We start from the raw sequence: 45354 nt of genomic DNA, 5'->3' as shown, positions 1-45354 counted from the left end.
GTTCAAAGCCGCCGCCTCGCCGCCGGACGTCCACCAGTGCAGCATCTGCACTTCCTTCACGTCCGCAGCCTGTGCCACACCCAAACCAGCCAGCATCACGACAGCAACGGCCGCCGAGCTCAAAAACCTATTCATCGAAGAACCTCCCAGTTCCAGTTTGGAAGATGCAGGAACCATTCCTGCATCCGATCACCCGCCCTCCTCAGGCGTAGTTTTGTCGTCGGCTAAGCCGGCCTTTCCGTTTGCGGCATCCACCAATTGGTGCGCTTGCCGATATGCATGTTCAGCGTCTTGGTCTCCGTATAGTCTTCGACCGAATGGCGGCCGAGTTCACGGCCGAGGCCGCTCTGCTTGTAACCGCCAAAGGGAAGTTCCGAGGCGCCGTCCATGAAGGTGTTCATCCAGACCGTGCCCGCCCGTACCGAGCGGCCGATCGTCAGGCAGGTATCGAAATCGCGGCTCCAGACGCCGGCCGACAGGCCGTAGTCGATGGAATTCGCAATCTTGATGGCTTCGGCTGATGTCTCGAACGTCAGGACCGACAGAACCGGTCCAAAGACTTCCTCGCGTGCCACCGCCATGTCAGGGGTGACTGCTTCGAGGATCGTCGGCGACATGAACTGCCCCATGCCGAGGTCGAGCCTCTCGCCGCCATGGGCGACCTTCGCACCGCTGCTCCTGGCACCAGTGACATATCCGGATATCTTCTCCAGATGCTGCGGCGTGATGATGGCGCCGACTTGCGTCGAAGGATCGAGCGGGTCGCCGACCTTCACCGCCTTTGACAGTTCGGCGATCCGCCCGACGACATCGGCAGCGATTGACTTGTGAAGGATCAGCCGAGACCCGGCATTGCAGCACTCGCCGGCATTGAAATATGCGCCGAAGACCGCAGCATCGATGAAGGCATCGAGATCGGCATCCGGGAATACGATCTGCGGGTTCTTTCCGCCCAGTTCGAGCGAGACCCTCTTCAGCGTCTGCGCGGCATTGGACATGGTCAGCTTTCCCACACCGGTCGAGCCGGTGAAGGACACCATGTCGACGTCGGGATGAGACGTCATGACAGCACCGACCTCAGGTCCCGTACCGGTGACAATGTTGACGACGCCATCCGGAATGCCTGCCTGCTGCAGGATCTCTCCCAGCACGAGCGTCGATCCCGATGTCAGCTCTGAGGGCTTGACGACAGTGGTGCAGCCTGCGGCCAGGGCGAAGGGCAGCTTCTGACCGACGATGAGAAACGGGAAGTTCCAGGGCGTGATGATCGACACCACGCCGATCGCTTCGCGCAGGACGACGCCGAGCGTACCGTCGCCAAGCGTGTTGTAGCTTTCACCGTGGAGGTCGCGGGCAAGGGCAGCCGCATAGCGCCATATGTCGACAGAGCCTGCAATTTCGCCCCGCACCTGCGTGATCGGCTTTCCTGCCTCGATCGCATCGAGAAATGCCAGCTCTTCCGCACGTGCCGCGATCAGATCGGCAGCCTTCAGGAGGATGGCGGAACGTTCGGAAGCGGTCATTCGCGGCCATGGCCCGAGGTCGAAGGCCTTGCGTGCAGCGGCGATGGCGCGCTCGGTGTCATTTCTGCTGCCGGTCGGGAACCGGCTGACCACGACGCCATGGCTCGGCGCGACACGCGCGATCGGATCGGAGGCGCCAGCCTCCCATTTGCCATCGATGAGCATCCTGAAATCGCGCGCCTTGTGGTCGCTCAGCGCGGTGGGGTTGACGAGGACCGTCATTACCATTCTCCCTTGAACGTTGCCGGGCGCTTCTCGCTGAATGACGCGACGCCCTCCTTCAGATCGCCGGTCTTGGCGGCGAGGATCGAGCCCAGGGCTTCGACCGCGGTTCCGTTGTCTTCGCCGTTCGCCGATGCGATCATCAACTTGACGATCTCGACGGCCGCCGGTCCCCGTGCGGCGATCCGCTCGGCATATTCCCTGGCCGCGGCCAGCGAGTTTCCTGTTGGAACGACCGCATCGACGATACCGAGCAGGCGCGCCTCCTCGGCGGTGAATATCTCGCCGCCCAAGGCCATGCGTCGGACGACTTGCGCGCCGAAGCGGCGTACGAGACGCTGGGTCCCGGACCAGCCCGGCACCATGCCGAGGCCGGTTTCCGGCAGGCCGATTTTGATCTGCTTCTCCGCAAGGCGAATGTCTGCAACGCCCGCAAGTTCAAGCCCTCCTCCGAGGGCATGGCCGCTTAGCGCCGCGATGAGCGGCACTCGGAGCGTTGCCAGCCTTTCGAATATCCGGTGGCCGTGCCGCACCCAGGCGTGACCGAATTCCTGGGGCAGCATTCCGCCCCAGGCCTTGATATCGCCTCCGGCGGAAAAGCCCCTTCCCTCGCCGGTGAGAACGGCGGCGCGTACATTCGGGTTCGCCTCGACCTCATCGGCAGCGTCTGCGAGGGCTTTCAGCATGTCGAGATCGAGTGCGTTCAGCTTCTCCGGGCGAGAAATCGTCAGCGTCGCGACGTGGCCTTCGATATCGACCCTGACCGTTCCACTAGCCATTGAAGGTGCCCTCCAGCGTCCGCGCGCTTTTTGCCGGAAGCAACAGTCCGATCGCTGCCTCTGCGAAGAGCGCGGCGTCCATGACCTTCAGGTCGGGTGCGATGATCAGCGGGAACTCGGACTGATCGAGGATGTGAGATCGGAGATCGACGCCGGGCGCAATCTCGGTGAGGACGATACCCTCCGGCGTCAGCTTCATCACGCACCGCTCGGTGACATAGGTGATGTCCTGCCCCTGCTCGATGGCACGCTTGCCGCTGAAGGTGACGTGTTCGACCTCGTTCACCAGCTTCTTCAGCTTGCCTTCCTTCTCGATCAGGAGGGCGCCATCGGCGATCGAAAGCTTCGCTCCGGCATTGAACATGCCGGAGAAGACGATCTTCTTCGCCCGCGCCGTGATGTCGACAAAGCCGCCGGCGCCTGCCGTCACATGCGGCCGGAACGAGAGCTTGGAGACGTTGACCGACCCGTCCTTGCCGATTTCGAGGAAGGAGAGCAGCGATGCATCGAAACCGGCACCCTGGAAATAGGTGAATTGATAGGGAGACGGCATGTAGGCGTCGGCGTTGGACGCGCAGCCGAAGGCAAAGTCGAGCAGCGGCACGCCGCCGACCGCGCCCTGTTCGATGACCCAGGTGACTGCGCCGTGAAGCCCCTCCTCCAGCAGAATTCGCGGCACGTTGGCCGAGATACCGAAACCGAGATTGACGCAACTTCCCGATTGAAGTTCCTGCGCGACACGCCGTGCGATGACTTTTTGAACGTTGAACTCGGGAACCCGGAAACTATCGAGCGGGCGGAAGATCTCTCCTGAAATCGCCGGATCGTACGCCGTCTGCGTCGTCTGCTTCTGATCCGGATCGACGATCACGTAGTCGACCAGCATCCCCGGCACCCGGACGTCATGCGGCTTCAGCGAGCCCTCCTTGGTGATCCGCTTGACCTGAGCGATGACGATGCCACCGTTGTTGCGTGCGGCAAGCGCCTGATCGAGGCCGCCGAGATAGGCGCCCTCATGTTCGTATGTAAGGTTGCCGCGCTCGTCGGCAGTCGTGGCGCGGATGATGGCGACCTGAGGGACGATCGCGGGAAAGAACAGCCAGTCGTCACCCTCGAAGGTGACGCGTTTGACCACCGGATGCTCCGAAGCCAGTTCGTTCATCGCGCAGCCCTGTCGCCAGGGATCGACGAAGGTATCGATGCCGACCTTGGTCAGCACGCCCGGCCGCTTCGCAGCAGCCTCGCGATGGATGTCGAACAGGATGCCGGAGGGAATGTTATAGGCCGGGATCTCGTTTCCGGTGATCATCTGCCAAATGAGCGGCGGCTCTGATGAGGACGGGCCTGAGGGATAGGAACCGCCGATGATGCGCTTGAGCAGACCCTTTCTGGCGATGTAATCGACGCCCTTGATGCCGCTCATGTCGCCGGCGGCAATCGGGTGGAGAGTCGTGATGTCACGGGGATGGCCTGTCGCATCGAAACGTTCGCCGATCGCCTTCAGCATGAGATCGGGACAACCGAGACCGCTCGAGGACGATACCGTTACAACGGCGCCATCCGGGATCAGCGCGGCCGCTTCGGCTGGGGTAAGATGCTTCTTCATTTGCATCACGCAGAGTCCTGTTTGATTTTGATGCTCATGCTGGCTCCGCAGCTCTCACGGACAACCAGCCGAACGGCTGTCGTCACCGTCTCCGCCTCGGCCTTGCCCGCATTGATCTGCTTGAGAAGCATCTGCGCGCCGCGCCGACCAATGCCTTGCGGATCGACGGAGACTGTTGTCAGCGCCGGCACCGCCGCCTGGGCCTCGATGACGTCGTCGAAACCCACGACCGCGAAGTCGGAGCCCGGCTCCAGCCGGCGCGCACGCAACCCGTCGCAAACACCGAAGGCCACGGCATCATTGAAGCACACGGCCGCCGTCGGCCGATGGCCAAGAGCAATCGCCTTGCCGGTCGCCTCCACCCCGCCCGCTCGCGACGGCGCGGACGCGATGACAAGTTCTTCGTGATAGTCGAGCCCGGCTGCCTCGACGCCGCTTCGGTAACCGGCAAGGCGATCGTCGAAGACAGCGGTATCGGGAAAGCCACCGAGAAAAGCGATGCGTTTATGGCCGAGTCCCGCCAGGTGCTGAACGGCGGACATCATGCCGGCCTGGTTGTCGGAGACGATGGATGAGACTTTGGCGCCGGGCAGGTTTCGGACGACAACCACGACAGGAATCCCCGCCGCAACGAGCGGCTTGAAGTCCGCAGCATCGGTGGCGCGCGCCGGCGACACAATGAGGCCGGAAATCCCATGTTCGCGCATCGATGCGACAACCTCGCGCTGCCGGTCGATGCTCTCGCCGGTGTTCGACAGGAACTGCACAAAGCCGGCCGACTGAACGACCATGTCGACGCCGACCGCGAGTTCGGCAAAGAAGCTGTTCGTCAGGTCGTTTACGACGACCCCGACGATCCTCGACTTGGCACCGGCCTGCCGAAGATTGGCTGCGCCGCGATTGTAGACATAGCCGAGATCGCGCATCACCGCATTGACCTTGGACCGCGTCCCTTCATTGACCAGGGAGGAGCCCTGAAGCACCAGCGAAACCGTCGACTTCGAGACGCCGGCGGCCTTCGCAATGTCAATGACGGTTACCCGCGCCTTTGTCACTTCTTCCTCCCGCCATCACGTCTGATGGCTATTCAATATTTGGAACGTTCCAATCATGTCAAGATGAATCTAAGTGATCCACTATTTTGTTAGACATTTTTGACGCCTCTAGCCTTCTTTGTCGCGGAAACCTTCGTTGTAAATTTGGAACGTTCTAAAAACGAGTGAGATTTGGCGGTATCGTTCGATATCTTCGACCGAAAGAAAAGCGAGGAAAGCGCCGCAATCGGCAGACCTTCCGGGCCCATGCCGAGTGGCGTCAACGAGGTAGGAGAGGACAGCCTCGACCTTCTGGAGAAGCAACTGGCCAAACTCGGCTAAAGTTGTCCTCGGTGCCAGGATTGCTGTCCCGCATATCTACCCTATCATTCTCGCAGTAGAGGAGGACCATGCCATGGCTTTCATTCACACCCCCAATGCATCCGCCAGCGAGAAGACGACATCGATGTATGCGTCGGCGGAGGCAAGCTACGGTTATCTGCCGAACATGTATCGCGCTTTCGGCCACCGGCCTGAAGTGATGGAGAACTGGGGAGCGCTGCTTTCGAGCATTCGCAGCCATATGAGCCTCAGGCGCTACGAGCTGGTGACGCTGGCGGCAGCCAAGGAGCTGAAATCCTCCTATTGCATGCTGGCGCACGGCTCCGTGCTGCTGCGCGAAGGTTTCACCAGCGACGGGCTGACGGCTGTTGTCAACGAGTCGGAAAAGGCGCCGATCGATGCCGGCGAACGCGCGATCATGGCCTTTGCCGCCAAGGTGGCGCGCGATGCGACGTCGATCACGCAGCAGGATATAGACGGGCTGAAGAAACATGGGCTGAACGATGCCGAGATCTTCGACATCACGGCTGCGGCAGCCGCCCGGTGTTTCTTCTCCAAAATGCTGGATGCGCTGGGTGCTGCACCCGACCATGCCTATGCCGAGCGGCTGGAGCCGAATGTGCGAAAGGCGCTCAGCGTCGGCCGGGAGGTCGAGCGTCCTCTGGCGCCTGCTTCGTCCCACCGCACATCGCAATGATGCCACGATTGATGAGGCGTAGCCCCTATTCCTTCGGCCTATCGGCAAAATGCCGGATCGCGAACTCGGCGATATTCTGGCTCGCCCGATCGGCATCATCGAGCATCGAGGGGAACAGCTGCCATTGATGCGGCATGCCCGGCCAGACCTCGGTGGTGACATCCACACCGGCCTGGCGCGCCTTGTCGGCGAGCCGCAGCGTGTCATCCAGCAGGGCTTCGCCTGAGCCGACCTGCAGCAGCAGCGGCGGAAAGCCCTTCATGTCGGCATAAAGCGGCGACGCCTGAGGATCGGTCGGCGGCCGGCGGCCGAGATAGGGCTTGCGGAGGGTTTCGATCCAGGCCTTATCGACTAATTGATCGCTTTCGGCATTCGACGTCATCGATCCGCCGGTCGCGGCCAGATCGGTGATGGGACTGAGCGCCACCACAGCCGCCGGCAACGGCTTTGCCGCCTGTATCTGCCGCAACACCGTCTCGATTGCGATGTTGCCGCCGGCCCCGTCTCCCGCGACGACGACGTTCCCGTTGTCATAGCCGTTGTCGAGAAGCCAGCGATAGGCCGTCAGCGCGTCGTTGATCTGCGCGGGATAGCCATATTCCGGCATCAATCGATAATCGATGAGAAGCACGTCGCTCGACGCGGCCTTGGCGAGCGATCCGGCAAGCAGGCTGTGGGTGCGGATGGACCCGCCCGAGAAACCGCCGCCATGAATGTAAAGGATCACCCTTTCGCCGATCGGGTGATGAAGACGGGCGGGCCATATCAGCTCGGCATTGACCCCGTCGGCATCGACCTGCCGAAGCTGTATGCGCGTCGGGCCCGGCGTTGTCTCCATCAGCGCCTTGAAGGCCATCCGCCGCTGCTGCAGGTTATCGGCACCGGCAAAGTGGTCCTTCCAGAGGCCGACGAGTTTTTCGACTTGCTCCCGCGAGGCCTGGCTTTGCGGCCCGATATCCTGCCCGACTGCCGCCGTTGTCAGCAACAGTGTTGCGGCCATGGCGGCGACGGAACATGCAAGCCGCTTGGCGGCTCGAACAACAGCTGGTGAATTCCGACCGTTCATCAACCTCTCCCGACGACGCTGGCCACGGCGGCATCTTTGGCCGGTTCGTCTGCCGGAGTCAAAAGGGTGGCAGACGCAAACCTCAAGCTTTTTTATTCCGCGGGCATCACCTGTGGCGGCGCCCTGGAATGAAAATCGGGCGTTACCTGTCCACCGCGGGCTCTTCAGGCTGCTTCGCAAAAAATGGATAACTCCTGCCGGTACGGCTTGCCATCCACGGTGTTTCCGTCGGAAATGGATTCCGTGCCTGGCCGCTCCACTCCGGCACTTCGTCTCGCATGTGAGTGAAGGATACCAATGACCACCATCTACCTTGCCGGCCCGGAAGTCTTTCTTCCGGACGCCATGCCCATCATCGCCGAAAAACGCCGTTTGGCACGCCAGTTCGGCTTCGAGCCGACCGGCCCGGGCAGCGATGAAAACCAGACCCCGGTGAAGCTGACGGCCGCCGAGATCTACGCACGCAACGACACAGCCATGCGGCGTGCCGAGATCTGCCTTGCCAACATCACTCCCTTTCGAGGCGTCAGCGCCGATCCGGGTACGGTCTATGAGATCGGCTTCATGATTGCGTTGGGAAAATCGGTCTTCGCTTATAGCAATCACCCAGACGACTATGGCGCGCGTGTTCGTTCCGTCTGGTATGCGGGGCTCGAGATCGATGAGACGAGCGGGCGCCCACGCGGACCGGACGGCATCGCGATCGAAAATCACGGCATGGCCGATAACCTGATGATCGACGGAGGGGTCGAGGCGACAGGAGGCAAGGTGTTCCGTGCGGTCGCTCTCCCCACAGATCCCGCCCGCGACCTGGCAGTTTATTTTGAAGCGCTTCAGGCGATCGCCGGCATGCGTGCTGATGACGGCCAGCTCCGCACCGGTAGCGGCCGCGCCGACATTACTCCGCCCGTATCGCCTCGATGACCGCCCTGAAGCCTGCCGACATGTGGCGGCGGCTCGGATAGTAGAGATAGAGCGGTTCCTCCAGCTGACACCACTCATCCAGCACCTGGATCAGCTCGCCGCTGGCGATCGCCTTTTCCGCCCGCGGCTCCCAGACATAGGCAAGGCCGACGCCGCTAAGCGCTGCCTGCAGCATCAGCTCGTGATCGTCGAGCGACAGTGGCCCAGTCGGCTGAAAGCTCACCGTCTGGCCGTCCTTCTCGAATTCCCAGGCATAACGTGCGCCTGATGGATACATGTTCTGGATGCAGAGATGCCGCTTGAGTTCGTGGGGCGTTTCAGGCTTGGGCCGGGTCTCGAAATAGGCGGACGAACCGACGACGACCAGGCGGATGCGCGGTTTGATGCGTAGTGCGATCATCCCCTCGGTAATGCGCTCGCCGAAGCGGATGCCGGCATCGAAGCCCTCCTCGACGATATCGACCAGCCTGTCCGTCGCGTTGATTTCCAGCTGCAAATTGGGATTTCGCTTGAGGAGCGGGCCGATGATGCGGCCGACGACGAAGGGGCCGATCGAATTCGGCACATTGATCCTTACCTTGCCGAAGGGCGTGTCGCGGTAGCGGTTGAGCGCATCGAGCGCGGCTGTCATCTCGCCGAAGGCCGGGTCGAGATGCGAGATCAGGAGTTCACCAGCCTCGGTCAGCGAAACGCTGCGCGTCGTACGGTTGAGCAGCCGAATGCCGATCCGTTCTTCGAGATTGAGCACCGCATGGCTGATCGCGGAGGCGGTGACACCCCGCTCCTCACCCGCCTTGCGGAAGCTTTTATGTCGGGCGACGGCCGCGAAGGCAGCCAGTTCGGAAAGCTCGGTGGCGCGCATTGATGAATATCGCTCATTATTGTTTCAATAATAACGAATCTTATACAATAGCGGATTTTGGGTCAAATTCACCCCGTCAGCACAGAGATGCGACGCCAAACCGAAAAGCTCGAAAGGAATTCGTCATGAAAGTCTGGTTCATCACCGGTGCATCCCGCGGCTTCGGTGCGCTGATGACGAGGGAAGCCCTTGCATCAGGGGACGCCGTGATCGCCACTGCCCGCAACCCGAAGACCGTTACCGAGCAGTTCGGCGATCATCCGAACCTGCTGGCAGTTGCCCTCGACGTCACCAATGAAGTACAGGCGAAAGAGGCTGCGGCTGCCGGTATCGCCCGCTTCGGACGCATCGACGTTCTCGCCAACAATGCCGGTTACGGCCTGCTCGGCGCCGTCGAGGAAGCCACGGCCGAAGAGATCGAAAAGCTTTACGGTACGAATGTCTTCGGCCTGCTGAAGGTGACACGCGCCGTACTGCCCTACATGCGCCGCCAGCGTTCCGGCCATGTGCTGAACTTCTCCTCCATCGGCGGTTACTTCGGCTATCCAGGCTGGGGCGTCTATGGCTCGACGAAATTCGCCGTCGAAGGTCTCTCCGAATCGATGGCCGCCGAACTCGAACCTTTCGGCATCAAGGTGACGATCGTCGAGCCAGGCTTCTTCCGCACGGACTTCCTCGCCGACACTTCGCTGGCGATCAGCCCGGCTTCGATTGCGGACTACGAAGGCACGCCGGCCGGCAACATGCGCAGTTTCGCCGCCGACGCCAACCATGCCCAGCCCGGCAATCCCGCCGCGCTCGCCGCTGGCATCATGACGATGGTCAATTCAGCCAATCCGCCGCTGCGGATGCCATTCGGCAGCGATACGGTGGCTATGATCGAGGCTCAGCATGCCAGCGTCGAAAAGGAACTTGCCGCCTGGCGCCAGCTCGCCCTGTCCACGGATTTTCCAAGCGAGGCAACGGCGTCGGCCTGAAGACCAAGGTGGGTGCGGCCGCTGCTTCCCCGATCGCCGGGATACAGCGGCAGCGCGCTGCGGGTGGGAGAAAGTGCAGCATGCGGCAAATTGGCGTTCGCCTTGAGCGTCCGATGGCCTAGATCTAGGTTCGATCACGATCATGAAGAGGCGAGCATGTCCATCAAGACCATCTGCATCTATGGCGCCGGCGCACTCGGCGGCGCTATCGCCGCCAAACTCGCGAGCCAGCCCGGAAACGACATCACCATCTCCGTCGTCGCGCGTGGCGCCCATCTTGACGCCATCCGCGACAACGGTCTCAGCCTGCGCGAAGCCGATGCTGAAAGGACGCTCAATGTCCGCCTCAACGCGACCGATGATCCCAAGACGTTGCCGCCGCAGGATCTCGTCATTACCGGCCTCAAGGGGCATCAGCTGGCGCCCGCCGCCGAGGGAATAGCAGGGCTGCTCAAGGACCGTACCCGGGTCGTCATGATCCTGAACGGCATTCCGTGGTGGTATTTCCATCGCGATACCAGGAGCGGGCATCCGGAACTGCAATTCGATGAACTCGATCCCGAGGGCAGGCTTTGGCGGCTGATCGCACCGCAACGTGTCATCGGCTGCGTCGCCTATCAAGGCGCGGAGGTGATCAATCCCGGCGAGATCCGGCTTTCCAATAAGGGACGTTTCGTGCTCGGCGAGCCCTCCGGCGAAATGTCGTCCGATCTCGAGGCGATCGCGGCCTTGCTAATCGGGGCCGGCCTTAGCATAACGACGACGCCCGATATCCGTGACGAGATCTGGAGCAAGCTGATGGGCAATGCCGCCTTCAACCCGATCAGTGCGTTGACGCGGGCTGTCATGACCGATATCATGGCGGATCCGGCGCTTTCGGCCATGGTCGGCAAAGTGATGAACGAGGTGCGCGCCGTCGGCGAGGCGCTGGGTGCGCGTTTCAACATTACGGTCGAACAGCGGCTGGAACAATCGCGCCATGTCGGCGCCGCCGTCCGGACATCGATGCTGCAGGATCTGATCGGCGGCAAGGCGCTCGAAATCACGCCGCTGGTCGGGATGCTGGCGGCTCTTGGGCGCCTGACTGCCGTACCGACTCCAGTCTCGGAAACGATCCTGGCGCTGGTGACGCAATTGGATCGGGAAAATCGGCGCGGCAGCTGATGGCAAGGTTGCCGGGAGAAGCCTGGCCGCCTTCGCTTATTTTCCGACCTGCTCGGCCCAGTTCGGGGCCTTGTCGCCGCCATCGAGGAAGGTCATCGCCATATTCGCCATCAGTGGCGAGGCGAAGGTCTCGTAGTGGGTGAGATCGGGCAGGATCGCCAGCCGGTTCTTCGACATGTTTTCCCGCATCCAGCCTGCATCGCGCAGACCGCCGCCGAGCTTGTGATAGAAATCGATCATATGCTCGGGGCGGATCATGTCGGCATCGCCGTACATCAGCATGACCGGCATGGTCAGTTTCGCGACGGCATCGCTATAGTCGATCGGTTCGCGCATCAGCGCCCCCATCGCATCCAGAAGTTTCGGAAATTCCGAAACGTCAGGAGCTACCGCCTTATAGGAAAGGAACATCGGCGTGTCCTTCATCATCTCGGCCATAGCGGCGCCCACTGCCGCCTGCTGCGGCAGCATCTCCGGGAAGAAGCCGTTCTGCGCATAGGGGGCCGAGAGTATCACCAGCCGGCGCACCCTGTCCGGCGCGTTCGCCGCCATGTTCAGCGCCACGCCGCCGCCAAAGGAATAGCCGAAGACATCGAGCTTGTCGTAGCCGAGCTGCTTCACGAGGATCGCGAGATCGGCGCCGATTGCCGGCAGCTCGATCGGCCGATTGCCGAGAGGCGTGCGGCCATGGCCCTGCAGGTCGACGGCGATCACCTGCCGGTGGTCCGTGAAAATAGGCATGACGGGTGCGAACATCTCGATCTGCCCGAGGCCGCCATGAAGAAGAAGCAGCGGTTCGCCCTCGCCACGGATCTCGTAATAATAATCGATGCCGTTGACCGGCACGCTTCCCTTCCGGACAATCGGCGCTATCGCCTTATTGTCTTCGATTACAGGCGCGCCGCCGGCGGCTGATATATCCGGCGTGGCCAGGAATGCAGCAGCTGTTGCGATCATCGAAATCAACGTCGTCTTCGACATGTCCTTGCTCCATATTTGCATCGATGCTGCAAGGACGGCGGTGGTGATCCCTTCCCGACACCGCGCGTCGAAATTTCTGCCATCGGCCTTTATGCCATTCCTATATTTTCGCCCCCCGCCCCGAATGGATTTCCTATCGCAGCCGGCAGTAGGCTCTTGTCATCATTGCAAAGGTCAAATGCCATGCGAAATGTGATGTCTGCCTTCCACCCGCTTCGCCCGCACAGCAGCAGCCGGCAGATGCGCGAGAAACGCACCGCGCGGGCGCTGTTCGTCTTCGGCGTCGTGCTTGCCTGCATCGAGCTCTACATCGTCTATTCCGCGCTCTGATGTCCATCGGGGCAAACGGCAAAGTCGAGTTCACGCCGGTTGCCCGCGGTGAAGCGCGTTTCCGTTAAATCTTGCCGTTCTCCCGCCGTTTCCACGCCGCGGGAGAACGCTGATGGGCGGACGGCCGATTTCCAACTTTTCATTAACCGACATGCTGGTAAAATCTTGTCATAAAGATTTCAGACTCCACGGGACCGATGTCGAAACCGAATTTCCGCTTCACCCATTATGATCTTAGGGAACAACGCGCCGGGACGATCATCGAGGTGTCGTTGAATGCGGTGAACAATGTTCGTCTGATGACGGCGCCGAATTTCCAGCGCTTCACCGAAGTTCTCGATTTCAAATATATCGGCGGCGTGGCGCGCAAATCGCCGGTCAAGCTCGCCGTTCCTGAAAGCGGCCACTGGCACGTGGTCGTCGACATGGAGGGCCATCACGGGCTTGCGGAATCCGCCGTCAAGGTGATCGCCGCTCCTGCAAATCAGAAGATGTCGCCGCCCTCCTGAACGTTGCAGCACCGCGCATCTTTCGGTCGCGCAAGGGCAAGCGCAGAACATGCTCTGCCAAAAAACGTTGATCACGAAACGCCCGATTGTTCCGATCTTGATCGCAATCAATGAATCAAGCCGCGAGGTCGGTCACAATTCTCCACTCGCGCGGCTCACCCTGCGCCAGCTGCAAGTCGGCGCCCCATTCATGCTCTGATCGCGGAGCGACGAACAGCAGACTACTATCTTCATCACCTGGGGACAGTCCATGACTTCGAACCCGATCGGTCATATCACCAATATCATCGATCCCGGCGATGCGCTCGGCGAAGTCCTTTTCGGATTGATCATGGCGCTGACATGGACGGTGGGCTCGAGGCTTGTTTTTGAAAATGAAGGGTTGGATGTCCATGAGTTGATCGTCGCAACAATCGGATGCAACGTCGCTTGGGGGATCATTGATGCCGTGTTGTTCATTCTGGGGACGACGTTTTACAAGAGCAGACGGCTGCGCCTTTTTCGGCAAATCAAAGCCGCCAAAAGCGAATCTGTGGCGCTCATGGTGCTCGCGAAAGAATTCCCGATCGAGGAAGCACCATTTTCTGGAAAGGCGGCCGATGCCGACGCCCTCTATCGATCACTCCTGACGCTCGCATCTCGGGCCGATCCTGTGAAAGTGTCCCTATCGAAAGGTGATCTGTTTGCCGCAATCGCGATCTTCTTTTTGGTTTCTGCCACCTCCATTCCGGCAGTGACCCCTTTCATTTTCATCGACAATGCGCACTTTGCTCTGAGAATCAGCAACCTGTTTCTCATCATGCTACTATTTGTGACGGGCTATGCGTGGGCCACGTTTTCAGGAGGCAGGCCGTTTTATGCAGGGATGACGATGACTTGTCTCGGATTGCTTCTGGTTGCAATAGCGATCGCTCTTGGCGGCTGAGCCCCTTCACCAACCGAACAGGCACAGCGCCTCAACGCGGATTGCGCTCCTTGCGAAGCTTCGCCCACCATTCCAGCCGCTTGCGGATATCGCGCTCGAAACCGCGCTCCGGCGGATCGTAAAAGATCTGGCGGCCCATCTTCTCCGGGAAATAATCCTGGCCGGAAAAAGCGTCCGGCTCGTCGTGGTCGTAGCGATAGCCTTCGCCGTATCCCTCGCCCTTCATCAGTTTCGTCGGCGCATTGAGGATGTGTTTGGGCGGCAACAGCGAACCGTTCTGCTTTGCGGCTTGGCTGGCGGCCTTGAAAGCGGTGTAAACGGCATTCGATTTCGGCGCGGTGGCGAGATAGACGCAGGCTTGCGCCAGCGCCAGTTCGCCCTCTGGCGAGCCGAGGTACTCGTAGGCATCCTTGGCGGCGTTGCAGATGACCAGTGCCTGAGGATCGGCAAGGCCGATATCCTCCACCGCCATGCGCACGAGCCGCCTACCGAGATAAAGCGGATCCTCGCCGGCATCGAACATGCGGGCGAGGTAATAGAGCGCGGCATCCGGGTCCGAGCCGCGCACGGATTTATGCAGCGCCGAGATCAGATTGTAGTGACCGTCCTGCGCCTTGTCATAGACCGGGGCGCGGCGCTGGACGATGCGCGTCAGGCCTTCCGTGTCGAAGCTTTCGCCGTCGCGCGCTGCGCGCCAGATCTCTTCGGCGAGCGTCAGCACGGCGCGGCCGTCGCCATCTGCCATGCGGATCAGGCTGGCGCGCGCCTCTTCCGTCAGCGGCAGCGGCTTCTGCTCGATCGTCTCGGCGCGCTTCAAGAGCTCCTCGAGGCTCTCCTCGTCATGCGACTTGAAAGTGAGGACACGGGCGCGCGACAGGAGAGCGGCGTTGAGTTCGAAGGACGGGTTCTCGGTGGTGGCGCCGACGAGGATGACGGTGCCATCCTCCATGACGGGCAGGAAACTGTCCTGCTGGGCGCGGTTGAAACGGTGGATTTCATCGACGAAAAGCAACGTCTGGCGGCCGTCCATACGCCGTAGGCGGGCCGTCTCGAACACCTTCTTCAGATCGGCAACGCCAGAAAAGATCGCCGATATCTGCTCGAAAGCCAAGCCTGCCTCGCCCGATAGCAGCCGCGCCACCGTCGTCTTGCCGGTCCCTGGCGGGCCCCAGAAGATCATCGAGCCGAGCGAACCGCTTTCGATCATCCTTCTCAACACGCCGTCCTCGCCGGTCAGGTGTTCCTGACCGGTGACTTCGGCAAGGGTCTTCGGCCGCAGCCGGTCGGCAAGCGGCCGCCTGGCGGCGACCTCCTCCGGAACACGCGGCGCGAAGAGATCATTGCTCATCGGAAGAACTGCCGGATGCGCTGACCGTCGCGCTCGATCTCCACCCGCCAGAGGCCGGGGTCGCCATCGGCGATTTCGGACAGTTCGCTGGTCGACTTCACGTTGGTGCCGTTGATCGAGACGATGATATCCTTCGGCTCAAAACCGAGACGGGCGGCAGGCGAATCCTGCTTCACCTCGGATACGACGACGCCTGCCGATTCCGACGGCATGCGCAGTTCGTCGGCGACCCGTGGCGACAGGTTCTCGACGACGGCGCCGGTAAAGGGCGTATGGCCGCCGATCGTGCGCTGGTCGCGCGGCGAGGTTTCCGGGGCGCGGTCGAGCGTCAGCGGCAATTGCTGCTCGCGGCCGTTTTCAACGACGGTGAGCTTGACCGATTTGCCGAGACCCGCCGTCGTCAGTCTGTAAAGCAGTGCGTCGGGATGTTCGACGGAAATACCATCGACAGCGGTGACGATTTGGCCGGCCTTCAGCCCGGCCTTCGCGGCCGGTCCGCCTTCCGAAACCTTGACGACGAGCGCGCCGCGGGCCTTGTTCAACCCAAGCGCCTCGGCCACTTCCGAGGTCACGGCATCGAAACTCGCGCCAACATAGGGCCGCTCAAATGATTTGACGCCGGCATCGGCCGAGGCGAGGAAGACCTTGACCAGATTGGCAGGGATGGCAAAGCCGATACCGTTCGAGCCGCCGCCGCGCGAGAAGATCGCCGTGTTGATGCCGATCAATTCGCCTTTCATGTTCATCAGCGCGCCGCCGGAATTGCCGGGATTGATCGAAGCATCGGTCTGGATGAAGAAACCGAACTCGTTCCTCACCACCTGGTTGCGGGCAAGCGCGGAGACGATGCCGCTCGTCACCGTCTGGCCGACGCCGAAGGGATTGCCGATCGCCAGCACAAGATCGCCGACCTCCACGGCATCGGAATTGCCGATCGGCAGCGTCGGGAAGCTCTCCTTGGTATCGATCTTCAGCACGGCAAGATCGACGCGGTCATCACGCAGCACCACCTTGCAGGGGAATTCGCGGCCATCCGACAGCGCCACCTTGATGTCGTCTGCGCCTTCAACGACGTGATTGTTGGTCACGACAGTGCCGTTCGCCTCGACGATCACACCCGAACCGAGCGAGGATTGTTTCTCCGAACGGTTCGGCATCTGCTGGCCGAAAAACTGTTCGAAGAAGGGATCGCCGGCAAAGGGCGACTGCCGCTGGACGATCTTTTCCGCATAGACATTGACGACGGCGCCCGACGTCTGTTTGACGAGCGGCGCGAAAGAGAGCTGCATCTGCATCTGGCTCTCGGGCACGGTCTTTGCCGTCTGCGCATCGGCCGCAGCCGGCAGAACGAGCATGAGAGCGAACAGCGAGGCGGAAGCGCGCGTGATCAGGCCTTGCATAGGTATCCTTTTTGAATCCTCTTGAGCAACGTTGTAGCGCCCGACGCTAGAAAGGAAAGAGGGCGGAAGCATGGAAGAATAAGGCAAAGGGACGTCTTGGAAACCGGTTGAAGTCATTGTGAATTTGATTCAGGAAGATTGGCCATGCAACTGATATCCAAAGCCAAAATCTGGGCGAAGTCACTGAAGCGTGACATCGTTGCGCTGTGGCTTGCCGCCCGAGATCCCCGCGTGCCGTGGCACGCCAAAGCGGTGGCCGGCGCCGTTGCCGCCTATGCGCTATCGCCGATCGATCTCATCCCCGATTTTATTCCCGTGCTCGGCTATCTCGACGATCTCCTGATCGTGCCGCTCGGCATCATGCTGGCAGTGCGGCTCGTTCCTTTTGATGTGATGAGCGAGCTTCGCGTAGAAGCGGAACGGCGCATCGAACGTCCTTCCAGCCGGGCCGGTCTGATCTTCATCCTTGCCGTTTGGCTCGCCTGCATCATCTTTCTGGCTCTGGCACTCAGCAAGCTAGTTTGACCGGCGGCAACAAGGGAAAATAATGATGACGCGGACAATGTCGACCGTCCTGGGTTTAGCGATCCTGATTTCTGTATCGGATTTTGCGTGGTCGGCCAGCTTCGATTGCGATGCGAAGGATTTGAAGCCCGACGAAAAGGCAATCTGCGACAACCGTGCACTCAACGACGCTGACGTGAAGATGGCGACAACCTTTGAGCTGCTTTCCGGTCTGCTGGCCATGGGCTCGCGCGGAACCTTGCAGGATGAGCAGACCGCCTGGCTGAAGAAGCGGCAGGAATGCGCGGCCGATGCCGCCTGCCTGAAGGCCGCCTATGACGAACGGCTGAAGCAGCTCGGCGAGACCTATAAAAACATCAACCGGCCGCTTTGAAAGCGACCGGTTGGATAAGCAACTGACATTCAACCAATAGGTTCGCTGGTGACTCAGCGAGCGTTCAGATCCCGTACGGCGCCGCGATCGGCGCTCGTCGCAAAGGCAGCATAGGCCTTCAGCGCGGTGGTGACGTTGCGCTTGCGCACTTCTGTGGGATGCCAGCCCTTGCCGTCCTGTTCGGCGCGCCGGGCGGCGAGCTCGGCCTCGCTGACACGCAGGCTGATCGTACGGTTCGGGATGTCGATGTCGATCATGTCGCCTTCGCGCACCAGACCGATGATGCCGCCATTCGCCGCTTCCGGAGAGATATGGCCGATCGAGAGGCCGGAGGTGCCACCGGAGAAGCGGCCGTCGGTGATGAGCGCGCAGGCCTTGCCGAGGCCCTTGGATTTCAGGTAGCTCGTGGGATAGAGCATTTCCTGCATGCCGGGGCCGCCCTTCGGGCCTTCGTAGCGGATGACGACCACGTCGCCAGCCTTGACCTCATTGGCAAGGATCGCCTTGACGGAGGCATCCTGGCTTTCAAAGACGCGGGCGGGACCGGAAAATTTCAGGATCGATTCATCGACGCCTGCTGTCTTGACGATGCAGCCGTCGATCGCAAGATTGCCCTTGAGCACGGCCAGACCGCCGTCCTTGGAGAAGGGATGCTCGACCGAGCGGATGACGCCGTTCTGGCGATCGGTGTCGAGATCGTCCCAGCGGGCCTCCTGGCTGAAGGCAACCTGGGTCGGAATGCCACCGGGAGCGGCGCGATAGAACTTGCGGACGGTCTCGCTGTTGGTGCGAGTGATATCCCAGCGGTCGATCGCATCGCCCAGCGTCTCGGCATGAACGGTCGGGCAATCGCGGTTCAGCAGGCCACCCTTGTCGAGTTCGCCGAGGATCGACATGATGCCGCCGGCGCGGTGGACGTCTTCCATATGAACATCGCTCTTGGCGGGCGCAACCTTCGACAGGCACGGCACACGGCGCGACAGCGCGTCGATATCGGCCATGGTAAAATCGACCTCGCCCTCATGGGCGGCGGCAAGAATATGCAGGACCGTGTTGGTCGAGCCGCCCATGGCGATATCGAGCGCCATGGCATTCTCGAAGGCCTGTTTGGAGGCGATGGTGCGCGGCAGTGCCTTGACGTCGTCCTGCTCGTAATAGCGGCGGGCGAGATCGACGATCAGATGGCCGGCCTCGACGAAGAGGCGCTTGCGGTCGGCATGGGTTGCGAGCGTCGAGCCGTTGCCGGGCAGCGACAGGCCGAGTGCTTCAGTCAGGCAGTTCATGGAATTTGCGGTAAACATGCCGGAGCATGATCCGCAGGTCGGACAGGCCGAGCGCTCGATGACCTTGACGTCTTCATCGGAGATCTTGTCGTCGGCAGCAGCGACCATGGCGTCGACGAGGTCGAGAGCGTGCGTCTTGCCGTGCAGCACGACCTTACCAGCTTCCATCGGGCCGCCGGAAACGAAGACGGTTGGGATATTGAGGCGCAGCGACGCCATCAGCATGCCGGGGGTGATCTTGTCGCAGTTGGAGATGCAGACCATGGCATCAGCGCAATGGGCATTGACCATATATTCGACGCTGTCGGCGATGAGTTCGCGCGAGGGCAGCGAATAGAGCATGCCGTCATGGCCCATCGCGATGCCGTCATCGACGGCGATCGTGTTGAACTCCTTGGCGACACCGCCTGCCGCCTCGATTTCGCGGGCAACGAGCTGGCCGAGATCCTTCAGATGCACGTGGCCGGGCACGAACTGGGTGAAGGAATTAACCACGGCGATGATCGGCTTGCCGAAATCCGAATCCTTCATGCCCGTGGCGCGCCAAAGGCCGCGCGCGCCCGCCATGTTGCGGCCGTGGGTCGTGGTTCTGGAACGGTAAGCTGGCATCGGTGTCTTCCTCGATATCTAGGAATCATCAGGCGAAGCGGGCGGCTGTGGATTTGCGGGCTAGGCAACGCTGCTTTTTGGAATTGTCCTAATCCAATCGGCGGAGACTGTCACTACCGGGAAGGGCAAATCCGGTACGCTGCGGGGCGGACGACACGGTGCGCATCGATCATATACGGTTCGATGAAGCCTTTCGTTACAGCCTATTCCATCATAGCCGAACACAAAAAATTGGCTTCCCGTCGACGATATTCAAGGCATAGACATTGATCCGAAGATGCGGGCGGTTCGTTTAGGAACTATAATCGGCAAATCCGCCCCGGAGGTTTTGACATGCCAGCCCATCGCCCACCAAAGATCGCCTCGTCTGAGATTACGCCGCGACAGATCTATGTGCGCCGCCGCGAATTCCTGGGCGCTGCAGCACTTGGCGCCATGGCGCTCTACGGAGCCGGCAAGGCGAGCGCGGCCGAGCTTTCCGCCGTCGAGAGCAAGTACAAGGTCGATGAGAAGACGACGCCGCTCAAGGACATCACGACCTACAATAATTTCTATGAGTTCGGCCTCGACAAGGGCGATCCCGCCGCTCATTCCGGCAATTTCAAGCCGCTGCCCTGGACGATCAAAGTCGACGGCATGGTCAACAAGCCCGGCACCTTCGACGTCGAAGCGCTGATGAAGGAATTCCCGATCGAGGAGCGCACTTACCGGATGCGCTGCGTCGAGGCCTGGTCGATGGTCATCCCCTGGAACGGCTTCCCGCTGGCTTCGCTGCTCGATAAGGTGGAGCCGCTCGGCAGCGCCAAATACGTCGCCTTCGAAACCGTCGTGCGGCCGGAGGAAATGCCGGGGCAGAAAGGTTTCTTCCAATCGCTCGACTGGCCTTATATCGAGGGGCTGCGCCTGGACGAGGCACGCCATCCGCTGACCCTGCTTGCCGTTGGGCTCTATGGCGAAACGCTGCCGAACCAGAATGGCGCGCCGATCCGCCTTGTGGTGCCGTGGAAATACGGTTTCAAGGGTATCAAGTCGATCGTCAGGATCACGCTCACCGACCAGCAGCCGAAGAACACCTGGCAGGTGACCAATGCCCAGGAATACGGCTTCTATGCCAACGTCAATCCAGCCGTCGACCATCCACGCTGGAGCCAGGCCACCGAACGGCGGATCGGCGAAAGCGGCTTCTTCGGCGCGAGCCGCCACCCCACCCTGCCCTTCAACGGCTATGCGGACGAAGTGGCGGGCCTCTATACCGGCATGGATCTGAAGGCGAATTACTGATGGCGGAACTGTCGCTCGCCATCCCCAAGCGTTGGCAGCCCGCCTCCGTCTGGCTGCTTTATGTCGTCGGGCTCGTGCCTGCGGCCTGGACCTTCTATCTCGGCGCGACCGATCAGCTGGGTGCGGATCCTGTCAAGACCTTCGAGCTCTTGCTCGGCCTCTGGACCATCCGTTTCCTGATCGCAACACTTGCCGTCTCCCCTGCCCGCGAACTTTTCGGCTGGAACTATCTGCGCTATCGCCGCGCGCTGGGCCTGCTGACGTTCTACTATGCGCTGATGCATTTCACCGTCTACATGGTGCTCGACCAGGCGATGGATATTCAAGCTGTCGTCAACGACGTGCTGAAGCGTCCCTTCATCATGTTCGGGATGGCAGGGCTGGCGATGCTCATTCCGCTGGCGGTGACATCCAACAATTATTCGATCCGCGGCCTCGGCAAGAACTGGATCTGGCTGCACCGCCTCGTCTACATCATCGCCGCCTGCGGGGCGCTGCATTTCGCGCTCTCGACCAAGCTCCTCAACCTCGAGCAATATATCTATGTCGGCCTGATGATCGCGCTCATCCTCTACCGCTCCTACCGGCCGATCGCGCGCAGCCGGAAGAAGGAGCACGGCCGGCTGCGCCAGCGGGCGGTGGCTCCAGCCCCGTGAGGATTGGTTATCACAGAGGACGCGTTGCCGGACGCGCCGGATCGAACATGCAGGCCATGGCTATTCCAATCGTATAGGCCAGCATGTTCCAGAGCGAAAATATACGGCCGAGCAGCAGCGCGCCCGCAGTGGTCAACCGAAACGCGTCGAGCCATGGCGTGTGATAGAGCCGGAACAATTCGACTGAAATCGCCACGACGAGCGCCATGACGGCAATTGCCGTGGGCCGCAATCTGCCGAAAAACAGCGCCAGCAGCAGATAGACCATCGCTCCCCACAGGGCAGATCCGCCGTATTTGACAACAATAAACGGCAGATCGACCGCGTAGCCGAAGCGCCTGAGCGCCAGTCCGAGGACGATGACGAGAAGCAGGGCGGCAAAACGAAGGAGCTGCGGTCGAGACCGGGCTTGAATGATTTCACGCAATTGAGTCTGTCCCATCACGATCTCGACCGATTGGCGGCCTAAAGTGCAGATATGCATCATAAGCAGGTCGGTCGCCGGCCAAGTCACAAACGAAAACAGCCGGGCTTTGCAGCCCGGCTGTCCTGTTTCCGGCGAAGCGGAAAATCTTAGGCGGCGACGGCCTGCTCTTCGGCAGCGACGCGAGCCTTGTCGGCAGCGCCCTTGGCGTAGGTGTCGCGGTCAACGAATTCGACAACGGCCATGGCGGCATTGTCGCCCTGGCGGAAGCCGGCCTTCATGATACGCAGATAGCCGCCGTTGCGGGTGGCGTAGCGCGTTGCGATCGTGTCGAACAGCTTCGAAACGACGGCGGCGTCGCGGATCTGCGAGATCGCCTGACGGCGAGCATGCAGGTCACCGCGCTTGCCGAGCGTGACGAGCTTCTCGACGATCGGACGGATTTCCTTGGCCTTCGGCAGGGTCGTGACGATCTGCTCGTGGGTAATCAGCGAAACCGCCATGTTGGCGAACATCGCCTTGCGGTGGCTTGCAGTTCTATTCAGCTTGCGGCCGGCTTTACCGTGGCGCATTGCTATTCTCCTTTAATGCAGTGCCCTTGACACTAAGCGGGCCTGCCGTTTCCTGGCACATGCAGGCGATCTGCCTGCTGTTTGACGGGGAAAGGCAGCCGAAAGAGCCTGCCTTTTGTTTTCTCAGTACTGGTCTTCGTAACGCTTGGCGAGATCTTCGATGTTCTCGGGCGGCCATGCCGGCACTTCCATGCCGAGGTGCAGGCCCATGGAAGCGAGAACTTCCTTGATTTCGTTCAGCGACTTGCGACCAAAATTCGGTGTGCGGAGCATTTCTGCTTCGGTCTTCTGAATGAGGTCGCCGATGTAGACGATATTGTCGTTCTTCAGGCAGTTTGCCGAACGGACCGACAGTTCGAGTTCGTCCACCTTCTTGAGGAGAGCCGGGTTGAAAGCGAGTTCGGTGACTGCTTCCTCTTCGGTTTCCTTCTGCGGCTCGTCGAAGTTGACGAAGACGCCAAGCTGATCCTGGAGGATGCGCGCCGCAAAAGCGACGGCGTCTTCGCCGGTGATCGAGCCATCGGTTTCGATGGTCATGTTCAGCTTGTCGTAGTCGAGAACCTGTCCTTCGCGGGTATTTTCAACCTTGTAGGACACCTTCTTGACCGGCGAATAGAGGCTGTCGACCGGGATGAGACCGATCGGAGCATCTTCCGCACGATTGCGTTCGGCCGGAACGTAACCCTTGCCGTTGTTGACGGTGAATTCCATGCGGATTTCGGCGCCCTCATCGAGCGTGCAGATGACATGCTCGGGGTTGAGGATTTCGATATCGCCGACCGTCTGGATGTCGCCAGCCGTGACAACGCCCGGGCCCTGCTTGCGCACGACCATGCGCTTTGCGTCGTCGCCATCCATCTTGATGGCGATTTCCTTGATGTTGAGCACGATGTCCGTCACGTCTTCGCGGACGCCCGGAATCGAGGAGAATTCATGCAGCACGCCGTCGATCTGCACCGCCGTGACGGCAGCACCGCGCAGCGAGGAGAGCAGAACGCGGCGAAGCGCGTTGCCGAGGGTGAGGCCGAAGCCGCGCTCCAGCGGTTCGGCAACAAGCGTCGCCCTGGTGCGCGAGCTCGAGGAGAACTCCACCTTGTTCGGCTTGATCAGTTCCTGCCAGTTCTTCTGAATCATGAGTTTGCCTTCCGTTCGTTGCCACCATCCAATCGTGGCAACCGAGCTTGAAAACCACCGGGAGCGCGAAGGCGCTCACCAGTGACGAGAGCGATGATCAGACGCGGCGCTTCTTGCGCGGACGGCAGCCATTGTGCGGGATCGGGGTCACGTCGCGGATGGACGTGATCATGAAACCTGCAGCCTGGAGCGCGCGCAGAGCCGATTCACGACCCGAACCCGGGCCGCAGACTTCGACTTCCAGCGACTTCATGCCGTGCTCCTGAGCCTTCTTGGCGCAGTCTTCGGCAGCGATCTGGGCAGCGAACGGGGTCGACTTGCGCGAGCCCTTGAAGCCCTTGGCGCCAGCCGACGACCAGGCAATCGCATTGCCCTGCGCATCCGTGATGGTGATCATCGTGTTGTTGAAGGTCGAGTTGACGTGAGCGACACCCGACGAGATATTCTTGCGCTCGCGACGGCGAACGCGGACGGCTTCCTTAGCCATGGTATTCCTTTCGTTGATCTCTTCACCGCCGTAATGCCAGCGGCTACACCGGAACGGCGCCCATATGGTCCCGCTCCAAACTCAAAAGAGGCCGGCGCAGACCGCCAGCCTCCCTACTCCGGTTTCCCGGAAATTACTTCTTCTTACCAGCGATAGCCTTTGCCGGGCCCTTGCGGGTGCGGGCATTGGTGTGCGTGCGCTGACCGCGGACCGGAAGGCCACGGCGATGACGCAGGCCGCGGTAGCAGCCGAGGTCCATCAGACGCTTGATGTTCATCGCGGTATCGCGACGAAGGTCACCTTCGACCTGATAGTCGCGGTCGATGGCTTCACGGATCTGAAGGACTTCTGCGTCCGTCAGCTGATGCACACGACGTTCAGCCGGGATACCGACCTTCTCGACGATTTCCTGTGCGAATTTCGGACCGATCCCGTGAATGTAGGTCAGCGCGATGACAACGCGCTTCGCAGTCGGGATGTTGACGCCAGCGATACGTGCCACGCCTGTTCTCCTTGCATTCCAGTTGCCATCCGGCAAGTGGGCTTCGTTATGCGGTCTTTGGAACCGCCCGTTCAGATTTACGTCCGCAACATGTCAAAACGACCGCACCCGGACTTCCCTGGGAAATCCGCGCCGATCGCATGGAATGTCGCGAGTTGGCGCGGTGTTTAGCGGAATCACTGCTGAAAAGCAACCATTCCGCCAAGTTTATTTTCAAAGCCTTAAAGCTTGGAAAGAATGCTTTCGACCTCGGCCGTGACCTGATCGATCTCTGCCATGCCGTCCACGGACCTGAGTTTGCCCTTGGCGTGGTAGTAGCCGATCAGCGGCGAAGTTTCCTTGTAGTAGACCTCCAGACGCGTGGTCATGGTCTCGGCATTGTCGTCAGGGCGACGTTTGAAGTGGGTCGAGCCGCACTTGTCGCAAACGCCTTCCTTTTCAGGGACCTTGTCCGAGTCGTGATAGACCGTGCCGCATTGGGCGCAGGTGTAACGGCCTGCCACGCGGCGGATCAGTTCCTTGTCATTGACACGGAATTCGATGACGACGGAAAGATCGAGCCCCTTGGCTTTCAGCATCGCCTCGGTGGCATCCGCCTGCACCAGCGTGCGCGGAAAACCGTCGAGGATGAAACCGTTGGCGCAATCGGGCTGGTCGATTCGCTCGGAAACGATGGCATTGACGATCTCGTCAGAGACCAGATTGCCGGCGTCCATGACGGCCTTGGCACGCTTGCCGATTTCAGTACCAGCCTGAACGGCTGCACGCAGCATGTCCCCCGTGGAAAGCTGCGGAATGCCGTGCTTTTCCACGATCCGCTGGGCCTGGGTTCCCTTACCCGCGCCCGGCGGCCCCAAAAGGATAAGTCTCATCGCCCCCTCTTTCCTCCACGCAACTTCGATTTCTTGATCAGGCCTTCGTATTGCTGCGCGATCAGGTGACCCTGGATCTGTGCAACCGTATCAAGAGTTACGCTAACCACGATCAAAAGCGAAGTCCCACCAAGGGATAATGGGATGCCGGTTTGCGACACCAGAATCTCCGGCAGGATGCAGACGAAGACAAGATAGATCGCGCCGATCACCGTGATGCGGGTCAGCACGTAGTCGATATATTCGGCAGTACGTTCACCCGGGCGGATGCCGGGAATGAAGCCGCCATGCTTCTTCAGATTGTCGGCCGTGTCCTTCGGATTGAAGACAATCGCCGTATAGAAGAAGGCGAAGAAGGCGATCAGCGCCGCGTAGAGAACCATGTAGAGCGGTCGACCATGGCCAAGCGCTGCAACGATGGAGGTCGCCCAGGCGGGCATCGACGTCGTGCTGGCAAAGCCTGCAACCGTTGCCGGCAGCAACAGCAGCGAGGATGCGAAGATCGCCGGGATGACGCCTGAAGTGTTCAACTTCAGCGGCAGGTGCGAGGTGTCGCCCTGGAACATGCGGTTGCCGACCTGGCGCTTCGGATACTGGATCAGCAGGCGGCGCTGCGCACGCTCGACGAAGACGATGACGCCGATGACGAGGATAGCGACGACGATGACCAGCAGGATGAGGCCGGTCGACAGCGCACCGGTGCGGCCGAGTTCGAGCGTGCCGGCAAGAGCAGTCGGCAGACCGGCTGCGATACCGGCGAAAATGATCAGCGAAATGCCGTTGCCGATGCCGCGCGAGGTGATCTGCTCGCCGAGCCACATCAGGAACATCGTGCCGCCGAGCAGCGTCAGGACGGTGGAAACACGGAAGAACAAGCCCGGCTCGACGACGAGACCCTGGCCGCTCTCAAGACCGGCGGCGATGCCATAGGCCTGAAGCGCGCCAAGAATGACGGTGCCGTAGCGGGTGTACTGGTTGATGATCTTGCGGCCCTGCTCGCCCTCCTTCTTGAGGTTTTCGAGCGCCGGCACGACCGAGGTCATGAGCTGCACGATGATCGAAGCAGAGATATAGGGCATGATGCCGAGCGCGAAGATCGCCATGCGCTGCACGGCGCCGCCCGAGAACATATTGAAGAGGCCGAGAATGCCGCCTGCCTGGCCGCGGAAAGCCTGGGCATAGGCTTCGGGATTGAGGCCCGGAAGCGGAATATGGGTACCGAGCCTGTAGACGAGGAGAGCTGCCAGTGTGAACCACAGGCGCTTCTTCAAATCCTCGGCTTTGGCAAAGGTCGAAAAATTGAGGTTGGATGCCAATTGTTCCGCTGCAGAAGCCATGCGTTTCTCCGCGCTACCAATTCCGGCGTCTCTAGGGGATAGGCCGGCCCCGGAATCAGTATGAAAATTATTCAAAACCGGGATTGGGACGGATTGCAGCGCAACCCCATGCCTCACCCTTGTTTTAGTCTTACCGGCATGACGCGGGCGCGCCAGCCAAGTTTTTGTGAGGCCCACATATGGGAGCAAAATCGCCCGGTGTGAAGCACCCCGGGCGATATATCATCAGATTATTATTCAGCTGCAGCCGGAGCCGAAAGCTGCGTCACGGTGCCGCCGGCCTTTTCGATCTTCTCGACGGCAGGCTTGGAGGCGCCTGCAACGACGATGGTGATCTTGGCCTTGAGCTCGCCGTCGGCGAGAACACGAACGCCGTCCTTCGGGCGGCGGATGACACCGGCTGCCTTCAGGGCAGCTGCGTCAACGGTCGCCTTGGCGTCGAGCTTGCCGGCATCGATCGCTGCCTGGATACGGCCGAGCGACACGACAACAAAATCGGAAGCGAAAATGTTGTTGAAGCCGCGCTTCGGCAGGCGACGGTAGATGGGCATCTGACCGCCTTCGAAGCCGTTGATGGCGACGCCCGAACGGGACTTCTGACCCTTTACACCGCGACCACCGGTCTTGCCGGAGCCCGAGCCGATACCACGGCCAAGACGCTTGCGGCTGTGGGTCGAGCCTTCGTTATCTTTAATTTCATTGAGTTTCATGAGCGTTACTCCGGACTCACTTCTCGTCGACGACGCGAACGAGATGCTGGACAGCACGGATCATGCCACGAACGGAAGGAGTGTCCTCCAGCGTGCGGCGACGGTGCATCTTGTTCAGTCCGAGACCGATCAGCGTACGCTGCTGGACATCCGGACGGCGAATCGGGCTGCCGATCTGTTCGATCGTGACGGTCTTCGCTTCAGCCTTCTTGGTAGCCTTGGCCATCTGTCAGACTCCTCTTATTCTTCAGAGGCGTTGCCGGAGGCGCTACGACGAGCCTGCAACGTTGCATACTTGATGCCACGCTGAGCTGCGATGTCCTTCGGGTGAACCTGGTGCTTCAGAGCGTCGAAGGTGGCGCGAACCATGTTGTAGGGGTTCGACGAACCGGTCGACTTGGCGACGACGTCGTGCATGCCGAGCGTTTCGAATACGGCGCGCATCGGACCGCCGGCGATGATGCCGGTACCGACCTTGGCCGAACGCAGCAGAACCTTGCCGGCGCCATGGCGGCCATGAACGTCGTGATGCAGCGTACGGCCGTCACGCAGCGGTACGAAGATCAGTTCGCGCTTGGCGGCTTCGGTTGCCTTGCGGATGGCTTCCGGCACTTCACGTGCCTTGCCATGGCCGAAGCCGACGCGGCCCTTCTGGTCGCCAACGACGACGAGTGCTGCGAAACCGAAACGACGGCCGCCCTTGACGACCTTGGCGACGCGGTTGATCGCGACAAGCTTGTCGACGAATTCGCTATCGCGCTCTTCACGGCTCTGGCGGTCTTCCCGCTGCGGCCTTCTTTCCTGTGCCATTGTCCTCTTCCTTTTTCTTTTCCGGGTGCAATCGGCAAACAAATGTGGACCGCATCAGCCTCCCCTTTCGGAGAGTGCCGCGGTCCGGCGAAAATCCGGCCGGCGCTTGAGGCGTCCGGCCGGAAACTGATCAGAAGGTGAGACCGCCTTCGCGGGCAGCATCGGCGAGAGCCTTGATGCGGCCGTGATAGATGAAGGCGCCACGGTCGAACACGACTTCCGTAACACCGGCCTTGGAGGCGCGCTCGGCGACGAGCTTGCCTACGACGGCGGCGGCAGCGGTATCGGCACCGGTCTTCAGAGAACCGCGCAGATCCTTCTCGAGGGTGGAGGCAGACGCAAGCGTCTTGCCGGCCACATCATCGATGACCTGGGCGTAGATGTTCTTCGAGGAGCGATGAACCGACAGGCGCGGACGGCCATTGGCCACCGACTTGAGATGACGGCGCACGCGGTTGGCACGACGTGCAAGTGCTTCTTTCCTGCTAGCCATTTCGCGTGATCCTTACTTCTTCTTGCCTTCTTTGCGGACGATCCGCTCGTCAGCGTACTTGACGCCCTTGCCCTTGTAGGGCTCGGGACCGCGATATTCGCGGATTTCAGCGGCGACCTGACCGACCTGCTGCTTATTGATGCCGGAGACAACAATTTCAGTCGGCTTCGGAACGGCGATCGTGATGCCGACCGGCGGCTCATAGATCACGTCATGGCTGAAGCCGAGGGCCAGCTGCAGGTTCTTGCCCTGCAAGGCGGCGCGGTAACCGACGCCGTTGATTTCGAGCTTGCGCTCAAAGCCGTCCTTGACGCCCTTGAAGATGCCTTCGATCATCGTGCGGGACATGCCCCACTTCGAACGCGCATCCTTGGTCTGGTTCACGGGCGTCACGACGACCGCGTTGTTTTCGAGCTTGAGGCTGATTTCGTCGTTAGCAACGAAAAACAGCTCGCCCTTCGGGCCCTTTGCAGTCACCTTCTGGCCATCGACCGTAGCCGTGATCCCAGCAGGCACCTGAACGGGCTTCTTACCGATACGAGACATGTTTCAATCCTGTCTGTTCGCTATGGAGATCCTTGCCCGATCTTAGAAGACCGAGCAAAGAACCTCGCCACCAACGTTCTGTTCGCGAGCCTGGTGATCGGCCATCACACCCTTCGGAGTCGAAAGGATGGTGATGCCGAGGCCGTTCGCGACCTGCGGAATGGACTTGACCGAGACATAAACCCGGCGGCCCGGCTTGGACACACGGCCGATCTCACGGATCACCGATGCGCCTTCATAATATTTCAGCTCGATGCTGAGTTCCGACTTGCCATTGCCGAAATCGACAACGGAATAGCCACGGATGTAGCCTTCGGACTGCAGGACATCGAGAACGCGTGCACGGAGCTTGGACGCAGGCGTCGAAACCGACGACTTGCGGCGGGAAGCGCCGTTACGGATACGGGTGAGCATATCGCCCAACGGATCAGTCATTGTCATCTAACCTGCTCCTTACCAGCTCGACTTGACGATGCCCGGCACCTTGCCGAGATTGCCCAGTTCACGCAGCGCAATACGCGACATGCGCAGTTTGCGGTAATATGCGCGCGGACGCCCCGAAACTTCGCAACGGTTGCGAATACGGGTCTTCGATCCATCACGCGGCAGGGATGCCAGCTTGATCGAGGCCTTGAACCGCTCTTCGATCGGAAGAGCCTGGTTCATGATGATCGCCTTCAACGCAGCCCGCTTAGCGGCCTGGTTGGCGACCGTAGTACGGCGGCGCTTGTTCTTTTCAACTGCGCTTGTCTTCGCCATGTCAGGTTCCTTTTCTACGCTCGTCGTTACGGTTATTGACGGAACGGGAAGCTGAACTCTTTCAGGAGAGCCCGTGCTTCGTCGTCGGTCGTCGCCGTCGTGCAAACGATGATGTCCATGCCCCACATCTGATCAACCTTATCGTAGTTGATCTCAGGGAACACAATGTGCTCCTTGATGCCCATGGCGAAGTTGCCACGGCCGTCAAAGCTCTTCGGGTTCAGGCCGCGGAAGTCGCGAACGCGCGGGAGCGCGATGTTCACGAGACGGTCCAGGAACTCGTACATGCGGGCGCCGCGCAGGGTTACCTTCGCGCCGATCGGCATCTGTTCGCGGACCTTGAAGCCTGCGATGGAGTTGCGTGCGCGGGTGATGACCGGCTTCTGGCCGGCGATCGCTGCGAGGTCGGCGGCAGCTACCGTCGGCTTCTTCGAGTCAGCGGTCGCTTCGCCAACACCCATGTTGATCACAATCTTGTCGAGCTTCGGGATCATCATCTCGTTGGCGTAGGAGAACTGCTCCTGCATGGCCTTGCGGATGCGCTCGACATATTCCTTCTTGAGCCGCGGCTCGTATTTTGCCTCAGCCATCGATCACTTCTCCAGAACGCTTGGCCACACGGACCTTCTTGCCGTCAACGACCTTGAAACCGACGCGGGTCGGCTTGCCGTCCTTGTCGACGATTGCAATGTTGGACAGGTGAACCGGGGCTTCTTTGTTGATGATGCCGGCTTCCTGGGTCTGCGTCTGGCGCTGGTGGCGCTTGACGACGTTGACGCCGCGGACGACCGCACGATCTTCCTTCGGCATGACCTGAACAACTTCGCCGGTGCGGCCCTTGTCCTTGCCAGCGAGCATGACGACCTTGTCGCCTTTACGAATCTTCTGCATCGCTTCGCTCCTTACAGTACTTCGGGAGCCAGCGAGATGATCTTCATGTGGTTCTTGGCGCGAAGTTCGCGCGGAACCGGTCCGAAGATACGGGTGCCGATCGGCTCTTTTTTGTTGTCGATGAGGACTGCTGCGTTGGTGTCGAAGCGGATGACGGAGCCATCCGGACGACGGATGTCCTTGGCGGTGCGAACGACAACCGCCTTCATCACGTCACCCTTCTTCACGCGGCCGCGCGGGATCGCTTCCTTGATCGAAACGACGATGACGTCGCCGATCGAGGCATACTTGCGCTTCGAGCCGCCCAGCACCTTGATGCACATGACACGACGTGCGCCGGAATTATCCGCGACGTCGAGGTTTGTTTGCATCTGAATCATATCAGGTCGCCTTCTTGGTTTACCGGAATGGTTGGGCCTAAGCCCCCTACTCCGGCTTATGAAAATGTTCGCCGGCCACTTGCCGCAACGGCAAGCAAAAACACGGCAATAGCTGAATAGCGCGGGGTCGATCGTGCCAGGGTGGTTTCCCGAACGGGACCTTCCGTGCGCTCAAAGCAAAAGAACGCCCGGCATTCGAGCGTTCTGACGCTGCTTCATACAGATATTTCGGCGAGACGCAAGGCCTCGCGCAAAATTCTGTTACTTGCCCTGGGCGGAAATCACCGTCCAGCGCTTGTCCTTGGAGATCGGCGCGCATTCCTCGATGGATACGGTATCGCCGATCTTGTACTGGTTGTTTTCGTCGTGGGCCTTGTACTTCTTGGAACGACGAACGGTCTTCTGGAGCAGCGGGTGAGCGAAACGACGCTCAACGCGAACCACTACCGTCTTCTCGTTCTTGTCGCCAACGACGACGCCCTGCAGGATGCGCTTTGGCATATTTTTCTTCCTTTAGGCCTTAACTTCTGCCGCCTTCTGGCGGGCAATGGTTTTCACGCGGGCGATGTCCTTGCGGACTTCGTTGATGCGCGAGGACTTTTCGAGCTGGCCGGTCGCCTTCTGGAAGCGCAGGTTGAACTGCTCCTTCTTCAGCTTGGCAAGCTCGTCCTTGAGTTGGTCGGCGGTCAACGCGCGAACATCTGAGGCTTTCATGAGCTCAATCCCTTACTCTGCAATGCGCTGAACGAAGCGCGTCTTGACCGAGAGCTTGGCAGAGCCCAGACGAAGCGCCTCGCGGGCGATCTCTTCGCTGACACCGTCGATCTCGAACATCATACGACCGGGCTTGACCTTGCATGCCCAGTATTCGACGGAGCCCTTACCCTTACCCATGCGGACTTCGGTCGGCTTTGCGGTTACCGGAACATCCGGGAACACGCGGATCCATACACGGCCGGCGCGCTTCATGTAACGCGTGATCGCGCGGCGGGCCGCCTCGATCTCGCGCGCGTTGACGCGGTTGGGTTCCTGAGCCTTCAAGCCAAATTCGCCGAATGCCAGGTCGGAACCGCCCTTAGCGACGCCCTTGATGCGGCCCTTGAACTGCTTGCGGTACTTAGTACGCTTTGGCTGCAACATTTTCTTACTTCTCCGAGCTTATCTTTCGCCAGCGCTAATTACGCGTTGTCGCGTTCGCGGCGACGATCGCCACGGTCGCGTTCGCGGCTTGCCGGACCCTGTGCATCGCCTTCCAGCGCGCGACGTTCGGAAGCCATCGGATCATGCTCAAGGATTTCGCCCTTGAAGATCCAGACCTTGATGCCGCAGATACCGAAAGCGGTTTCTGCTTCTGCCGTGCCGTAGTCGATGTCGGCGCGCAGCGTGTGCAGCGGCACACGACCTTCGCGATACCATTCGGTACGGGCGATTTCAGCACCGCCAAGACGGCCGGCGCAGGTGATCTTGATGCCTTCGGCGCCAAGACGCATCGCGGACTGAACGGCGCGCTTCATGGCGCGACGGAATGCCACACGGCGCTCAAGCTGCTGGGCGATCGACTGAGCGACCAGCGTCGCATCGACTTCGGGCTTGCGCACTTCGACGATGTTGAGGTGCGTTTCCGAATTCGTCATGTCCGACAGCTTCTTGCGGAGCTTGTCGATGTCTGCGCCCTTGCGGCCGATGATGAGGCCCGGACGTGCGGAGTGGATCGTGACGCGGCACTTCTTGTGCGGACGCTCGATGACCACCTTGGAGATCCCGGCCTGCTTCAGTTCGCTCATGACGAACTTGCGCATCTTCAGGTCTTCGTGCAGCAGCTGGCCATACTCGGCATTGTCCGCAAACCAGCGGCTATCCCAGGTACGGTTGATGCCAAGACGGAAACCGATTGGATTGATTTTCTGACCCATTATGCGGCCTCCTCTACTGCCTGCACTTCACGAACGACGATCGTCAGGTGCGCGAAAGGCTTTTCGATGCGCGACGCGCGACCGCGGCCACGAGCGTGGAAACGCTTCATGACGATCGACTTGCCGACATAGGCCTCGGCGACGACAAGCGAGTCGACGTCGAGATCGTGGTTGTTCTCAGCGTTGGCGATCGCGGATTCGAGCGTCTTCTTGACGGCGCCCGCGATGCGCTTGCGGGAGAACTCCAGCTCAGCGAGTGCGCGCTCGACCTTCTTGCCGCGGATGGCCGCAGCAACCAGGTTGAGCTTCTGGGGGCTGACGCGGAGCGTGCGGGCGACTGCTTGCGCCTCGTTGTCCTTCAGCCGGCGTTCGGCTTTTGCCTTGCCCATTGTTACTTCCTCTTCGCCTTCTTGTCCGCGCCGTGACCGTAGTAGGTGCGGGTCGGAGAGAATTCACCGAATTTGTGGCCGACCATGTCTTCATTGACGCTGACCGGGATATGCTTGCTGCCGTTGTAGACGCCGAAGGTGAGACCGACGAACTGCGGCAGGATCGTGGAGCGACGGCTCCAGATCTTGATTACTTCTGCACGTCCGCCTTCACGAACCTTCTCAGCCTTCTTGAGAAGATAGCCGTCAACGAACGGACCTTTCCATACTGAACGAGCCATTGGAGACTTCCTCTCTTACTTCTTACGCTGATGACGCGAGCGCATGATCATCTTGTCGGTCGACTTGTTCGACCGGGTGCGCTTGCCCTTGGTCGGCTTGCCCCACGGTGTCACCGGATGGCGACCACCGGAGGTGCGGCCTTCACCACCGCCGTGCGGATGGTCGACCGGGTTCATGACGACACCGCGGTTATGCGGACGCTTGCCGCGCCAAACGGTACGACCGGCCTTGCCGTCGTTGATGTTGGCGTGATCAGGGTTGGAGACGGCGCCGATCGAAGCAAGGCAGGAGCCATGCACGAGACGCTGTTCACCGGAGTTCAGGCGAAGGATCGCCATGCCCTGGTCGCGGCCGACGAGCTGCGCGTAGGAACCGGCAGAGCGAGCGATCTGACCACCCTTGCCCGGCTTCATTTCCACGTTGTGGATGATGGAGCCGACCGGGATGAACTGCAGCGGCATGGTATTGCCGGGCTTGACGTCGACAGCCTTCTCGGAGGCGACAACCTTGTCGCCGGCAGCGAGACGCTGCGGAGCGAGAATATAAGCCTTCTCGCCGTCAGCATAGGTTACCAGCGCGATGAACGCCGTGCGGTTCGGATCGTATTCGATACGCTCAACGGTGCCATCAACGTCGAACTTGCGACGCTTGAAGTCGACCAGTCGGTAGGTGCGCTTGTGACCACCGCCGATGAAGCGGGCCGTGATGCGGCCGAGGTTGTTACGGCCACCGCTCTTGGTCAGACCTTCCGTCAGCGTCTTGACCGGCTTGCCCTTGTAGAGCGAGGAGCGATCAACGATGACCAGCTGACGCTGGCTCGGGGTCGTCGGATTGAATGTTTTCAATGCCATTTTCTTATTCCTCAGAGACCGGTGGAGACGTCGATCGTCTGGCCTTCAGCCAAGGTCACGACAGCCTTCTTCACGTCCTTCTGCTTGCCGACAAAACCGCGGAACCGCTTGGTCTTGCCCTTGCGCAGCAGAGTGTTGACGGCCGTAACCTTGACGCCGAACAGCGCCTCGACAGCAGCCTTGATTTCCGGCTTCGTCGCCTGCTTGGCGACATTGAAAACAACCTGGTTGTTTTCGGATACCAGCGTGGACTTTTCGGTGATCGCCGGAGAGACGATCACATCGTAGTGGCGAAGATCGGTCACTTGAATCGCTCCTCTAGCGCTTCAACCGCAGCCTTGGAAAGCACGAGCTTGCCGCGGCGCACGATGTCGTAAACGTTGATGCCCTGGATCGGCAGAACATCGATGTTCGGGATGTTCTGAGCTGCGAGCTTGAAGTTGCCGTCAAGCTCTGCGCCGCCGATGAAGAGGGCGTTGGTCAGGCCGAGCGTCTCGAAAACGGACGCGAGAGCCTTGGTTTTGGCTTCGGCGGCAACCAGGTTGTCGATGACGATGACGTCATCGGCCTTGAGCTTGGCCGAAAGGGCGTGGCGAAGGCCGAGCGCGCGAACCTTCTTGGGAAGGTCATGCTCGTGGCTGCGAACAACCGGGCCGTGGGCCTTGCCGCCGCCGCGGAACTGCGGAGCGCGAGCCGAATGGTGGCGGGCGCGGCCCGTACCCTTCTGCTTGTACATCTTGGCGCCGGTGCGCGAAACTTCAGCGCGGCCCTTTGCCTTGTGCGTGCCCTGCTGCTTCTTGGCAAGCTGCCAGCGGATGACGCGGGCGAGAATGTCTTCGCGGGGCTCGAGGCCGAAAATCGCGTCCGAAAGGGAAACCTTCCCGGCGTCTTTTCCCTCGAGGGTCTTGACGTTCAATTCCATTGATCTGGCTCCCTTACTTCGCGGCCGACTTGACGGCGTCGCGCACGATGATCCAGGCACCCTTGGAACCGGGAACAGCACCCTTGATCAGGATCAGACCGCGATCTTCATCGGTCGAAACCACTTCAAGGTTCTGCGTCGTGACGCGCGTCTGGCCCATGTGACCAGCCATCTTCTTGTTCTTGAAAACCTTGCCCGGATCCTGGCGCGAGCCGGTCGAACCGTGCGAGCGGTGCGATACCGACACACCGTGCGTGGCGCGCAGACCGCCGAAACCATGACGCTTCATAGCGCCGGCAAAACCCTTACCGATCGTCGTGCCCGTCACGTCGACGAGCTGACCGGCTGCAAAGTGACCGGCTTTAAGCTCAGTACCGATCTCCAGAAGATTGTCTTCGGAGACACGAAATTCCTGAAGCTTCGCCTTCGGCTCGACGTTGGCGACAGCAAAGTTGCCGCGCATCGCCTTCGACGTGTTCTTCACCTTCGCCTGGCCGGCACCGAGCTGAACTGCGGTATAGCCATTCTTTTCGACAGTACGCGTGGCAACGACCTGGACGGCCTCCATGCGCAGTACCGTTACCGGGACATGCTCGCCGGCGTCGTTGTAGACGCGGGTCATTCCCACCTTCTGTGCAATCACACCTGAACGCATCGGTTCAATCCTTCCAACTCAGCTCGAGCAAGCTCAGAGCTTGATCTCAACATCGACACCGGCGGCGAGATCGAGCTTCATCAGCGCGTCTACCGTCTGCGGGGTCGGGTCTACGATGTCGAGCAGGCGCTTATGCGTGCGCATCTCGAACTGTTCGCGGCTCTTCTTGTCGATGTGCGGGGACCGGTTGACCGTAAACTTCTCGATGCGGGTCGGAAGCGGAACGGGGCCCCGGACGCTTGCACCGGTGCGCTTCGCCGTCGACACGATCTCGCGCGTAGAAGCATCGAGAATCCGGTGATCGAACGCCTTCAGGCGAATGCGGATATTTTGGCCGTTCATTCGACGTTATCCTTGTGTTTGTTTTCCACATGTCTTTAGGCAAGACACGGGTTGTTCTTTCTTCCTAAGGCGGACCACCGGTTTCAAAGATCGAGAGGGCGCCGAAACAGCATCCCTATCCAGTCTTCAGGGCCTTCTAGCCCACCTTATTGTTTGCTTAGTCTCCGCTTCGTTATCCAAAGCGGTACGCAAATCGCGCTCGCGCGCCATTTGCTACATTTCTGTGTAATAAGCAAGCGGCTTGCGCCGCCTGCATCATAATAATGTCATCGAATCGGCCGCCCCACCGGAGCGACCGAACGAATTACTCGACGATGCTGGCAACGATACCGGCGCCGACGGTGCGGCCGCCTTCGCGGATAGCGAAGCGCAGCTTTTCTTCCATCGCGATCGGAACGATCAGCTCAACGGCAACCGTGACGTTGTCGCCCGGCATAACCATCTCCGTGCCTTCCGGCAGCGTCACAATGCCCGTCACGTCGGTCGTGCGGAAGTAGAACTGCGGACGGTAGTTGGTGAAGAACGGCGTATGACGGCCGCCCTCTTCCTTCGTCAGGATGTAGGCTTCGGCCATGAACTTCTTGTGCGGCTTGACCGAACCCGGCTTGCACAGGATCTGGCCACGCTCGACGCCGTCACGGTTCACACCGCGAACCAGAGCGCCGATGTTGTCGCCGGCCTGGCCCTGATCGAGCAGCTTGCGGAACATTTCAACGCCGGTCACCGTCGTCTTCGAGGTCGGGCGGATGCCGACGATCTCGACTTCTTCGCCAACCTTGACGATGCCACGCTCGACGCGGCCGGTCACGACCGTACCACGGCCCGAGATCGAGAACACGTCTTCGATCGGCATCAGGAACGGCTGGTCGATCGGACGCTCAGGCGTCGGGATGTAGGCGTCAACAGCAGCCATCAGCTCGCGGATTGCGTCTTCGCCGATCTTCTTGTCGGAGTCTTCGAGAGCAGCAAGTGCCGAACCCTTGACGACCGGGATGTCGTCGCCCGGGAAGTCGTAGGACGACAGCAGTTCGCGGACTTCGAGCTCGACCAGTTCGAGAAGCTCGGCGTCGTCAACCTGGTCGACCTTGTTCAGGAACACCACGATCGCCGGAACGCCAACCTGGCGGGCGAGCAGAATGTGTTCGCGCGTCTGCGGCATCGGGCCGTCAGCAGCCGAGCACACCAGGATCGCGCCGTCCATCTGCGCAGCACCGGTGATCATGTTCTTCACGTAGTCGGCGTGGCCGGGGCAGTCGACGTGCGCGTAGTGGCGGTTCGGCGTCTCGTATTCGACGTGCGCTGTCGAAATGGTGATGCCGCGTGCCTTTTCTTCCGGAGCAGCGTCAATCTGGTCGTACGCCTTGAACTCACCGAAGTACTTCGTGATCGCTGCCGTCAGAGACGTCTTGCCGTGGTCAACGTGGCCGATCGTGCCAATGTTGACGTGCGGCTTGTTGCGCTCAAACTTACTCTTTGCCATTTTCGGCTCTCCGTTTTGCTAGTCCCCGAAGGGATCTAATTCTTGTTATCGGTCAATTGGTATTCCGGTCACTTCTGACCGGAATACTTTGCCTGGATTTCGGTTGCGACGTTCGACGGGACCGGCGCGTAGTGATCGAAGGTCATCGTGTACTGAGCGCGACCCTGCGACATGGAGCGCAGGTTATCGACGTACTTGAACATGTTCGCCAGCGGAACGTTGGCGTTGATGACAACAGCGATACCACGGCTTTCCTGACCCTGGATCTGACCGCGGCGGGAGTTCAGGTCGCCGATGACGTCGCCGACATAATCTTCCGGGGTAACGACTTCGACCTTCATCATCGGCTCGAGGAGCTGAGCGCCGGCCTTCTTGGCTGCTTCACGGAAGCAAGCGCGGGAAGCGATTTCGAACGCGAGGACCGACGAGTCGACGTCGTGGAAGGCACCATCGATGAGGGTTGCCTTGACGCCGAGCATCGGGAAGCCAGCGAGCGGACCGGAAGACAGAACGCTTTCGATGCCCTTCTGAACGCCGGGGATGTATTCCTTCGGAACAGAGCCGCCGACGATCTTGGATTCGAACTTGAAGTCGTCGCCGTCCGGGTTCGGTTCGAAGATGATCTTGACGCGCGCGAACTGGCCGGTACCACCGGACTGCTTCTTGTGCGTGTAGTCTTCTTCGTGCTGGCGCGTGATGGTTTCGCGGTAGGCAACCTGCGGCGCACCGACGGTTGCTTCGACCTTGAACTCACGACGCATACGGTCGACGATGATGTCGAGATGCAGTTCGCCCATGCCGGCAATGATGGTCTGGCCGGATTCCTGGTCGGTCTTGACGCGGAAAGACGGATCCTCAGCAGCCAGACGGTTGAGCGCGAGGCCCATCTTTTCCTGGTCGCCCTTGGTCTTCGGCTCGATAGCGATCTGGATGACCGGCTCGGGGAATTCCATGCGCTCGAGGATAACCGGCTTCAGCGGGTCGCAGAGCGTATCGCCGGTCGTGGTTTCCTTGAGACCTGCGAGAGCGACGATGTCACCAGCGAAGGCTTCTTCGATGTCTTCACGCGAGTTGGAATGCATCTGCAGCATGCGGCCGACGCGCTCGCGCTTGTCCTTGACCGTGTTGATGACCGATGCGCCCTTTTCGAGCTTGCCGGAGTAGATGCGCGCGAAGGTGAGCGAACCAACGAAGGGGTCGTTCATGATCTTGAAAGCGAGCATGGACAGCGGCTCGTTGTCATCGGCATGACGCTCGATTTCAGCTTCCGTCTTGAAATCGATGCCCTTGATCGCGGGAATGTCCATCGGAGACGGCAGATAGTCGACGACGGCGTCGAGCAACGGCTGTACACCCTTGTTCTTGAAGGCAGTACCGCAGAACATCGGATGGAACTTGACGTCGATCGTGCCGCGGCGAACGAGCTCGCGGATCTTGTCGTTGTCGGGCAGGTTGCCTTCGAGATAGGCTTCCGTCGCGGCTTCGTCGATCTCGACAACCGTTTCGATCAGCTTTTCGCGATATTCTTCGGCCTTGGCCTTCATGTCTTCAGGGATCTCGACGACATCCCACTGCGCACCCAGCGACTCGTCGCGCCAGATGAGAGCGTTCATCTCGATGAGGTCGACAACGCCCTTGAATTCGGTTTCTGCACCGATCGGCAGCTGCATGACGACAGCCGTTGCGCCGAGACGGGTCTTGATCATCTCGACGGAGCGGTAGAAGTCCGCGCCTGTCTTGTCCATCTTGTTGCAGAAGATCATGCGCGGAACGTTGTACTTCTCAGCCTGACGCCAGACGGTCTCCGTCTGCGGCTCAACACCGGCGTTGGCGTCGAGAAGCGCGATGGCGCCGTCGAGAACGCGCAGCGAGCGCTCGACTTCGATGGTGAAGTCGACGTGGCCGGGGGTGTCGATGATGTTGAAGCGGCGCGTCTTGCCGTCACGGCCCTTCCAGAAGGTCGTGGTGGCAGCAGACGTGATCGTGATGCCACGCTCCTGCTCCTGCTCCATCCAGTCCATGGTGGCTGCGCCGTCGTGGACTTCGCCGATCTTGTGCGACTTGCCGGTGTAGTAAAGGATACGCTCGGTGGTCGTGGTCTTGCCGGCGTCGATATGCGCCATGATACCGAAATTGCGGTAGTCTTCGATCTTATATTCGCGAGCCATTGTGGACTGCCTTTCGATACCGTTCGGAATTACCAGCGATAGTGCGAGAACGCGCGGTTGGCGTCAGCCATCTTGTGCGTGTCTTCGCGCTTCTTAACGGCGGAGCCGCGGTTGTTGGACGCATCGAGCAGTTCGCCGGACAGACGGTCGATCATGGTCGTTTCGTTACGCTTGCGGGCAGCGGCAATCAGCCAACGGATGGCGAGGGCTTGGCGGCGCTCCGGACGAACATCGACCGGAACCTGGTAGGTCGCACCACCGACGCGGCGCGAGCGGACTTCAACGTGCGGGGCAATGTTGTCGAGCGCAGAATGGAAAACCGTGAGCGGCTCCTGCTTGGACTTACCCTGGACGGCGTCGAACGCACCGTAGACGATGTTTTCAGCAACGGACTTCTTACCATCGAGCATGATGGCGTTCATGAACTTGGTCACAACGAGATCGCCGAACTTCGGATCCGGGTTAATCTCGCGCTTTTCTGCTTTATGACGTCTGGACATACTTTTCGTCTCTTCAACCGTTAAGGCGCTTCATCACGCGGAGGACCTCGCGCAGCGCCGGACTATTCGAAAACCGAATTACTTCGGACGCTTCGCACCGTACTTGGAGCGGCGCTGCTTGCGGTTCTTGACACCCTGGGTATCGAGTACACCGCGGATGATGTGATAACGGACACCCGGAAGGTCCTTCACGCGGCCGCCGCGGATCATGACGACAGAGTGTTCCTGAAGGTTGTGACCTTCGCCGGGGATGTAACCAATGACTTCGAAGCCGTTGGTGAGGCGGATCTTTGCGACCTTACGCAGAGCCGAGTTCGGCTTCTTCGGCGTCGTCGTGTAGACGCGCGTGCAAACGCCGCGCTTCTGCGGGTTCTCCTGGAGAGCGGGAACCTTATTACGCTTTACGTTCGCCTGGCGAGGCTTGCGGATCAGCTGGTTTACGGTAGGCATTCAACCATCCCTTACGTTTTATCTCAGTGCCCTGGCGGGCTTGAACTCACACCGTCTCCGGCAATGACGCACGCTTTCCGTCAATGCGCAAAATATGGCCCGATCCGCTTCCGCAGATGGACCACAAGGAGCAGAGGACGCATAAAACCATGCGTCATGCGTGCAGCATCATGACTTCAACGTGCGTTTAGAACCTTGTTTGAGGTGAACTCCAGGGCGCGTCGCCCCGAATAGCCAAGCCTCACATGGGATCTGATGGCCGGGGTACTACTGGTTTCCACCCGTCTCGTCAAGGCCGGTTAATAAATAAACTCGCCGCATCGCCTTGATCTGCGGGCCTAACGCCCGGATTTCATCCTTCTAGACGAAATGGCGGCCGTGCGCCAAGATAAAAACTTGGGCATTGCAGCAAAAGCAGCTAAGGAATCAGCAAATGCGGCGTGCGGCCCTCACAGCAGGATTCGCGCGACCGAATCGTCAAAGAGCCGAAGGACAGGCGATGATTACGACACCTGATAACGACAACAATTTCGACGGCCCGATGATCTTCATCATCATCGGCAAGGGCTACGAGTCCGACGCCAGCGAAGGCATCGACCTGCACATCCTGCTGAAGGCGCCAGACGACGACACTGCTGTGCGTGAAGCCTTGAACGCTCTTGCCGAGGAAGGTTTCATCGAGGCCGATCTCGACCAGATCGGCATGCTCACCGAAATCCCGGCCGAAGAGCCGCATGCCTCGGCCTATCAGGGCGCGGTCGACGGCGAGGTCGCGATCATCCGGTTCAATTGACGGGAACTGCCGGCCGCGGTGGCGCAACCGGCATGAGGCAGCGCCTTCCCTCCCCCGGGTCCATCAGAACATTGCAGAAATGAAAAACCGCCCGGATCGCTCCGGGCGGTTTTCAATTCATGAACTTCAGCTGCGGATTATTCCGCAGCCGGGGCGTTTTCGGCCATGTCCTGCAGCATCGGGGTGGCGACGGCTGCCCCAGTGCCCTTGCGACGCTCTTCGAGGATCAGCTCGTCGCGCGACGTGGCGATGCGGCGGATCTGCGTCATGGTGCCGCCGGTGCCGGCCGGGATGAGGCGGCCGACGATGACGTTTTCCTTCAGGCCCTGCAGGCCGTCGGTCTTGCCGGCGATTGCAGCTTCCGTCAGCACCTTGGTCGTTTCCTGGAAGGACGCGGCCGAGATGAAGGACGGGGTCTGCAGCGACGCCTTGGTGATGCCGAGAAGAACCGGATCGCCGTGGGCGGGCTTCTTGCCCTGCTCGATCAGATGATCGTTGACGTCTTCGAGCTCGATCCGGTCGACATTGTCGCCGACGATATAGGTCGAGTCGCCCGCATCGGTGATTTCCACCTTCTGCAGCATCTGACGGACGATCACCTCGATGTGCTTGTCGTTGATGACGACGCCCTGCAGACGGTAGACTTCCTGGATTTCGTTGACGAGGTAGGAAGCGAGAGCCTCCACGCCCTTGATCGCCAGGATGTCGTGCGGAGCCGGGTTACCGTCGAGGATGTAATCACCCTTTTCGATATAGTCGCCGTCCTGAAGATGGAAGGGCTTGCCCTTCGGGATCAGGTATTCGACAGGCTCGACACCGTCTTCCGCCGGCTCGATGATGACGCGACGCTTGTTCTTGTAGTCGCGGCCGAGGCGGATCGTACCATCGATCTCTGCGATGATGGCGTGATCCTTCGGACGGCGAGCTTCGAACAGTTCGGCAACACGCGGCAGACCGCCGGTGATGTCCTTGGTCTTGGCGCTTTCGAGCGGCGAACGGGCGAGAACGTCACCCTGGGAGACCTTCGTGCCCGGTTCGACCGACAGGATCGCATCCACCGAGAGGAAGAAGCGGGCATCGCTACCACGCGACAGCTTCGCGATATTGCCGTTGGCATCCTTGATGACGATCGCCGGCTTGAGGTCCGAGCCGCGCGGCGTCGACCGCCAGTCGATGACCTGACGCTTGGTGATGCCGGTGGATTCGTCGGTCGCTTCGAGAACGGAGAGACCATCGACCAGATCTTCGAACTGAACGGTACCGGCTACTTCCGTCATCATCGGACGGGTATAGGGATCCCACTCAGCCAGACGCTGGCCGCGCTTGACCTTGTCACCCTCGTCGACATGCAGCTTCGAACCGTAGGCGACGCGCTGCGAAGAGCGCTCCACGCCACGCTCGTCCAGGATCTGGACGGTCATGTTGCGGCCCATGGCAACGAGGCTGCCTTCGGAGTTGCGCAGCAGGTTGCGGTTCTTGATCTGCACCGTACCTTCGTACGAGGCTTCCAGGAACGACTGGTCGACCACGGTTGCCGTACCGCCAAGGTGGAAGGTACGCATGGTGAGCTGGGTTCCCGGCTCGCCGATCGACTGAGCAGCGATGACGCCGACGGCTTCGCCCATGTTGACAGGCGTACCGCGCGCGAGGTCGCGGCCGTAGCAGACCGAGCAGACGCCCGTCTGGATTTCGCAGGTCAGCGCCGAGCGGATGCGGATCGACTGGATACCGGCCTTCTCGATTTCGATGACATCAGGCTCGAGGATCATCTTGCCGGCATCGACGATGCGCTCACCCGTAACCGGATGATCGATGTCGTCGAGCGCCGTGCGGCCGAGGATACGGGCGCCGAGCGAGGCGACGACCTGGCCGGCATCGACGATGGCCGTCATGGTCAGACCGGTTTCGGTACCGCAGTCGACGTGCGTGACAATGCAATCCTGCGCGACGTCGACGAGACGGCGGGTCAGGTAACCGGAGTTTGCTGTCTTCAAGGCGGTGTCTGCCAGACCCTTACGGGCGCCGTGCGTCGAGTTGAAGTACTCGTTGACGGTCAGGCCTTCCTTGAAGTTCGAGATGATCGGCGTCTCGATGATTTCGCCCGACGGCTTGGCCATGAGGCCGCGCATGCCGCCCAGCTGGCGCATCTGGTTCGGAGAACCACGGGCGCCGGAATGCGACATCATATAGATGGCGTTCATCGGCTTCTGGCGGCCAGTGTTCGGATCGAACTCGACAGCCTTAATACGGGCCATCATGTCTTCAGCGACCTTCTCGGTTGCCTTGCCCCAGGCATCAACGACCTTGTTGTACTTTTCGCCCTGAGTGATCAGGCCGTCGTTGTACTGCTGCTCGTATTCCTTGACCAGGTTTTCGGTGTCGCCAACGATCTTTGCCTTGGTTTCCGGAATGACCATGTCGTCCTTGCCGAACGAAATGCCGGCGCGGCAGGCATGGCTAAAGCCGAGCTGCATGATGCGGTCGCAGAAAATGACCGTGTCCTTCTGGCCGCAATGACGGTAGACCGTGTCGATCATCTTGGAGATGTTCTTCTTGGTCATTTCCTGGTTGCAGATGTCGAAGGGCACCTTGCCGTTCTTCGGCAGCAGTTCGCCGATGAGCAGACGGCCAGGCGTCGTCTCATAGATCTTCGAGTAGGGCTTGCCATCCTCGTCGATCGACTTGAAACGGCCGCGGATCTTGGTGTGCAGCGTCACGACCTTGCTTTCAAGAGCGTGATGCAGTTCGCCGAGATCGGAGAAGGCCATGCCTTCGCCCGGCTCGTTCTGGTTCAGGATCGAGAGGTAGTAGAGACCGAGAACCATGTCCTGCGAGGGAACGATGATCGGCGCACCGTTGGCCGGGTGCAGGATGTTGTTGGTCGACATCATCAGCACGCGGGCTTCGAGCTGGGCTTCGAGCGACAGCGGCACGTGAACGGCCATCTGGTCACCGTCGAAGTCGGCGTTGAAGGCCGTGCAGACGAGCGGGTGCAGCTGGATCGCCTTGCCTTCGACCAGGGTGGGTTCGAAGGCCTGGATACCCAGGCGGTGCAGCGTCGGCGCGCGGTTCAGGAGAACCGGATGCTCGCGGATGACCTCGTCGAGGATATCCCAGACCTCAGGCTTTTCCTTTTCAACCAGCTTCTTGGCCTGCTTGACGGTCGAGGAGTAACCCTTGGCGTCGAGGCGAGCGTAGATGAACGGCTTGAAGAGTTCGAGCGCCATCTTCTTCGGAAGACCGCACTGATGCAGCTTCAATTCCGGACCGGTCACG

At 60.4% G+C, this 45354-nt stretch carries 55 protein-coding genes and 1 pseudogene (1 of these 56 running past the window's edge); 12 read left to right on the top strand and 44 right to left on the bottom strand.

All coding sequences use genetic code 11. From position 1 onward, the window contains the following. The 5 genes and pseudogenes from EFQ99_RS28135 to EFQ99_RS28115 form a co-directional block, all read right to left on the bottom strand. A pseudogene (locus EFQ99_RS28135) lies at positions 1-135 on the bottom strand (sugar ABC transporter substrate-binding protein); the annotation flags it as partial. An 89-nt stretch (positions 136-224) separates the two neighbouring features. Further along, on the bottom strand, positions 225-1745 hold the full coding sequence (locus EFQ99_RS28130; RefSeq protein ID WP_126924434.1) for an aldehyde dehydrogenase family protein: 1521 nt from the start codon (positions 1743-1745) through the stop codon (positions 225-227). Continuing rightward, the gene (locus tag EFQ99_RS28125) at positions 1745-2524 is read right to left on the bottom strand and encodes an enoyl-CoA hydratase/isomerase family protein (protein WP_126924433.1); all 780 of its coding nucleotides are present in this window, start codon (positions 2522-2524) and stop codon (positions 1745-1747) included. Before EFQ99_RS28125 ends, EFQ99_RS28130 begins: the two co-directional genes overlap by 1 nt. Continuing rightward, positions 2517-4130, bottom strand: coding sequence for an acyl CoA:acetate/3-ketoacid CoA transferase (locus EFQ99_RS28120; protein ID WP_208722822.1), 1614 nt, complete (start codon positions 4128-4130; stop codon positions 2517-2519). Before EFQ99_RS28120 ends, EFQ99_RS28125 begins: the two co-directional genes overlap by 8 nt. Positions 4131-4135: 5 nt before the next feature. Then, on the bottom strand, positions 4136-5185 hold the full coding sequence (locus EFQ99_RS28115; protein ID WP_126924431.1) for a LacI family DNA-binding transcriptional regulator: 1050 nt from the start codon (positions 5183-5185) through the stop codon (positions 4136-4138). 394 nt (positions 5186-5579) lie between these two features. Here EFQ99_RS28115 and EFQ99_RS28110 point away from each other — a divergent pair, with 394 nt between their 5' ends. After that, a complete protein-coding gene (locus tag EFQ99_RS28110) occupies positions 5580-6203 on the top strand; it encodes a carboxymuconolactone decarboxylase family protein (protein ID WP_126924430.1) in 624 nt (207 codons plus the stop codon). A 25-nt stretch (positions 6204-6228) separates the two neighbouring features. On the opposite strand, the gene EFQ99_RS28105 is transcribed toward EFQ99_RS28110, so the two are convergent. Continuing rightward, the gene (locus EFQ99_RS28105) at positions 6229-7203 is read right to left on the bottom strand and encodes an alpha/beta hydrolase (RefSeq protein WP_208722823.1); all 975 of its coding nucleotides are present in this window, start codon (positions 7201-7203) and stop codon (positions 6229-6231) included. A 363-nt stretch (positions 7204-7566) separates the two neighbouring features. Here EFQ99_RS28105 and EFQ99_RS28100 point away from each other — a divergent pair, with 363 nt between their 5' ends. Next, positions 7567-8193: a nucleoside 2-deoxyribosyltransferase gene (locus EFQ99_RS28100; RefSeq protein ID WP_126924428.1), complete on the top strand. Its 627-nt coding sequence runs from the start codon at positions 7567-7569 to the stop codon at positions 8191-8193. Here EFQ99_RS28100 and EFQ99_RS28095 read toward each other — a convergent pair. Continuing rightward, on the bottom strand, positions 8168-9055 hold the full coding sequence (locus EFQ99_RS28095; RefSeq protein ID WP_126924427.1) for a LysR family transcriptional regulator: 888 nt from the start codon (positions 9053-9055) through the stop codon (positions 8168-8170). The genes EFQ99_RS28100 and EFQ99_RS28095 overlap by 26 nt on opposite strands. Before the next feature lie 125 nt (positions 9056-9180). Between EFQ99_RS28095 and EFQ99_RS28090 the strand changes: the two genes are divergently transcribed. Next, positions 9181-10032, top strand: coding sequence for an oxidoreductase (locus EFQ99_RS28090; protein ID WP_126924426.1), 852 nt, complete (start codon positions 9181-9183; stop codon positions 10030-10032). Positions 10033-10188: 156 nt separating this feature from the next. Next, complete coding sequence (locus EFQ99_RS28085) at positions 10189-11196, top strand: ketopantoate reductase family protein (protein ID WP_126924425.1); 1008 nt, start codon at positions 10189-10191, stop codon at positions 11194-11196. Positions 11197-11232: 36 nt separating this feature from the next. Here EFQ99_RS28085 and EFQ99_RS28080 read toward each other — a convergent pair whose 3' ends face one another. Beyond that, entirely contained in the window at positions 11233-12177 is a 945-nt protein-coding gene (locus EFQ99_RS28080; RefSeq protein WP_126924424.1) for an alpha/beta fold hydrolase, read from the bottom strand. A 195-nt stretch (positions 12178-12372) separates the two neighbouring features. On the opposite strand from EFQ99_RS28080, the gene EFQ99_RS36040 reads away from it, so the two are divergent. The 3 genes from EFQ99_RS36040 to EFQ99_RS28070 all read left to right on the top strand — a co-directional run bounded on the left by EFQ99_RS36040 (position 12373) and on the right by EFQ99_RS28070 (position 13941). Beyond that, positions 12373-12507 carry a hypothetical protein gene (locus EFQ99_RS36040; protein ID WP_281024298.1) on the top strand — a complete coding sequence of 45 codons (135 nt, stop codon included), beginning with the start codon at positions 12373-12375 and terminating at the stop codon, positions 12505-12507. 197 nt (positions 12508-12704) lie between these two features. Further along, complete coding sequence (locus EFQ99_RS28075; RefSeq protein ID WP_126924423.1) at positions 12705-13016, top strand: DUF1883 domain-containing protein; 312 nt, start codon at positions 12705-12707, stop codon at positions 13014-13016. A 250-nt stretch (positions 13017-13266) separates the two neighbouring features. Further along, entirely contained in the window at positions 13267-13941 is a 675-nt protein-coding gene (locus EFQ99_RS28070; protein ID WP_126924422.1) for a VIT1/CCC1 transporter family protein, read from the top strand. A 31-nt stretch (positions 13942-13972) separates the two neighbouring features. On the opposite strand, the gene EFQ99_RS28065 is transcribed toward EFQ99_RS28070, so the two are convergent. Then, the gene (locus EFQ99_RS28065) at positions 13973-15289 is read right to left on the bottom strand and encodes a replication-associated recombination protein A (protein ID WP_126924421.1); all 1317 of its coding nucleotides are present in this window, start codon (positions 15287-15289) and stop codon (positions 13973-13975) included. After that, positions 15286-16689: a DegQ family serine endoprotease gene (locus tag EFQ99_RS28060; RefSeq protein ID WP_126924420.1), complete on the bottom strand. Its 1404-nt coding sequence runs from the start codon at positions 16687-16689 to the stop codon at positions 15286-15288. The genes EFQ99_RS28065 and EFQ99_RS28060 overlap by 4 nt, the downstream gene beginning before the upstream one ends. Positions 16690-16833: 144 nt before the next feature. On the opposite strand from EFQ99_RS28060, the gene EFQ99_RS28055 reads away from it, so the two are divergent. Both EFQ99_RS28055 and EFQ99_RS28050 read left to right on the top strand, forming a co-directional pair. Next, positions 16834-17214, top strand: coding sequence for a YkvA family protein (locus EFQ99_RS28055; RefSeq protein WP_126924419.1), 381 nt, complete (start codon positions 16834-16836; stop codon positions 17212-17214). A 19-nt stretch (positions 17215-17233) separates the two neighbouring features. Then, on the top strand, positions 17234-17587 hold the full coding sequence (locus tag EFQ99_RS28050; RefSeq protein ID WP_126924418.1) for a lysozyme inhibitor LprI family protein: 354 nt from the start codon (positions 17234-17236) through the stop codon (positions 17585-17587). A gap of 53 nt (positions 17588-17640) precedes the next feature. Here EFQ99_RS28050 and ilvD read toward each other — a convergent pair whose 3' ends face one another. Continuing rightward, complete coding sequence (gene ilvD, locus EFQ99_RS28045; RefSeq protein ID WP_126924417.1) at positions 17641-19479, bottom strand: dihydroxy-acid dehydratase; 1839 nt, start codon at positions 19477-19479, stop codon at positions 17641-17643. 333 nt (positions 19480-19812) lie between these two features. On the opposite strand from ilvD, the gene msrP reads away from it, so the two are divergent. Both msrP and msrQ read left to right on the top strand, forming a co-directional pair. Next, positions 19813-20760 (top strand): protein-methionine-sulfoxide reductase catalytic subunit MsrP, encoded by a 948-nt coding sequence (gene msrP / locus EFQ99_RS28040; RefSeq protein ID WP_126924416.1) that lies wholly within the window; start codon positions 19813-19815, stop codon positions 20758-20760. Then, positions 20760-21416 (top strand): protein-methionine-sulfoxide reductase heme-binding subunit MsrQ, encoded by a 657-nt coding sequence (msrQ, locus tag EFQ99_RS28035; protein ID WP_126924415.1) that lies wholly within the window; start codon positions 20760-20762, stop codon positions 21414-21416. The genes msrP and msrQ overlap by 1 nt, the downstream gene beginning before the upstream one ends. Positions 21417-21426: 10 nt before the next feature. Here msrQ and EFQ99_RS28030 read toward each other — a convergent pair whose 3' ends face one another. From EFQ99_RS28030 to rpsL, 32 genes are all read right to left on the bottom strand, one after another. Continuing rightward, positions 21427-21843: a ribosomal maturation YjgA family protein gene (locus EFQ99_RS28030; protein WP_126924443.1), complete on the bottom strand. Its 417-nt coding sequence runs from the start codon at positions 21841-21843 to the stop codon at positions 21427-21429. A gap of 146 nt (positions 21844-21989) precedes the next feature. Next, entirely contained in the window at positions 21990-22412 is a 423-nt protein-coding gene (gene rplQ / locus EFQ99_RS28025; protein WP_126924414.1) for a 50S ribosomal protein L17, read from the bottom strand. Positions 22413-22535: 123 nt separating this feature from the next. Then, complete coding sequence (locus tag EFQ99_RS28020) at positions 22536-23546, bottom strand: DNA-directed RNA polymerase subunit alpha (RefSeq protein ID WP_003547579.1); 1011 nt, start codon at positions 23544-23546, stop codon at positions 22536-22538. A 97-nt stretch (positions 23547-23643) separates the two neighbouring features. Further along, positions 23644-24033 carry a 30S ribosomal protein S11 gene (gene rpsK, locus EFQ99_RS28015; RefSeq protein WP_003547577.1) on the bottom strand — a complete coding sequence of 130 codons (390 nt, stop codon included), beginning with the start codon at positions 24031-24033 and terminating at the stop codon, positions 23644-23646. Between the two features lie 133 nt (positions 24034-24166). Further along, positions 24167-24535: a 30S ribosomal protein S13 gene (gene rpsM / locus EFQ99_RS28010; RefSeq protein ID WP_003573772.1), complete on the bottom strand. Its 369-nt coding sequence runs from the start codon at positions 24533-24535 to the stop codon at positions 24167-24169. Positions 24536-24756: 221 nt separating this feature from the next. Next, positions 24757-25407, bottom strand: a complete 651-nt coding sequence (locus tag EFQ99_RS28005) for an adenylate kinase (protein ID WP_126924413.1) — start codon at positions 25405-25407, stop codon at positions 24757-24759. Beyond that, positions 25404-26744, bottom strand: coding sequence for a preprotein translocase subunit SecY (gene secY / locus EFQ99_RS28000; protein ID WP_126924412.1), 1341 nt, complete (start codon positions 26742-26744; stop codon positions 25404-25406). The genes EFQ99_RS28005 and secY overlap by 4 nt, the downstream gene beginning before the upstream one ends. 233 nt (positions 26745-26977) lie before the next feature. Then, on the bottom strand, positions 26978-27454 hold the full coding sequence (rplO, locus tag EFQ99_RS27995; RefSeq protein ID WP_126924411.1) for a 50S ribosomal protein L15: 477 nt from the start codon (positions 27452-27454) through the stop codon (positions 26978-26980). A gap of 16 nt (positions 27455-27470) precedes the next feature. Beyond that, the gene (gene rpmD / locus EFQ99_RS27990) at positions 27471-27680 is read right to left on the bottom strand and encodes a 50S ribosomal protein L30 (RefSeq protein WP_003547566.1); all 210 of its coding nucleotides are present in this window, start codon (positions 27678-27680) and stop codon (positions 27471-27473) included. 14 nt (positions 27681-27694) lie between these two features. After that, complete coding sequence (rpsE, locus tag EFQ99_RS27985; RefSeq protein ID WP_003573784.1) at positions 27695-28264, bottom strand: 30S ribosomal protein S5; 570 nt, start codon at positions 28262-28264, stop codon at positions 27695-27697. A gap of 130 nt (positions 28265-28394) precedes the next feature. Further along, the gene (rplR, locus tag EFQ99_RS27980) at positions 28395-28757 is read right to left on the bottom strand and encodes a 50S ribosomal protein L18 (RefSeq protein WP_097622108.1); all 363 of its coding nucleotides are present in this window, start codon (positions 28755-28757) and stop codon (positions 28395-28397) included. 12 nt (positions 28758-28769) lie between these two features. Further along, on the bottom strand, positions 28770-29303 hold the full coding sequence (gene rplF, locus EFQ99_RS27975) for a 50S ribosomal protein L6 (protein WP_008521309.1): 534 nt from the start codon (positions 29301-29303) through the stop codon (positions 28770-28772). A 42-nt stretch (positions 29304-29345) separates the two neighbouring features. Beyond that, positions 29346-29744 carry a 30S ribosomal protein S8 gene (gene rpsH, locus EFQ99_RS27970; protein ID WP_003547562.1) on the bottom strand — a complete coding sequence of 133 codons (399 nt, stop codon included), beginning with the start codon at positions 29742-29744 and terminating at the stop codon, positions 29346-29348. A gap of 12 nt (positions 29745-29756) precedes the next feature. Then, on the bottom strand, positions 29757-30062 hold the full coding sequence (gene rpsN, locus EFQ99_RS27965; RefSeq protein WP_003573787.1) for a 30S ribosomal protein S14: 306 nt from the start codon (positions 30060-30062) through the stop codon (positions 29757-29759). 32 nt (positions 30063-30094) lie between these two features. Further along, on the bottom strand, positions 30095-30652 hold the full coding sequence (rplE, locus tag EFQ99_RS27960; RefSeq protein WP_003573788.1) for a 50S ribosomal protein L5: 558 nt from the start codon (positions 30650-30652) through the stop codon (positions 30095-30097). Beyond that, a complete protein-coding gene (gene rplX, locus EFQ99_RS27955) occupies positions 30645-30953 on the bottom strand; it encodes a 50S ribosomal protein L24 (protein WP_004674929.1) in 309 nt (102 codons plus the stop codon). Before rplX ends, rplE begins: the two co-directional genes overlap by 8 nt. An 11-nt stretch (positions 30954-30964) precedes the next feature. Beyond that, the gene (gene rplN, locus EFQ99_RS27950) at positions 30965-31333 is read right to left on the bottom strand and encodes a 50S ribosomal protein L14 (RefSeq protein ID WP_003573790.1); all 369 of its coding nucleotides are present in this window, start codon (positions 31331-31333) and stop codon (positions 30965-30967) included. Positions 31334-31594: 261 nt separating this feature from the next. Next, a complete protein-coding gene (gene rpsQ / locus EFQ99_RS27945) occupies positions 31595-31834 on the bottom strand; it encodes a 30S ribosomal protein S17 (protein ID WP_003547557.1) in 240 nt (79 codons plus the stop codon). 12 nt (positions 31835-31846) lie between these two features. Further along, entirely contained in the window at positions 31847-32047 is a 201-nt protein-coding gene (gene rpmC / locus EFQ99_RS27940; RefSeq protein ID WP_004674925.1) for a 50S ribosomal protein L29, read from the bottom strand. A 12-nt stretch (positions 32048-32059) separates the two neighbouring features. Beyond that, on the bottom strand, positions 32060-32473 hold the full coding sequence (rplP, locus tag EFQ99_RS27935; protein ID WP_003573792.1) for a 50S ribosomal protein L16: 414 nt from the start codon (positions 32471-32473) through the stop codon (positions 32060-32062). A 38-nt stretch (positions 32474-32511) separates the two neighbouring features. Beyond that, positions 32512-33246 carry a 30S ribosomal protein S3 gene (gene rpsC / locus EFQ99_RS27930; protein ID WP_003573793.1) on the bottom strand — a complete coding sequence of 245 codons (735 nt, stop codon included), beginning with the start codon at positions 33244-33246 and terminating at the stop codon, positions 32512-32514. Next, positions 33246-33635 (bottom strand): 50S ribosomal protein L22, encoded by a 390-nt coding sequence (gene rplV, locus EFQ99_RS27925; protein WP_007626081.1) that lies wholly within the window; start codon positions 33633-33635, stop codon positions 33246-33248. The genes rpsC and rplV overlap by 1 nt, the downstream gene beginning before the upstream one ends. A 2-nt stretch (positions 33636-33637) precedes the next feature. Beyond that, positions 33638-33916: a 30S ribosomal protein S19 gene (rpsS, locus tag EFQ99_RS27920; protein WP_003573797.1), complete on the bottom strand. Its 279-nt coding sequence runs from the start codon at positions 33914-33916 to the stop codon at positions 33638-33640. A 15-nt stretch (positions 33917-33931) separates the two neighbouring features. Next, positions 33932-34768, bottom strand: a complete 837-nt coding sequence (rplB, locus tag EFQ99_RS27915; RefSeq protein ID WP_126924410.1) for a 50S ribosomal protein L2 — start codon at positions 34766-34768, stop codon at positions 33932-33934. 11 nt (positions 34769-34779) lie between these two features. Beyond that, positions 34780-35073 (bottom strand): 50S ribosomal protein L23, encoded by a 294-nt coding sequence (locus EFQ99_RS27910; protein ID WP_003547550.1) that lies wholly within the window; start codon positions 35071-35073, stop codon positions 34780-34782. After that, positions 35070-35690 (bottom strand): 50S ribosomal protein L4, encoded by a 621-nt coding sequence (gene rplD / locus EFQ99_RS27905; RefSeq protein ID WP_126924409.1) that lies wholly within the window; start codon positions 35688-35690, stop codon positions 35070-35072. The genes EFQ99_RS27910 and rplD overlap by 4 nt, the downstream gene beginning before the upstream one ends. A gap of 13 nt (positions 35691-35703) precedes the next feature. Next, a complete protein-coding gene (gene rplC / locus EFQ99_RS27900; protein ID WP_003573801.1) occupies positions 35704-36345 on the bottom strand; it encodes a 50S ribosomal protein L3 in 642 nt (213 codons plus the stop codon). A gap of 33 nt (positions 36346-36378) precedes the next feature. Beyond that, positions 36379-36687 carry a 30S ribosomal protein S10 gene (rpsJ, locus tag EFQ99_RS27895; protein WP_003547547.1) on the bottom strand — a complete coding sequence of 103 codons (309 nt, stop codon included), beginning with the start codon at positions 36685-36687 and terminating at the stop codon, positions 36379-36381. A 304-nt stretch (positions 36688-36991) separates the two neighbouring features. Further along, positions 36992-38167 (bottom strand): elongation factor Tu, encoded by a 1176-nt coding sequence (tuf, locus tag EFQ99_RS27890; protein ID WP_126924401.1) that lies wholly within the window; start codon positions 38165-38167, stop codon positions 36992-36994. Positions 38168-38235: 68 nt separating this feature from the next. Beyond that, positions 38236-40335 carry an elongation factor G gene (gene fusA, locus EFQ99_RS27885; RefSeq protein WP_126924408.1) on the bottom strand — a complete coding sequence of 700 codons (2100 nt, stop codon included), beginning with the start codon at positions 40333-40335 and terminating at the stop codon, positions 38236-38238. A gap of 29 nt (positions 40336-40364) precedes the next feature. After that, on the bottom strand, positions 40365-40835 hold the full coding sequence (gene rpsG, locus EFQ99_RS27880) for a 30S ribosomal protein S7 (protein WP_008521364.1): 471 nt from the start codon (positions 40833-40835) through the stop codon (positions 40365-40367). Between the two features lie 78 nt (positions 40836-40913). After that, positions 40914-41285, bottom strand: a complete 372-nt coding sequence (gene rpsL / locus EFQ99_RS27875; RefSeq protein ID WP_003547537.1) for a 30S ribosomal protein S12 — start codon at positions 41283-41285, stop codon at positions 40914-40916. Between the two features lie 499 nt (positions 41286-41784). Between rpsL and EFQ99_RS27870 the strand changes: the two genes are divergently transcribed. Next, entirely contained in the window at positions 41785-42078 is a 294-nt protein-coding gene (locus EFQ99_RS27870) for a hypothetical protein (protein ID WP_008521380.1), read from the top strand. Between the two features lie 137 nt (positions 42079-42215). Here EFQ99_RS27870 and rpoC read toward each other — a convergent pair whose 3' ends face one another. Beyond that, positions 42216-45354 carry the 3' portion of a DNA-directed RNA polymerase subunit beta' gene (rpoC, locus tag EFQ99_RS27865; protein ID WP_126924407.1) on the bottom strand. 1070 nt of this gene lie beyond the right edge of the window, so the window shows 3139 of its 4209 coding nt (coding positions 1071-4209); its start codon lies beyond the right edge, outside the window; the stop codon is at positions 42216-42218.

The organism is Rhizobium vallis (assembly GCF_003985155.1).
GTDB classification, from domain to species: domain Bacteria; phylum Pseudomonadota; class Alphaproteobacteria; order Rhizobiales; family Rhizobiaceae; genus Rhizobium; species Rhizobium vallis.
Note: the sequence above shows the minus strand (reverse complement) of the source record. Positions and strands in the feature narration are given on the sequence as shown.

Coding starts and splice junctions, on each gene's coding strand:
- EFQ99_RS28020 (WP_003547579.1), bottom strand. CDS start 23,546: ATGATTCAGAAGAACTGGCAGGAACTGATCAAGCCGAACAAGGTGGAG.
- EFQ99_RS28130 (WP_126924434.1), bottom strand. CDS start 1,745: ATGACGGTCCTCGTCAACCCCACCGCGCTGAGCGACCACAAGGCGCGC.
- EFQ99_RS28090 (WP_126924426.1), top strand. CDS start 9,181: ATGAAAGTCTGGTTCATCACCGGTGCATCCCGCGGCTTCGGTGCGCTG.
- rplE (WP_003573788.1), bottom strand. CDS start 30,652: ATGGCTGAGGCAAAATACGAGCCGCGGCTCAAGAAGGAATATGTCGAG.
- rpsN (WP_003573787.1), bottom strand. CDS start 30,062: ATGGCGAAGACAAGCGCAGTTGAAAAGAACAAGCGCCGCCGTACTACG.
- EFQ99_RS28070 (WP_126924422.1), top strand. CDS start 13,267: ATGACTTCGAACCCGATCGGTCATATCACCAATATCATCGATCCCGGC.
- msrP (WP_126924416.1), top strand. CDS start 19,813: ATGCCAGCCCATCGCCCACCAAAGATCGCCTCGTCTGAGATTACGCCG.
- EFQ99_RS27870 (WP_008521380.1), top strand. CDS start 41,785: ATGATTACGACACCTGATAACGACAACAATTTCGACGGCCCGATGATC.
- rplB (WP_126924410.1), bottom strand. CDS start 34,768: ATGGCATTGAAAACATTCAATCCGACGACCCCGAGCCAGCGTCAGCTG.
- rplF (WP_008521309.1), bottom strand. CDS start 29,303: ATGTCTCGTATCGGTAAGAAGCCCGTTCAGGTGCCTGCTGGGATCACG.
- msrQ (WP_126924415.1), top strand. CDS start 20,760: ATGGCGGAACTGTCGCTCGCCATCCCCAAGCGTTGGCAGCCCGCCTCC.
- rpsK (WP_003547577.1), bottom strand. CDS start 24,033: ATGGCTAAGGAAGCCGTCCGCGTTCGCCGTCGCGAGCGCAAGAATATC.
- secY (WP_126924412.1), bottom strand. CDS start 26,744: ATGGCTTCTGCAGCGGAACAATTGGCATCCAACCTCAATTTTTCGACC.
- rpsS (WP_003573797.1), bottom strand. CDS start 33,916: ATGGCTCGTTCAGTATGGAAAGGTCCGTTCGTTGACGGCTATCTTCTC.
- rpsC (WP_003573793.1), bottom strand. CDS start 33,246: ATGGGTCAGAAAATCAATCCAATCGGTTTCCGTCTTGGCATCAACCGT.
- EFQ99_RS28085 (WP_126924425.1), top strand. CDS start 10,189: ATGTCCATCAAGACCATCTGCATCTATGGCGCCGGCGCACTCGGCGGC.
- rplV (WP_007626081.1), bottom strand. CDS start 33,635: ATGGGCAAGGCAAAAGCCGAACGCCGGCTGAAGGACAACGAGGCGCAA.
- EFQ99_RS28075 (WP_126924423.1), top strand. CDS start 12,705: ATGTCGAAACCGAATTTCCGCTTCACCCATTATGATCTTAGGGAACAA.
- rpsE (WP_003573784.1), bottom strand. CDS start 28,264: ATGGCACAGGAAAGAAGGCCGCAGCGGGAAGACCGCCAGAGCCGTGAA.
- rpsH (WP_003547562.1), bottom strand. CDS start 29,744: ATGACAATGACTGATCCGTTGGGCGATATGCTCACCCGTATCCGTAAC.
- rplP (WP_003573792.1), bottom strand. CDS start 32,473: ATGTTGCAGCCAAAGCGTACTAAGTACCGCAAGCAGTTCAAGGGCCGC.
- rplX (WP_004674929.1), bottom strand. CDS start 30,953: ATGCAGAAGATTCGTAAAGGCGACAAGGTCGTCATGCTCGCTGGCAAG.
- EFQ99_RS28105 (WP_208722823.1), bottom strand. CDS start 7,203: ATGGCCGCAACACTGTTGCTGACAACGGCGGCAGTCGGGCAGGATATC.
- rpsL (WP_003547537.1), bottom strand. CDS start 41,285: ATGCCTACCGTAAACCAGCTGATCCGCAAGCCTCGCCAGGCGAACGTA.
- EFQ99_RS36040 (WP_281024298.1), top strand. CDS start 12,373: ATGTCTGCCTTCCACCCGCTTCGCCCGCACAGCAGCAGCCGGCAGATG.
- rplN (WP_003573790.1), bottom strand. CDS start 31,333: ATGATTCAGATGCAAACAAACCTCGACGTCGCGGATAATTCCGGCGCA.
- rpsQ (WP_003547557.1), bottom strand. CDS start 31,834: ATGCCAAAGCGCATCCTGCAGGGCGTCGTCGTTGGCGACAAGAACGAG.
- rplO (WP_126924411.1), bottom strand. CDS start 27,454: ATGAAACTCAATGAAATTAAAGATAACGAAGGCTCGACCCACAGCCGC.
- tuf (WP_126924401.1), bottom strand. CDS start 38,167: ATGGCAAAGAGTAAGTTTGAGCGCAACAAGCCGCACGTCAACATTGGC.
- rpmC (WP_004674925.1), bottom strand. CDS start 32,047: ATGAAAGCCTCAGATGTTCGCGCGTTGACCGCCGACCAACTCAAGGAC.
- ilvD (WP_126924417.1), bottom strand. CDS start 19,479: ATGCCAGCTTACCGTTCCAGAACCACGACCCACGGCCGCAACATGGCG.
- EFQ99_RS28080 (WP_126924424.1), bottom strand. CDS start 12,177: ATGTCGAAGACGACGTTGATTTCGATGATCGCAACAGCTGCTGCATTC.
- EFQ99_RS28065 (WP_126924421.1), bottom strand. CDS start 15,289: ATGAGCAATGATCTCTTCGCGCCGCGTGTTCCGGAGGAGGTCGCCGCC.
- rplR (WP_097622108.1), bottom strand. CDS start 28,757: ATGGCTAGCAGGAAAGAAGCACTTGCACGTCGTGCCAACCGCGTGCGC.
- EFQ99_RS28125 (WP_126924433.1), bottom strand. CDS start 2,524: ATGGCTAGTGGAACGGTCAGGGTCGATATCGAAGGCCACGTCGCGACG.
- rplC (WP_003573801.1), bottom strand. CDS start 36,345: ATGCGTTCAGGTGTGATTGCACAGAAGGTGGGAATGACCCGCGTCTAC.
- EFQ99_RS28120 (WP_208722822.1), bottom strand. CDS start 4,130: ATGAAGAAGCATCTTACCCCAGCCGAAGCGGCCGCGCTGATCCCGGAT.
- rplQ (WP_126924414.1), bottom strand. CDS start 22,412: ATGCGCCACGGTAAAGCCGGCCGCAAGCTGAATAGAACTGCAAGCCAC.
- EFQ99_RS28100 (WP_126924428.1), top strand. CDS start 7,567: ATGACCACCATCTACCTTGCCGGCCCGGAAGTCTTTCTTCCGGACGCC.
- rpsJ (WP_003547547.1), bottom strand. CDS start 36,687: ATGAACGGCCAAAATATCCGCATTCGCCTGAAGGCGTTCGATCACCGG.
- rpmD (WP_003547566.1), bottom strand. CDS start 27,680: ATGGCCAAGGCTACCAAGAAGGCTGAAGCGAAGACCGTCACGATCGAA.
- fusA (WP_126924408.1), bottom strand. CDS start 40,335: ATGGCTCGCGAATATAAGATCGAAGACTACCGCAATTTCGGTATCATG.
- EFQ99_RS28095 (WP_126924427.1), bottom strand. CDS start 9,055: ATGCGCGCCACCGAGCTTTCCGAACTGGCTGCCTTCGCGGCCGTCGCC.
- EFQ99_RS28060 (WP_126924420.1), bottom strand. CDS start 16,689: ATGCAAGGCCTGATCACGCGCGCTTCCGCCTCGCTGTTCGCTCTCATG.
- rpsG (WP_008521364.1), bottom strand. CDS start 40,835: ATGTCCAGACGTCATAAAGCAGAAAAGCGCGAGATTAACCCGGATCCG.
- EFQ99_RS28055 (WP_126924419.1), top strand. CDS start 16,834: ATGCAACTGATATCCAAAGCCAAAATCTGGGCGAAGTCACTGAAGCGT.
- rplD (WP_126924409.1), bottom strand. CDS start 35,690: ATGGAATTGAACGTCAAGACCCTCGAGGGAAAAGACGCCGGGAAGGTT.
- EFQ99_RS28110 (WP_126924430.1), top strand. CDS start 5,580: ATGGCTTTCATTCACACCCCCAATGCATCCGCCAGCGAGAAGACGACA.
- EFQ99_RS28005 (WP_126924413.1), bottom strand. CDS start 25,407: ATGAGACTTATCCTTTTGGGGCCGCCGGGCGCGGGTAAGGGAACCCAG.